Source organism: Hydromonas duriensis (genome assembly GCF_004363775.1).
Lineage (GTDB): Bacteria > Pseudomonadota > Gammaproteobacteria > Burkholderiales > Burkholderiaceae > Hydromonas > Hydromonas duriensis.
This window is the reverse complement of the sequence record NZ_SNZE01000006.1, coordinates 1-55,761: the sequence shown is the minus strand read 5'-3', so window position 1 is coordinate 55,761 and position 55,761 is coordinate 1. Positions and strand designations below refer to the sequence as shown.

64 protein-coding genes and 1 tRNA gene are annotated in these 55,761 nt (G+C 47.8%); 37 read left to right on the top strand and 28 right to left on the bottom strand.

Annotated features, from left to right (window positions below; genetic code table 11):
• Positions 1-52: 52 nt before the first annotated feature.
• From ccoS to DFR44_RS04050, 15 genes are all read right to left on the bottom strand, one after another.
• Positions 53-202 (bottom strand): cbb3-type cytochrome oxidase assembly protein CcoS, encoded by a 150-nt coding sequence (gene ccoS / locus DFR44_RS04120; RefSeq protein WP_133619443.1) that lies wholly within the window; start codon positions 200-202, stop codon positions 53-55.
• Positions 202-2,427: a heavy metal translocating P-type ATPase gene (locus DFR44_RS04115; RefSeq protein WP_133619442.1), complete on the bottom strand. Its 2,226-nt coding sequence runs from the start codon at positions 2,425-2,427 to the stop codon at positions 202-204. Before DFR44_RS04115 ends, ccoS begins: the two co-directional genes overlap by 1 nt.
• A gap of 5 nt (positions 2,428-2,432) precedes the next feature.
• Positions 2,433-3,227 (bottom strand): 16S rRNA (adenine(1518)-N(6)/adenine(1519)-N(6))-dimethyltransferase RsmA, encoded by a 795-nt coding sequence (gene rsmA, locus DFR44_RS04110; RefSeq protein ID WP_133619441.1) that lies wholly within the window; start codon positions 3,225-3,227, stop codon positions 2,433-2,435.
• Positions 3,227-4,258 (bottom strand): 4-hydroxythreonine-4-phosphate dehydrogenase PdxA, encoded by a 1,032-nt coding sequence (pdxA, locus tag DFR44_RS04105; RefSeq protein ID WP_133619440.1) that lies wholly within the window; start codon positions 4,256-4,258, stop codon positions 3,227-3,229. The genes rsmA and pdxA overlap by 1 nt, the downstream gene beginning before the upstream one ends.
• A 145-nt stretch (positions 4,259-4,403) precedes the next feature.
• Entirely contained in the window at positions 4,404-5,390 is a 987-nt protein-coding gene (locus tag DFR44_RS04100) for a peptidylprolyl isomerase (protein WP_133619439.1), read from the bottom strand.
• Between the two features lie 131 nt (positions 5,391-5,521).
• Complete coding sequence (locus DFR44_RS04095; protein ID WP_133619438.1) at positions 5,522-6,745, bottom strand: benzoate/H(+) symporter BenE family transporter; 1,224 nt, start codon at positions 6,743-6,745, stop codon at positions 5,522-5,524.
• Between the two features lie 88 nt (positions 6,746-6,833).
• On the bottom strand, positions 6,834-7,676 hold the full coding sequence (locus DFR44_RS04090) for a PhzF family phenazine biosynthesis protein (protein ID WP_133619437.1): 843 nt from the start codon (positions 7,674-7,676) through the stop codon (positions 6,834-6,836).
• Positions 7,673-8,716 (bottom strand): threonine aldolase family protein, encoded by a 1,044-nt coding sequence (locus DFR44_RS04085; RefSeq protein WP_133619436.1) that lies wholly within the window; start codon positions 8,714-8,716, stop codon positions 7,673-7,675. The genes DFR44_RS04090 and DFR44_RS04085 overlap by 4 nt, the downstream gene beginning before the upstream one ends.
• Before the next feature lie 70 nt (positions 8,717-8,786).
• Positions 8,787-9,476: an Nmad2 family putative nucleotide modification protein gene (locus tag DFR44_RS04080; RefSeq protein WP_162845150.1), complete on the bottom strand. Its 690-nt coding sequence runs from the start codon at positions 9,474-9,476 to the stop codon at positions 8,787-8,789.
• 49 nt (positions 9,477-9,525) lie between these two features.
• A complete protein-coding gene (gene tdh, locus DFR44_RS04075) occupies positions 9,526-10,551 on the bottom strand; it encodes an L-threonine 3-dehydrogenase (RefSeq protein ID WP_133619434.1) in 1,026 nt (341 codons plus the stop codon).
• Positions 10,552-10,589: 38 nt separating this feature from the next.
• Positions 10,590-11,789, bottom strand: coding sequence for a glycine C-acetyltransferase (locus tag DFR44_RS04070; RefSeq protein WP_133619433.1), 1,200 nt, complete (start codon positions 11,787-11,789; stop codon positions 10,590-10,592).
• A gap of 87 nt (positions 11,790-11,876) precedes the next feature.
• Positions 11,877-12,515, bottom strand: coding sequence for a LysE family translocator (locus tag DFR44_RS04065; protein WP_133619432.1), 639 nt, complete (start codon positions 12,513-12,515; stop codon positions 11,877-11,879).
• A 1-nt stretch (position 12,516) separates the two neighbouring features.
• Positions 12,517-13,479 (bottom strand): DMT family transporter, encoded by a 963-nt coding sequence (locus tag DFR44_RS04060; protein WP_133619431.1) that lies wholly within the window; start codon positions 13,477-13,479, stop codon positions 12,517-12,519.
• Between the two features lie 12 nt (positions 13,480-13,491).
• Positions 13,492-14,229: an aspartate/glutamate racemase family protein gene (locus DFR44_RS04055; protein ID WP_133619430.1), complete on the bottom strand. Its 738-nt coding sequence runs from the start codon at positions 14,227-14,229 to the stop codon at positions 13,492-13,494.
• Entirely contained in the window at positions 14,226-14,870 is a 645-nt protein-coding gene (locus tag DFR44_RS04050) for an FMN-binding negative transcriptional regulator (protein ID WP_133619429.1), read from the bottom strand. The genes DFR44_RS04055 and DFR44_RS04050 overlap by 4 nt, the downstream gene beginning before the upstream one ends.
• 138 nt (positions 14,871-15,008) lie before the next feature.
• Between DFR44_RS04050 and DFR44_RS04045 the strand changes: the two genes are divergently transcribed.
• Together DFR44_RS04045 and DFR44_RS04040 are read left to right on the top strand one after the other, a co-directional pair.
• Positions 15,009-16,490: an aminotransferase-like domain-containing protein gene (locus tag DFR44_RS04045; RefSeq protein ID WP_133619428.1), complete on the top strand. Its 1,482-nt coding sequence runs from the start codon at positions 15,009-15,011 to the stop codon at positions 16,488-16,490.
• Between the two features lie 22 nt (positions 16,491-16,512).
• Entirely contained in the window at positions 16,513-17,745 is a 1,233-nt protein-coding gene (locus DFR44_RS04040) for an FAD-dependent oxidoreductase (protein WP_133619427.1), read from the top strand.
• 252 nt (positions 17,746-17,997) lie between these two features.
• Here DFR44_RS04040 and DFR44_RS04035 read toward each other — a convergent pair whose 3' ends face one another.
• The 13 genes from DFR44_RS04035 to DFR44_RS03975 form a co-directional block, all read right to left on the bottom strand.
• A complete protein-coding gene (locus DFR44_RS04035) occupies positions 17,998-18,231 on the bottom strand; it encodes a hypothetical protein (protein ID WP_133619426.1) in 234 nt (77 codons plus the stop codon).
• Between the two features lie 19 nt (positions 18,232-18,250).
• Positions 18,251-19,129: a hypothetical protein gene (locus tag DFR44_RS04030; RefSeq protein ID WP_133619425.1), complete on the bottom strand. Its 879-nt coding sequence runs from the start codon at positions 19,127-19,129 to the stop codon at positions 18,251-18,253.
• A 281-nt stretch (positions 19,130-19,410) separates the two neighbouring features.
• On the bottom strand, positions 19,411-20,235 hold the full coding sequence (gene dapD / locus DFR44_RS04025; RefSeq protein WP_133619424.1) for a 2,3,4,5-tetrahydropyridine-2,6-dicarboxylate N-succinyltransferase: 825 nt from the start codon (positions 20,233-20,235) through the stop codon (positions 19,411-19,413).
• Between the two features lie 128 nt (positions 20,236-20,363).
• Complete coding sequence (gene fdx, locus DFR44_RS04020) at positions 20,364-20,705, bottom strand: ISC system 2Fe-2S type ferredoxin (RefSeq protein WP_133619423.1); 342 nt, start codon at positions 20,703-20,705, stop codon at positions 20,364-20,366.
• 67 nt (positions 20,706-20,772) lie between these two features.
• Entirely contained in the window at positions 20,773-22,662 is a 1,890-nt protein-coding gene (hscA, locus tag DFR44_RS04015) for a Fe-S protein assembly chaperone HscA (protein ID WP_133619422.1), read from the bottom strand.
• Positions 22,663-22,683: 21 nt separating this feature from the next.
• Positions 22,684-23,742: an AbiH family protein gene (locus tag DFR44_RS04010; RefSeq protein WP_133619421.1), complete on the bottom strand. Its 1,059-nt coding sequence runs from the start codon at positions 23,740-23,742 to the stop codon at positions 22,684-22,686.
• Between the two features lie 23 nt (positions 23,743-23,765).
• Positions 23,766-24,242 (bottom strand): Fe-S protein assembly co-chaperone HscB, encoded by a 477-nt coding sequence (gene hscB / locus DFR44_RS04005; protein ID WP_133619420.1) that lies wholly within the window; start codon positions 24,240-24,242, stop codon positions 23,766-23,768.
• A gap of 3 nt (positions 24,243-24,245) precedes the next feature.
• Positions 24,246-24,704: a methyltransferase family protein gene (locus DFR44_RS04000; protein ID WP_162845149.1), complete on the bottom strand. Its 459-nt coding sequence runs from the start codon at positions 24,702-24,704 to the stop codon at positions 24,246-24,248.
• Between the two features lie 41 nt (positions 24,705-24,745).
• Positions 24,746-25,069, bottom strand: a complete 324-nt coding sequence (iscA, locus tag DFR44_RS03995; RefSeq protein WP_133619418.1) for an iron-sulfur cluster assembly protein IscA — start codon at positions 25,067-25,069, stop codon at positions 24,746-24,748.
• A gap of 16 nt (positions 25,070-25,085) precedes the next feature.
• Entirely contained in the window at positions 25,086-25,469 is a 384-nt protein-coding gene (gene iscU / locus DFR44_RS03990; RefSeq protein ID WP_133619417.1) for a Fe-S cluster assembly scaffold IscU, read from the bottom strand.
• A 32-nt stretch (positions 25,470-25,501) separates the two neighbouring features.
• Positions 25,502-25,795: a DUF2834 domain-containing protein gene (locus DFR44_RS03985; protein ID WP_133619416.1), complete on the bottom strand. Its 294-nt coding sequence runs from the start codon at positions 25,793-25,795 to the stop codon at positions 25,502-25,504.
• A 16-nt stretch (positions 25,796-25,811) separates the two neighbouring features.
• A complete protein-coding gene (locus DFR44_RS03980) occupies positions 25,812-27,020 on the bottom strand; it encodes an IscS subfamily cysteine desulfurase (RefSeq protein ID WP_133619415.1) in 1,209 nt (402 codons plus the stop codon).
• A gap of 38 nt (positions 27,021-27,058) precedes the next feature.
• Positions 27,059-27,511, bottom strand: coding sequence for an Rrf2 family transcriptional regulator (locus DFR44_RS03975; protein ID WP_133619414.1), 453 nt, complete (start codon positions 27,509-27,511; stop codon positions 27,059-27,061).
• Positions 27,512-27,772: 261 nt separating this feature from the next.
• Between DFR44_RS03975 and DFR44_RS03970 the strand changes: the two genes are divergently transcribed.
• The 35 genes from DFR44_RS03970 to DFR44_RS03805 all read left to right on the top strand — a co-directional run.
• Positions 27,773-27,997, top strand: coding sequence for a hypothetical protein (locus tag DFR44_RS03970; RefSeq protein WP_133619413.1), 225 nt, complete (start codon positions 27,773-27,775; stop codon positions 27,995-27,997).
• Positions 27,998-28,092: 95 nt separating this feature from the next.
• Positions 28,093-29,223: a bifunctional 3,4-dihydroxy-2-butanone-4-phosphate synthase/GTP cyclohydrolase II gene (gene ribBA / locus DFR44_RS03965; protein ID WP_133619412.1), complete on the top strand. Its 1,131-nt coding sequence runs from the start codon at positions 28,093-28,095 to the stop codon at positions 29,221-29,223.
• A 55-nt stretch (positions 29,224-29,278) separates the two neighbouring features.
• Complete coding sequence (gene ribH, locus DFR44_RS03960; RefSeq protein WP_133619411.1) at positions 29,279-29,770, top strand: 6,7-dimethyl-8-ribityllumazine synthase; 492 nt, start codon at positions 29,279-29,281, stop codon at positions 29,768-29,770.
• Positions 29,770-30,213, top strand: coding sequence for a transcription antitermination factor NusB (gene nusB / locus DFR44_RS03955; protein ID WP_133619410.1), 444 nt, complete (start codon positions 29,770-29,772; stop codon positions 30,211-30,213). Before ribH ends, nusB begins: the two co-directional genes overlap by 1 nt.
• A gap of 112 nt (positions 30,214-30,325) precedes the next feature.
• The gene (locus DFR44_RS03950; RefSeq protein ID WP_133619409.1) at positions 30,326-31,366 is read left to right on the top strand and encodes a hypothetical protein; all 1,041 of its coding nucleotides are present in this window, start codon (positions 30,326-30,328) and stop codon (positions 31,364-31,366) included.
• A 2-nt stretch (positions 31,367-31,368) separates the two neighbouring features.
• Positions 31,369-32,400 carry a thiamine-phosphate kinase gene (gene thiL, locus DFR44_RS03945; protein ID WP_133619408.1) on the top strand — a complete coding sequence of 344 codons (1,032 nt, stop codon included), beginning with the start codon at positions 31,369-31,371 and terminating at the stop codon, positions 32,398-32,400.
• Between the two features lie 55 nt (positions 32,401-32,455).
• Positions 32,456-32,956 carry a phosphatidylglycerophosphatase A family protein gene (locus DFR44_RS03940; RefSeq protein ID WP_246012042.1) on the top strand — a complete coding sequence of 167 codons (501 nt, stop codon included), beginning with the start codon at positions 32,456-32,458 and terminating at the stop codon, positions 32,954-32,956.
• A gap of 78 nt (positions 32,957-33,034) precedes the next feature.
• Complete coding sequence (locus DFR44_RS03935) at positions 33,035-33,589, top strand: CinA family protein (protein ID WP_211336892.1); 555 nt, start codon at positions 33,035-33,037, stop codon at positions 33,587-33,589.
• A 2-nt stretch (positions 33,590-33,591) separates the two neighbouring features.
• Positions 33,592-33,849 (top strand): YkgJ family cysteine cluster protein, encoded by a 258-nt coding sequence (locus DFR44_RS03930; RefSeq protein WP_133619407.1) that lies wholly within the window; start codon positions 33,592-33,594, stop codon positions 33,847-33,849.
• 17 nt (positions 33,850-33,866) lie between these two features.
• The gene (locus tag DFR44_RS03925; RefSeq protein WP_162845148.1) at positions 33,867-34,424 is read left to right on the top strand and encodes a DUF1439 domain-containing protein; all 558 of its coding nucleotides are present in this window, start codon (positions 33,867-33,869) and stop codon (positions 34,422-34,424) included.
• A 54-nt stretch (positions 34,425-34,478) separates the two neighbouring features.
• A complete protein-coding gene (locus DFR44_RS03920; protein WP_342774558.1) occupies positions 34,479-35,081 on the top strand; it encodes a DUF2238 domain-containing protein in 603 nt (200 codons plus the stop codon).
• A gap of 8 nt (positions 35,082-35,089) precedes the next feature.
• Complete coding sequence (locus tag DFR44_RS03915; protein ID WP_133619492.1) at positions 35,090-36,067, top strand: NAD(P)H-quinone oxidoreductase; 978 nt, start codon at positions 35,090-35,092, stop codon at positions 36,065-36,067.
• 87 nt (positions 36,068-36,154) lie between these two features.
• Positions 36,155-36,304, top strand: coding sequence for a hypothetical protein (locus DFR44_RS11380; protein ID WP_162845147.1), 150 nt, complete (start codon positions 36,155-36,157; stop codon positions 36,302-36,304).
• A complete protein-coding gene (gene tpiA, locus DFR44_RS03910) occupies positions 36,297-37,037 on the top strand; it encodes a triose-phosphate isomerase (protein WP_133619404.1) in 741 nt (246 codons plus the stop codon). Before DFR44_RS11380 ends, tpiA begins: the two co-directional genes overlap by 8 nt.
• A 33-nt stretch (positions 37,038-37,070) precedes the next feature.
• Positions 37,071-37,418, top strand: coding sequence for a preprotein translocase subunit SecG (gene secG, locus DFR44_RS03905; RefSeq protein ID WP_133619403.1), 348 nt, complete (start codon positions 37,071-37,073; stop codon positions 37,416-37,418).
• Between the two features lie 78 nt (positions 37,419-37,496).
• Positions 37,497-37,582 (top strand) — tRNA-Leu (locus DFR44_RS03900).
• A gap of 175 nt (positions 37,583-37,757) precedes the next feature.
• Positions 37,758-38,117 carry an NADH-quinone oxidoreductase subunit A gene (locus DFR44_RS03895; protein WP_133619491.1) on the top strand — a complete coding sequence of 120 codons (360 nt, stop codon included), beginning with the start codon at positions 37,758-37,760 and terminating at the stop codon, positions 38,115-38,117.
• A gap of 123 nt (positions 38,118-38,240) precedes the next feature.
• Entirely contained in the window at positions 38,241-38,738 is a 498-nt protein-coding gene (locus DFR44_RS03890) for a NuoB/complex I 20 kDa subunit family protein (protein ID WP_133619402.1), read from the top strand.
• Positions 38,735-39,331: an NADH-quinone oxidoreductase subunit C gene (locus DFR44_RS03885; RefSeq protein ID WP_133619401.1), complete on the top strand. Its 597-nt coding sequence runs from the start codon at positions 38,735-38,737 to the stop codon at positions 39,329-39,331. The genes DFR44_RS03890 and DFR44_RS03885 overlap by 4 nt, the downstream gene beginning before the upstream one ends.
• Positions 39,332-39,366: 35 nt before the next feature.
• On the top strand, positions 39,367-40,620 hold the full coding sequence (locus tag DFR44_RS03880; protein WP_133619400.1) for an NADH-quinone oxidoreductase subunit D: 1,254 nt from the start codon (positions 39,367-39,369) through the stop codon (positions 40,618-40,620).
• A 34-nt stretch (positions 40,621-40,654) separates the two neighbouring features.
• Positions 40,655-41,131, top strand: coding sequence for an NADH-quinone oxidoreductase subunit NuoE (gene nuoE / locus DFR44_RS03875; RefSeq protein ID WP_133619399.1), 477 nt, complete (start codon positions 40,655-40,657; stop codon positions 41,129-41,131).
• The gene (nuoF, locus tag DFR44_RS03870; protein WP_133619398.1) at positions 41,128-42,429 is read left to right on the top strand and encodes an NADH-quinone oxidoreductase subunit NuoF; all 1,302 of its coding nucleotides are present in this window, start codon (positions 41,128-41,130) and stop codon (positions 42,427-42,429) included. The genes nuoE and nuoF overlap by 4 nt, the downstream gene beginning before the upstream one ends.
• A gap of 11 nt (positions 42,430-42,440) precedes the next feature.
• Entirely contained in the window at positions 42,441-44,768 is a 2,328-nt protein-coding gene (gene nuoG, locus DFR44_RS03865; RefSeq protein WP_133619397.1) for an NADH-quinone oxidoreductase subunit NuoG, read from the top strand.
• On the top strand, positions 44,768-45,838 hold the full coding sequence (gene nuoH, locus DFR44_RS03860; RefSeq protein ID WP_246012044.1) for an NADH-quinone oxidoreductase subunit NuoH: 1,071 nt from the start codon (positions 44,768-44,770) through the stop codon (positions 45,836-45,838). Before nuoG ends, nuoH begins: the two co-directional genes overlap by 1 nt.
• A gap of 10 nt (positions 45,839-45,848) precedes the next feature.
• Positions 45,849-46,337, top strand: a complete 489-nt coding sequence (nuoI, locus tag DFR44_RS03855; RefSeq protein ID WP_133619396.1) for an NADH-quinone oxidoreductase subunit NuoI — start codon at positions 45,849-45,851, stop codon at positions 46,335-46,337.
• Between the two features lie 105 nt (positions 46,338-46,442).
• On the top strand, positions 46,443-47,114 hold the full coding sequence (locus tag DFR44_RS03850; protein WP_133619395.1) for an NADH-quinone oxidoreductase subunit J: 672 nt from the start codon (positions 46,443-46,445) through the stop codon (positions 47,112-47,114).
• Positions 47,114-47,419, top strand: a complete 306-nt coding sequence (gene nuoK / locus DFR44_RS03845) for an NADH-quinone oxidoreductase subunit NuoK (RefSeq protein ID WP_211336891.1) — start codon at positions 47,114-47,116, stop codon at positions 47,417-47,419. Before DFR44_RS03850 ends, nuoK begins: the two co-directional genes overlap by 1 nt.
• 138 nt (positions 47,420-47,557) lie before the next feature.
• On the top strand, positions 47,558-49,588 hold the full coding sequence (nuoL, locus tag DFR44_RS03840) for an NADH-quinone oxidoreductase subunit L (protein WP_133619393.1): 2,031 nt from the start codon (positions 47,558-47,560) through the stop codon (positions 49,586-49,588).
• Positions 49,589-49,736: 148 nt separating this feature from the next.
• A complete protein-coding gene (locus DFR44_RS03835; protein ID WP_211336895.1) occupies positions 49,737-51,227 on the top strand; it encodes an NADH-quinone oxidoreductase subunit M in 1,491 nt (496 codons plus the stop codon).
• An 83-nt stretch (positions 51,228-51,310) separates the two neighbouring features.
• Positions 51,311-52,783 carry an NADH-quinone oxidoreductase subunit NuoN gene (gene nuoN, locus DFR44_RS03830; protein ID WP_133619392.1) on the top strand — a complete coding sequence of 491 codons (1,473 nt, stop codon included), beginning with the start codon at positions 51,311-51,313 and terminating at the stop codon, positions 52,781-52,783.
• On the top strand, positions 52,784-53,077 hold the full coding sequence (locus DFR44_RS03825; RefSeq protein ID WP_133619391.1) for a DUF2818 family protein: 294 nt from the start codon (positions 52,784-52,786) through the stop codon (positions 53,075-53,077). It abuts the gene before it with no gap.
• Between the two features lie 135 nt (positions 53,078-53,212).
• On the top strand, positions 53,213-53,800 hold the full coding sequence (locus DFR44_RS03820; RefSeq protein ID WP_133619390.1) for an NUDIX domain-containing protein: 588 nt from the start codon (positions 53,213-53,215) through the stop codon (positions 53,798-53,800).
• A 12-nt stretch (positions 53,801-53,812) separates the two neighbouring features.
• Positions 53,813-54,169, top strand: a complete 357-nt coding sequence (locus DFR44_RS03815) for a 5-carboxymethyl-2-hydroxymuconate Delta-isomerase (protein ID WP_133619389.1) — start codon at positions 53,813-53,815, stop codon at positions 54,167-54,169.
• Positions 54,170-54,180: 11 nt separating this feature from the next.
• A complete protein-coding gene (gene ubiA, locus DFR44_RS03810) occupies positions 54,181-55,035 on the top strand; it encodes a 4-hydroxybenzoate octaprenyltransferase (RefSeq protein WP_133619388.1) in 855 nt (284 codons plus the stop codon).
• 436 nt (positions 55,036-55,471) lie between these two features.
• The coding region (locus tag DFR44_RS03805; RefSeq protein WP_133619387.1) for a hypothetical protein at positions 55,472-55,761 on the top strand (290 nt) is incomplete at its 3' end.

Sequence of the window (55,761 nt, the reverse complement as noted above, 5' to 3'; positions counted from 1 at the left end):
AAAAGCCAGTCATTTGACTGGCTTTTTTTAATATTCAAAAGGCTGAACCGTTTTATTCCGTTTGGTCTTCATCCTCAAAGATGCTGCGACCTTGCTTTTCTAGTTTGTCAAATTGCCCTTGATGCACCGCCCACCATAAACCCCAGATGATGACGAACACCAAAACAACAGACAATGGGATGAGTAAATATAAGGTTTCCATTAATTTCCTAATTGATGAACGGGGCGCAATACCCTTAAAGCATTGGAGACGACAACTAAGGAGCTGGCGGCCATGCCGATACTGGCAATAAGTGGCGTGACGTTGCCAGTGGCCGCAAGCGGAATGGCGATTAAATTATACATCATCGCCCATGCGAGATTCTGCCGCATCAACCGTTTGGTTCGCCGCGCGATGATGTGTGCGGCGTATACGTCATTTAACTCACCTGATTGAATAACGAGGTCGGCTTGCATCTGCGTTAAGCTGCTGCCGTGTCCCATGGCGATGGCGACGTTGGCTTGTTGCAGTACGGGCGCATCGTTGATGCCGTCACCTGTCATGGCGATAATCTTGCCTTGTGCTTGCCATGATTGGATGCGTGCCAATTTGTCGGCGGGGGTGGCGTTGGCATGCACATCTTGGATGTTTAAGCTCGCGGCGAATGGCATGACGACGTCTGCTTTGTCGCCGCTGACCAGTGCGACTTGGCAGCCTGATGCCTGTAAATGCTGGATTAAGTTCGTGGCATTGGCGCGGGTTTTGTCGCTGAGAATGAACCACGCGAGACATTCACCATCGGAGCAGAGCAGGGCGACACTTTTGCCCTCGATGTGTTTGGGTAATTCGTGCGTTGCGAGGTCGCGCTCGGCGGCGAAGCGAGGTTTGCCGATGCGATAGTTATAGCCTGAAATTGTTCCAGTGACGCCTTGACCGACCATGAGGCTCATGGCCTCAACATCGTTCATGCGTTCGGGCAGCTTGAGTTCTTGTAACGATTTGCGCAGGGCGAGGGCGATGGGGTGACGTGAGGCGGTTTCGAGAGTGGCGGCGATTTGTAGCGCGTCATTCGTTGAGAAATCAATCGCTCGGGCGGCATCGGTCAGTTCGATGTGTTCTAGCGTTTGTACGTCTTCGGTGAGGGTTCCTGTTTTGTCAAACGCATACATATCCACATTGGCTAGGTTTTCCAAGGCTTGGGGTTGTATCACAAGCACATGATGTTTCGCTAGCGCGCTGGTTGCGGCGGTTAATACCGTGGGTACGGCGAGGGCAAGGGCACATGGGCAAGTGATGATGAGAATGGCAACGACGACAGGCACAATGCGGCTGCTGTCGTGCATCAGCCAGTATGCGGCAGAGAGGGCACATACGGTTAAAAGCCCATACAAAAAATAACGTGCCATGCGCTCGGCCAGTCGAGCGAGCGCGGGTTTGTGCATGGCGGATTGTTGGGCAAGGCGTTCAATGGTGTCGAGTTCGCTTGCGCCGCGGGCGGCGGTGATGCGGGCATAAATGCCTTGTTCGATGTTGGTCGAGCCTGCGAGTAGTGCATCGCCGACGACTTTGTTAATTGGCTGTGATTCGCCAGTGAGCAGGGCTTGAGAGCAGCTGGTGCGCCCTTCAATCAATATGGCATCGGCGGGAATGATTTCACCGCTGGCGATAAAAACCACGTCATCCATTGCCAACTCATCGGCGGGCGTGAGTTGAATGTTTTTATCGGCGGGGTAGTTACGGACTTTTTCTGCGTATAAACGTTTGTGTTGCAACACGTCATTCAGGTAAGTCGCGGCTTTGTTTAAGGCGCGAAATTGAATGTATCGTGCGCTCAGCAAAAATCCGACAAACATGGTGATGGAGTCGTAATACACATGGCCGACATTGGTTATCGTGGCGTAGACGCTGGCGATGAAGGCGACCATGAGCGCGAATGCAACGGGCGTGTCCATGCCCAGTTGTCGCATGCGAATCTCTGCCCACGCGCCTTTGAAAATCGGTGTGGCGCAAAAAAACATGACGGGCAGGGTCAATGCAAAATTTGCCCATTTCATGAGATGAGCCATGTCCGCACCCATGTCCGCTTCATTGCTGGCGTAAAAAGGGTACATAAACATCATGCTTTGCATCATGAGCAATATCGCCACGAGTAGGCGAAACAGCTCACTGCGTTGTTGTTTTTTCTCTGCCTCGCTGATGGTGTTGGCTTGCTCTTCAAAAGCGTGGTAACCGAGTTTTTCGATGCGTTTGATGACATCGTTTGTTGTGATTTTTGTGGGGTCTAGTTGTAAAAATGCGCGTCGTAACGTGTAGTTGGCTTGGGCGTTGTATACACCATCGACATGCTGTAAGTCGCGTTCGATTAAGTCCGTACAAGCGACACACGCCACACCGCCAAGGCGAAGGCGAATGTCAGACAGGCGGTGCGGTGCAGAAGGTTGGGTCATAATATTCAATGGTCAGGATGAGCCAGTAAAAAATTAGAAAGTTGTACGAATTGCTCAAGCGACAGTTCTTCTGCCCGCGCGGTGGGCTTAATGTCACACGCGGCCATTTGGTCGAGCGACACCATGTCGCCTAGGGTGTTGCGCAACATTTTTCGGCGTTGGCTAAAGGCTTGAGCCACTAATTTCGACAAGTGGTTTTCATCAGTCGCGTGGCGCGCGCTCACGGGCTTGGGGTACATGCGCACAATCGCTGAAGTGACTTTGGGTGCAGGGGTGAACGCGTGCGGTGGCACGTCAAACAGGTGCTCCATCTCGTAGCGATATTGCAACATGACCGATAAGCGACCATATGCTTTATCACTCGGCGAGGCAACCATGCGCTCAATCACTTCTTTTTGCAGCATAAACACTTGCATGTCAATGTGGGGTGCAAATTCGACGAGGTGAAACAACAGTGGACTGGAAATATTATAGGGCAGGTTGCCCACGACTTTACGTTGCGCTGTCTCTGCGGCGGGAATGCTTAAAAAATCAAAATTCAACGCATCAGTGCTGTGAATCGTGAGTTGCGAGGGTTTAAAACGCTGTTGCAAACGAGTCACCAAATCACGATCAAGCTCAACAGCATGCATGTGGGGCATGTACTCCAACAACGGTGCGGTCAAAGCCGCCAAACCTGGCCCAATTTCCGTCAGGCAGTCACTTGCTTGAGGGTCTATCGCCCGCACGATGTCAGCAATGACACCATCATCATGTAAAAAATTTTGTCCAAAGCGTTTGCGGGCAATGTGGGTAGACATTAGATGTTTCCTTGTGTGTTTGAGCGGGCGCAGACCATGGTGTGTGCGCATTGAATGGCGGCGAGCATGCTGCCCGAGTGAGCGAGATTTTTGCCCGCCAAATCTAAGGCCGTGCCGTGGTCAACCGAGGTGCGAATGAGCGGTAAACCCAGAGTGATGTTGATGCCTTGTCCAAAGCTGGCGTATTTGAGCACAGGCAGCCCTTGGTCGTGATACATCGCTAACACGGCATCCGCGTCTTGCAGGTAACGGGGTTGAAAGAGTGTGTCGGCAGGGTAAGGGCCTCGCACATCGTGGCCTTGCGCTTGAAACTGTTGAATCACGGGCGTGATGACCTCGATTTCTTCGCGTCCCATGTGACCATTTTCGCCCGCGTGTGGGTTAAGTCCCGTGACCAATACCCGTGGCGATGCAAGATTGAATTTACTTGTTAAATCATTTAACAATATGGAAAGCGTTTTGGCTAAAGATGGCTGTGTAATGGCCGCAGGTACTTGACTCAAAGGCAAGTGGGTGGTCGCTAACGCCACACGTAAATCCCCTCCCGCGAGCATCATGACCACTTGTTCAGTTTCGGTCATCTCTGCTAAATATTCGGTGTGCCCTGTAAAGGCAATGCCCGCCTCATTGATGATGCCTTTATGCACTGGGGCGGTGACCATGCCTGAAAAAAATTGTTTCGTAATGCCCATCACCGCCGTGTCGAGCAATTTCAATACGTAAGGTGCGTTGGCCACATTAAGCTGCCCTAAAGTCACAGGCGCGTGTAATGGGATGTGGACGACATCCAGCGTATTGGGAGTGGCCGCGTTGAGCGGGTCGTAACGGCGCAGTTGTAGACTTAACGATAGGTCATGCGCTGTCTGTGTTAAGAAATCTAGGTCGCCAACCAAGACCACGGGCGTTTGGCTGTGGTTGTTTTGGGATGGGCGATTGAGCCATTCGGAGGCGGCGCGTAAACTGATTTCAGCACCTATGCCTGCAGGTTCGCCAGTTGTAATTGCCAATGGGAGTGATGGGGTCGCGTTCATTGGCGTATTTTACCACTTGCCTTGTGTGAAGGCGTGTTTAAAAGGCAATCAAAACAGGCGAAAGGACAGGTGAAAAAAGAGACATAAAAAAGCTGCATTGCCAAGACAATGCAGCTTTTTGTGTGGAGCCTGTTCGTTGATGTGTTTATTTAATTTGCACCAAGTCTTTGCTTGACTCCATTAAATTTCTCATCCAAGCGTCATACGCGGCTGGCAGCTTTTGCTCCATCAACGCAGCGCGAGCCATTTTTTCTTGGTCTTGCAGGCTGAAAGTCAATTCAGTTGGTTGACCTACTTTGAAAATGTGGAAGCCATTTTTTGTAGGGACAATGTCCGTGGTGGTGCCGCTGTTGACATTTTCAACCGCTTTTCTGACCGCAGGGTCAACGCCATTGTCAAAAGTGATAACGGGCACTTTGCCGCCATTTACAGAAGTGTTTGGGTCTTCAGAGACTTCACGAGCAACGGTTTCAAAAGCGTCGCCTTTATCAAGTCTTGCTTTTGCGCCTTGAATTTTTTTCTTGGCGGCGGCGGTGTTGCCCGCGACAAAAATATGGCTGGCTTCAACGCCCTTGGTGCTTGGGATGGGGTTGTCCTTGCCCAATTTTTGTTTGCTTAAAAGTGCGTCCACTTCTGCTGAAGTCACCGTGACTTTGTCCTCGACTTCGCGTTTGATTAAGGCGCTTTTAATCATGTCTGTGCGCAAGTCACGGTTCAATGCCGCCCAGCCTTTTTCGCCACCTTGCTTGATGACGTTTTGTTTGAACTGTTCGAGCGTAGCACCTTGTGATTGTGCAATGTTGTTCAGTGCTTGGTTCACATCAGCGTCAGAAATATTGATGCCTAAATTTTTCGCTTTATTAACCATCAAACGGTTCTGGATGACTTCGTTAAACGAGTCTTGTTTGATTTCTTCTTCTTGGGCTTTAGTTAAATTTAATTTCTTTTTGCTGGCTTGTGCTTGCTGGGTAAGAATACCAATGTTGGTGGTGATTTGCTCTTGTACTTCTTGTGCTGTGATGGGTTCACCTGCCACTGTGGCGACCACGCTGTCCAAATTCACATGTTGTGCCATGGCGATGGTCGGTGCGACCAAGGCGGCGATTAGCAAATTTTTCAAAAGCTTACTCATTTAACTTCCTTTTAAAATGTATGGTTTGACCTACGTTCGCCATTATAAAACAACTCAATGGCTAAAACATCTCAATGATGCGTTTGGTTGACGCAACGATGTTTATCGGTTTGCTGCATGATGGCAGCAGTTTATGATTTTTTTGTGTAAGTCAATATAACGTGGGCGATGCAACCGAACACGATGCCCCAGAATGCGCTGCCCAGCTCAAACAAAGTCACGCCTGAAGCGCAGGTCATAAAGGTAATTAAAGCCGCTTCTCGTTCACTGGGCGAATGTTGGGTGGAAGTGGCGTTACTGATGCTGTTCAGAATTGCACCGAGCAAGGCCAGTCCAGCCAGTATGGTGATGAGCACCTTGGGCAGGCCTAAGAAAAATAAAACCAAAACGCCCGCGCATGTACCCAGCATCATGCTGAATACGCCGCACCACAATCCTGCGATGTATCGCTTGCTTGGGTCGGGGTGACACTCTTTTTCGGTACAAATCGCGGCGGTAATAGCAGCGAGGTTGATGCCAAAATTGCCAAACGGTGCGCTAATCAGCGACAGGAAAGCCGTTAGGCTGATTAAGGGTTTGGCAGGGGCTTGTGCTGCACTGAAGCCCGATGCGCGCAACACGGCAATGCCCGTCATTTGTTGACCCGTCAACGTGATTAACGCGAGGGGTAGGCCGATGTTGAACAACGCTTTGAATGTGAATTCTGGCGTGGTCCATAGTGGGGGGGCGACATGCAATGGCACATGCGGAACCGCGTGACCTTGGATACCAAAGACGTACACGCAGCCGACAAACAAGACCGCCAAAATGGCATAGCGCGCAAATAAACGCTTGCCGATGATGTACGTGGTCAGCATCAGCAGCATGAGTGTTGTGTCGGTCGAAAGTGTCATGAAGGTGTTGATGCCAAAGCGAAACAAAATCCCCGCAAGCAAAGCCGCTGCAATGGTTTTGGGTATGCGGTGCATGACCGAATCAAACGCGCCCGAAATGCCAATTAAAAAGATGATTGCACCCGCCACCACAAAGCCCGCAATGGCTTCTGGATAAGGCGTGTTCGGTAATGCAGAAATGAGGAAGGCCGCCCCTGGCGTGCTCCATGCCGTGATAATCGGTGCTTTAGTCACGTAGCTCAAGACAAAACCCGCAAAACCAAAAGTAAAACACAACGCCCACAACATCGAAGTCGTTTGTGCTTCGTTGAGCTGTCCCGCTTGCGCGGCTTGGATGACAATGGCGAGCGGCCCGCCATATCCTGCCAAAATTGCAATAAACGCGGCAGTTAGGGCGGTGGTTGATTGGTCGCGTTTTATCTGCGCCCATGTGAGGCGCGGGGTCGATGAAGAAGTGTGCATATTAACAACGTTAAAGGTGAGGATGGTTCGCTCATGTTCTCCAGTCTTCTTGCACCAAAAAAGAAGCTAAACATCGAGCGAATAAAAATTATGGAAGGTTCAATTGCCCTGTGGAAAATGGCATGACGCGCCCGCCCACTGTAATGTCACCCGTGTGATTGACCTCGAGATACAAATGATTTGGACGGTTGATGCTTTCCGCTTGAGTGATGTGCCATGCGAGCGGTGCTCGTCCCGCCTCATGCGCCCATGCCCCGAGGTTGCAACACGCCGAGCCTGTGCCAGGGTCTTCTAAAACAGCGTTGTCGATATTGAAAAAATAACGCGAAGTGACTTGATTATCCACCTCGTGCCACACATAAACATTTAAATGCGCCGCACTGACGGTGTCATCCACTAAAGCCGCAAGCTGCGGGCGCACGCGATGAACGGCCTCTGCGCTGTTTAACGGAACAACGAGTTGCCATGTGCCCGAATTCATCCAACGCGCGGGTGCGCCCAAATCAGCCATTGAGATGTTTAAAGCATCGGCCAAACCCTCGTTGCTCAATGACGGGGGCTGGCTCTCGTAACCCGAAATTTGTAAACGATAAATGCCATCGTCATGCGTAATCTGAACGGTTTTTGCTTGGGTGCTTAGGCTGAACGTGTCGGGCAGATGATGGTGTGTGTGCAACCACCAAGCAGCCCCAATGGTCGGGTGACCTGCGAATGGCATTTCATGGTCGGGCGTGAAGATGCGCAGCCGAGCCGCATCGGTATCGGCGTGGCTGATGAACACCGTTTCAGACAAGTTAAATTGTCGAGCAATCAATTGCATGGTCGTGCTGTCTAACGCGTCGGCATTGGGCACGATGGCGAGCGGGTTGCCGCCCCATGCGGTTTCTGCAAATACATTCACAATGGCATAATTAAGGACAGTTGAACTCATGAGTTTCCTTCAGCGAGCGCGAGGCGGGTGTCATTTAAAAAATCATCTACTTTATCCATAGGCGTCGCCCATGACGTTACCAAACGAATGGTTTGATGTGTATCCGATACTTTTTTCCAAATATGAAAACCATAACGTTGTTGTAGTTGCTCAACGGCATGATTCGGTAAAGTAGGGAAAATTAAGTTAGTTGAAGATAATGTTTCAAAAGCAACACCCATTGCCAATAAGCCATTTTGTAACCGCTCTGCGCAAGCGTTCGCATGTGCCGCAAGCGATTGAAACAAGTCATTGCTGAACAATGCCAAAAATTGACTGCCCACCACCCGCCCCTTGGCGAGCAAAGCGCCGCGCTGCTTGAGGTGATAACGAAAATCAACTTGCAAATCAGGATGAACAATCACAATCGCCTCGCCGAGCACCGCCCCATTTTTTGTGCCACCGATATAAAACACATCGGCCAATGCAGCGATGTCTGCTAAATCCCAATCCGCATCGTGACTCATCAACGCCGCACCTAAACGCGCACCATCCATGTACAAATACAAGCCATGCGTATCACAGCAAGCGCGCAACGCACGCAACTCCGCGAGCGAATACACCGTCCCCAACTCAGTCGCTTGCGAAATGAAGACCACCCGCGCCCGCACGGTGTGTTCCCAAGGATGCGCCGCGACCGCCGCCTCGATGCTCGCAGGTGTCAGCTTGCCTTGAGTGGCAGGCATGGCAATGATTTTATGCCCAGTGGCCTCAATCGCGCCTGTTTCGTTGCTGTAAATATGCCCAGTCTGCGCCGCGATAATGGCTTCAAAAGGACGCAGCATCGCCGCAAGCATCGTCAAGTTGGCCTGCGTGCCGCCGCTGACAAAATGCACGGCGGCTTTTGGAGATTTGCACACCGCGCGGATGGCGTCCGCCGCCTGTGCGCTCACGTCATCCAAGCCATAACCCGCGAGCTGTTGTGTGGGTTCGTGTGCTAAAGCGGCCATGCACGCAGGATGAGCGGTTTCTGAATAATCGTTGTAAAACTGGAAGTGCATAAATCCTCGGTTTGTTTAATAAGGGGCTGCTTTTAAAGAAGCCTACTTTTTGGTTTGCTTTTCTGTTAAATCAACAGCGCGTTTTTTTAGGTTTGCTTTGACATTGCGTGCAACTGTTTTGATTGGCTTTATGAGTTGGTGGGGGCTTTGGATTTCCGTGTTTTCCGTATCCGCTTATTTTAAGTTCATCCATTTTTTTTACAATAAAGTCTTCAAATTTATCCCTGAAGCCGTGATTTGTTTTTGACCTGTGGTTCCGAGCTGGGATAATATCGATATCATCAGGCAATACCACTTTATATTCATTGCCTGTGCCAAAGTACCAAAACCTTTGGCTGATGAGCACATTCTTGCCACGTTCAATATCGGAAGCGAAGTCAGCATCACCATTATGCCCAGACAGCGATGGTAAAGCCCGTTTGGTTTTATCGTCTGCGATGTCAATCCAAATACAATCTCCCGTGTCGCGATTATTTTTTGGGATTCGATTATTAAACGGGAGTTCTGTCTTACATTTGTTAATGTACTCACTCCATGTCAGGACGTCGTCAATAATCATGCAGTAGACAATTCTCCTTTTGTTGCCGCTTGACTTACAATCTAAACCAACCACAACATCGCCCTTTTTAGCGATGCGTCTGATGGCGGGTTTACATATGGCTAAAGTACAATAACCATTGTACGGATTTGGCGCACATCCAAAGTCGTCCTTAACAACATACGAAAATAATCGTGAGTCTTCATTTTCAAATAGTTTCATAACACGCCCAATGTATTGATTTTTCTATAAGTTTGGTATGTGGCGTGTTTTATCGCCAATCCAAAATCACCTTCCCACTCTGCCCCGAACCCATGACGGCAAAACCTTGTTCAAAATCATTGACGTTGAAATGATGGGTAATCAATGGGCTGATGTCCAAGCCTGATTGAATCAGCGCAACCATTTTGTACCACGTTTCAAACATTTCTCGACCATATATGCCTTTAATTTCCAGTCCTTTAAAAATCACTTGATTCCAGTCAATTGATGTATCGGCGGGCGGAATGCCGAGTAAGGCGACTTTGCCGCCGTGGTTCATTTGTTCAAGCATTTGTCGGAAAGCGATTGGGTTGCCTGACATTTCCAATCCAACGTCAAAACCTTCGGTCATGTGCAGCTCCGACATGACGCTTTTTAAGTCTTGTTGCATGACGTTGACGGCGCGGGTTGCGCCCATTTGTCGTGCCAAGTCGAGTCGATATTCGTTGACATCGGTAATCACGACGTGGCGTGCGCCGACGTGTTTGGCAATGGCGACTGCCATGATGCCAATTGGCCCTGCGCCTGTAATTAGGACGTCTTCGCCGATGAGGTTGAATGACAGCGCGGTGTGAACGGCATTGCCGAACGGGTCAAAAATTGCGGCGAGGTCGTCGGGGATTTCGGCTGGAATTGGAAAAGCGTTGAATGCGGGAATGACTAAATATTCAGCAAATGCACCTGCACGATTGACGCCGACGCCAACGGTGTTGCGGCATAAATGTCGTCGCCCCGCACGGCAATTGCGGCAGTGACCGCAGGTGATGTGGCCTTCGCCCGACACGCGGTCGCCAATTTTAAACCCAGTCACTTCTTGCCCCATGTCCGCGACCACGCCAATGTATTCGTGACCGACGTGCATCGGTACGGGAATGGTTTTTTGCGCCCATTCGTCCCAGTTCCAAATGTGCATGTCGGTGCCGCAAATCGCGGTTTTAGTGATTTTAATCAGCAAATCGTTGTGACCGACTTCGGGCATCGGTACGTCGGTCAACGTCAGACCTTTGTCTCGAGTGAGCTTGGCGAGTGCTTTCATGTTTTTTATCCTTGTTTGAAAATGGGTATGGCAAATATTTAAATCACGCCCAGCTTGCGCCCGACTTTGATGAATGCGGCCACGGCTTGGTCGATGTCTTTGCTGGTGTGGGCGGCGGACATTTGTGTGCGAATGCGTGCGCGCCCTTTGGGCACCACGGGGAATGAAAAACCGATGACGTATACGCCCTCGTTGAGCAACTCGGCTGCCATGTCGGCGGCGAGCTTGGCATCGCCGAGCATGACGGGGATGATGGGATGTGAACCCGCCAGTAGTTCAAAACCCGCCGCGCTCATGGCGGAGCGAAATTGGTTGGCGTTGCGTGTCAGTTGTGCGCGTAAAGCCGCTCCTTCGTCCGAGGATAAAATATCCAAGACTTTTAAGCTGGCGGCCGCAATTGCGGGCACGAGCGAGTTGGAGAATAAATATGGGCGCGAGCGTTGACGCAGCAGCTTGACGATGGCGGCGTTAGCCGACACATAGCCGCCCGATGCGCCGCCGAGTGCTTTGCCCAGTGTGCCAGTGTAAATATCGACCGCGTCGGATACGCCGCACCATTCGGGCGTGCCCGCACCCGTTGCGCCAATGAAGCCAACGGCATGAGAATCATCGACCATGAGCAATGCGCCATAGCGTTGTGTCAATTCGGCGATGCCTTGCAAATTGGCAATGCTGCCATCCATCGAAAACACCCCGTCCGTCACCACCAATGTGAAGCGCGCGCCTGCACTTTGAGCCGCTTTAAGTTGTGCTTCTAAATCGGTTAAGTCGTTGTTTTTATAACGATAGCGCGCTGCTTTGCACAAGCGTATGCCGTCGATAATTGATGCGTGGTTCAGCTCGTCTGAAATCACCGCGTCTTGTTCGTTGAGTAAAGTTTCAAACACGCCGCCATTTGCATCAAAGCAGCTTGAATACAAAATGGTGTCTTCTGTGCCTAAAAGTTGTGAAATTCGGTTTTCAAGCTGCTTATGGATGGTTTGCGTGCCACAAATAAAACGAACCGATGCGCAACCATAGCCATAATCATCTAAACCTTGCTTGGCTGCGGCGATGAGGCGTGCATCATCGGCAAGTCCTAGATAATTGTTGGCGCAAAAATTTAAAACAGTGCGCTGGTCGGATAATCGAATGTGCGAGCCTTGTGGTGTGGCAATGATGCGCTCGGGTTTTTCAAAGCCATCCGCGTGGATGCTCGCCAATGTGTCGTTCAAGTGGGTCAAATAAGCGGGATTCATTTTGATTCCTTATGGTTTTTAAGCAAGGGGCATTTAAATTATAAAAGTCATTGTAAAAGCAGTTTTTCAAATCAGCTGTTGTTTTATTTACAACCAAACCGCCACGGCGCAGTACACCGTCATCACCACGATGACGCCGTTGATGAGGCGGGCTAATGTTGGTTTATGCATCAGTTTTTGTAGCAACGCGCCGCCCTGCACCCAAGAGCCGCAACACAATAAGTTAATGCACACGAAAATGATGGTTGCAACCAAAGTGCTGATGAGTAAATGCCCATCGTTTGGTAAAAATGCGGCGGGCACGGTCAAGCCCATGACCCATGCTTTTGGGTTCACGTATTGAAACAGTGAGGCTTGCACAAAAGTCATCGGGCGGGCGCTCCCTTTGTTTTGTGCTGTGGGCAAATCGCCATCGCGGGGCAACGCGCCGTTGAGCCATAATTTATAGGCGAGCCAAAGCATGTATGCGCAGCCCGCTATTTTTAGGGCATCTTGTGCATGCGGTATTTTCCAAAAAAGCCCCGCAACACCCAAACAACACAACAGCAACATCAAGCCAAAGCCCAAACTCACGCCAAGTAGATGCGGCAAACTGTGGCGAAAACCAAACCGTGCGCCAGAGTAAAGCAGCATCAGGTTGTTAGGCCCTGGCGTGATGGAGGAGACAAAGGCGAACATCATCAACGCGCTTAAACTGGCGATGGAGAAATGGAATAATTCATTCATGTTAGGGCTTTTTGAGAGAGGGGTTTATTGTGTGATTGGTTTGACTGTCGGGCAGGGGTTTTGTTTTGGTTTGCAAGGGCATTTTTTTACCGATAAATGCCACAGAGACAACAGCACAGGCGAACACAATGGTCATGCCATCAATCGTTTCATTTAAAAGAGGGGCCGCCAGTGCAATTGACATAAACGATTGCAATAACTGCACTTGGGATACGCGCACTGCGCCGCCGAGGGTGAGTGCGTGGTACCAGACCATCATGCCAAACCACATAGAAAAAATGGATAAGTAGGCAAAGCCTGACCATGCCGTTGCGCTGATTGAGTGCTCAGGCCAAGTCAAAAAACTTGCGGGTACGGTGATGGGAAGCGAAAGGGTCAACATCCAACACAATGCTTCAGGTGCGGGCATGGTTTGCGACAGTTTGGCACCAAAAGCATAACCCATTGCGCACAACAATATCGCGAGTAAAATTAAAAAATCGCCCCAATGCAATACGATTGTTCCCGTGCGAAACAACGCAAAAGACATCACCAACGCGCCACCCAAGGTGGCACACAACCAAAATCCAAAAGAGGGTTTTTGCCGAAAGATGAGCGCGGATAAAATCGCCGTGAGTAAAGGTAATATGCCGTTGAAAACAGCAGCGTGTGCCGATGTGACGTATAAAAGTCCCAAAGTCTGAAAAATAGGAAAGCCAAACACATTCCCCAATGCCATCACGAACAAGATGCGTATTTGAGCCGCTGTGGGTTTCTTGGCTTTGACTGCAAATAAGTAGACCACCGATAAAACTCCCGCCACCGCCGCACGACCAAAAGCGATGAACAACGGCGAGAATGCGGCTTCAAACGACCCATCAGGGCGATAACCCATCGCCCATTTGGTCATCGGCAAGGTGATGGCAAATATCGCTACGGCGGTAAAGCCCAGCCAAAAACTTTTATTTTCATTCGATGTCGGCATTGTTTTAATTTTCTATTGTTGTAATGTATTGATGGGCTGAGTGCCATGCAACACCACGTCAGCCAATGCCCGTGTGTGTAATGCGGTGGTGTCAAATAGGGGCACATCCACATCGTTTTGCGTCAAAAGCAAACCAATTTCAGTGCAACCCAACACAACGCCTTGCGCCCCTTGTTGCGTTAATTTGCTGACGATGTGTTGATATTGATGTTTAGAGTGTCGGCGCACAAGGCCTTGGCATAACTCGTCAAAAATCACGTTGTGTATGCAATCACAATCGGTCGCTTCTGGCACGAGCACGTCAATGCCCGCTTGTGCAAATCGACTCCGAATAAAATCTTCAGTCATGCTGTAACGCGTGCCGAGAAATGCGATGCGCTGAATCCCCGCATCGTGCAATGCGGCAATGGTCGGCTGGGCAATGTGCAGCACAGGCACGCTCACTGAACTGGCGATGGCATCGTACACTTTATGCATGGTGTTCGTGGCGATGGCCACGCAGCTCGCGCCAGCCGCTTCGAGTTTTTGGGCGCGTTGGCTTAAATAGATTGAGGCCTTATCCCATTCGTTTGTTTGTTGCCATGCCGCGATGATTGAAAAATCAACGCTGTCTAAAATGATGGGGGCGGAGTGTAAACCGCCCAACGCAACGCGGATGTGCTGGTTAATTTGTTGATAGTACAACAATGAAGATTCCCAGCTCATGCCGCCGAGTAAGCCGATGGTGTTGAGTGTGTTTATTGGCGTCATGCTTTCTCCTCAGGCATTTTAAAATGAGCGTGAACGCAGGCCGCCATGGTTTGATTGTCCCGTTGTTGCAGTGCCTCATAAACGCCGCGTTGATTGTTAGCGGGTTGATTTTGGCTGACTTTCCATTTTCCAACGAGGCGACTGATGCGAATTTCAATACCAACGATTGCCCTCACATTGGCCGTGATGTAGTCCTCTGGCGCATCTGTCACTTGCCACGGCGCGTCAAAAGCCGATTCTTGTTGAGTGGTTAAATCACTGATTTGTTGGCGCACCCATGTCGAATCATCATGCACGCTCAATGCGCCATGCGCTTGGACGGTGGCGTAATTGTAGGTCGGCACGACTTTATGGGTCTGCGCTTTGGTGGGATACCATGAGGGCGAAATATAAGCCGTCGGCCCTTGAAAAATAGCCAAGGCTTCAACTGCGGCATCAAAGTCTTGCCACAGCGGATTGGCTCGCGCGACATGACCACGCAAGACGCCATGAGTTGAACCGTCATCCTGCCAAATCAATGGAATGGGATTCGCATTTAACCCCTCATCCGTTAACGTGACCAACATCGCCAACGGATGCTGACGCATCAATTCACGCAGAATTAAAGGATTGGCTTCATTAAACTGGGCGGGTGTGTACATAGCGTTCTCAATGTTAAGAGCGGGTTTAAATGGCTGAATATAAAGTGATTATTGTTCAACAATTTTTTCTGTACTTTACTCCAAACGTGCAGTACAGTACCGATACAATCATTCAAACAATTAAACAACTGTACTGAAATGAACAACGATACAATTCTCAACACTGGGGCAACGGGGCAGGACGACTTGGGCATTCAACCCATCACCAGCAAAGGTCTGGAAGCGGGTTTTAACAAAGTCGACCAAGTGGTCGCGTGGATGGGCGAGCGCGTTGACATGCGATTTTATGCGCCTGGTGCGCGCGTGCCATCGGTGCGCCAACTTGCGGAACGCTTGGGTGTGAGCCGTTTCACCATCGTCCATGCGTATGACAAATTGGTCGCGGCGGGGGTTTTGGTATCGCGCGCGGGTTCGGGTTTTTACGTGGCTTCGACCAGCAGCGAGCTGTCTAAGCGCGCGCCAGAAACCGATGCGCCGACCGAAAAAGACAATGTGGGCGCGCTCGACACCACATGGTTGATGCGGCATATTTTTTCACGAGTGCCTGACGACCGCTCACCAGGCAGTGGCTTGTTGCCTCAATCTTGGCTAGAAAATGAACGGGTGGGTATCGCCGTGCGAGCTGTGGTGCGCGCGTATGATGCGCAGATTTATGATTATGGCAATGTACAAGGCTATTTGCCCCTGCGCGAGCAAATGGTGGTGCAGTTGCATAAAATCGGCATGATGGCACGTCCCGAACAAATGATGACCACGCAAGGCGTGTCGGCTGCGATTGACTTGGTCGCACGCTATTTTTTACGCGCGGGTGATGCGGTGCTGGTCGATGACCCAAGTTGGTTTTGGTTATACGGCAGTTTGCGTGCGCAAGGTTTACGTGTGATTGGCGTGCCTCGCGACGCGGACGGGCCTGATATTGACGTGATGGCGCGTATCATGGCGCACGACAAGCCCAAACTGTATGTGACCAACAGCGTGCTGCATAATCCCACCTCGTGGGGCGTATCGCCTGCCCGTGCGTATCAAGTCTTGCGTTTGTTGGATGAACACGATGCCTACTTGTTGGAAGACGATATTTATGGTGACTTTCACGCGGGTGTGGCGAAAGGTGCGCCCGCGCTCCGTTACGCCGCTTTGGATCAATTTAAGCGCGTGTTTTATGTCGCGGGTTTTGCTAAAAGTTTAGCCGCCGATGTTCGCGTTGCAGTCCTCTGCTGCCCAACAGAACATGTGCAAGGCATGGTCGGGCGAAAAATGCTGTCGAATATGGTCAGCCCAGAATTAAACGAACGCATCGTTCATCGCCTCCTCGCCGACGGACAACATCGCCGTCACCTCGAACGCTTGCGCCAACGCATCAGCAATGCACACGTACATCTAAGAGAAGCCTTGCCTAAAGTGGGCTTGAGCTATCCACCGCTCACACAAGACGGGCTTTTTGTCTGGGTGGATACAGGCGTTGACACCAACGCGCTCGCCATCGCCGCCATGAACGACGGCTGGTTGGTCGCGCCTGGCGGCTTATTCTCGCCCAACCAAGGCGTATCAACGTTTATGCGTTTGAATGTGGCGCGGACAACGGATGAGTTTTTGGCGTGGTTAAAAAACTATTTGAAATAAATTTATACATCAATTAAAAATAATGAGAAAACAGTCTTTTGCAGTTATTGGTGCAGGTACAGCTGGCTTGGCTGCTGCTATTTTATTGGCTCGTCAGGGGCATGCCGTCACGGTGTTTGAACGTGTACCTGAATTGAAAGCGGTAGGCGCAGGTATTTTATTGCAACCATCGGGTATGGCAGCATTATCGGAATTGGGTGCTTTAGAAGCGTGTGCCCGATTAGCAGCTCCGATTGAGCGTTTGTATGGCACAAGCGGTCAGCGCGTGGTTTTGAATACAAAATATGATGATTGGCGTACTGGTAGCGTTGGCATGGGAATACACCGTGGGGTGTTGATGCACGCGCTACAACACGTGGCTCAATGCGAACACATAGTGGTGAAAACGGGTGTTGAAGTTGACCGTTTTGAGCAAAACGAACAAAGGGTTCGTTTGTTTACTCAGCAAAGCATGCTGGGTGAATTTGACGCTCTGATTTTAGCGGATGGCACACGTTCACAGTTGCGCTCAAAAATGCGCGTTAAACAAAAAATAGAGCCTTACCCGTGGGGGGCTTTATGGGCGATTTTACCCACGCCTTTGCAACAACAAAACAACCGAGACTTGCGCCAATGGTATCGCGGCTCGCGTCAAATGTTTGGTTTGATGCCCACGGGGTCAACCTTTGATAAGCCAACACAACAATTGACCAGCCTGTTTTGGAGTTTGCCAATAGATGAATTTGGCCGCTGGCAAGAGGAAGGGTTAGAGGCATGGAAGCAACAAGTCCTGCAGCTATCGCCCGAAGCCGAGCCGTTTTTAGCGATGATTAACGCCCCAGAACAATTGATGCTGGCACGCTATGCCGATGTTCGGATGCACGTTTGGCATGATGAACGCGTTATCGCTTTAGGAGACTGTGCTCATGCAATGAGTCCACAATTAGGGCAAGGGGCAAATATGGCGTTGGTCGATGCGTTGGTTTTGAGCCGAGTCTGTCAGGCGCAGAACAATGATGATATTAGAAATGCGTTCTTGCATTACTCAAAGATGCGTAAAAATCATTTGACGTATTATCGACAAGCCAGTCGGTTGCTCACGCCTCTTTTTCAATCGCATAGTCGAATTTTTGGCGCAGTGCGAGATGTGGTGCTTGTCACTACTCGCCACACTCAACTGGGTCGAACTCAATCCGTTGAAACTTTGGTCGGTTCAAAAACGGGGTGGTTGCAAGGGCATTTGGCTGATAAGGACTTATATGCTTGGATTAAATAAAATGACAGCGAGCGTAACAGCGAGATGTACATGAGTCATGCCAGCAATGTAATTAGTCGTTGGTATCGTTGAGTGGGGGGCTATTTTTGGCGTGGTTAAAAAAGCTATTTGAAACAGTCTGCCGAGAATAGATGGAATGGACGGTACAAGCACATCGCCCGCTCGGTTTCTGACTGTAAGACTCATATCAATCCATTGCTGGATTTATATGAGTTTTTGTACGATTTTTAATTCATAAAAAAGTTCATGCGATTATCTAAACGCATCAGCTTCAATATAACGACCCACTGGGTTCATGCACACGGCGCATTGCCCGTTCAGTATCAAGCTGCCTTTTTCTGCCCTGCCCGTGGCATTAAACATCGTCGTGACATCTTTGCAGTGGCTGCAATAGACGTTTTCTAAGACATTCTTTTTATCGTCAATCGGTAGCAAGCTCCATAGCTGAGCGGCTTGTGGTGTGAATTTGGGTAATTTAATGGACATTGTTTTTGTTCAATATTCGTTAAGTATTTTCAACATTGGGCACGATCTTATTACTTCTTGCAATCCTAAGTTCGTCTTGAATACTTGAAAATGTATTGCTCAATTTTTCAGGCAGACCATGTTGATGACTGCAAAGGTCATAATCAGAGTGATTTTTGGCAATTTGATACTTGAATAAACTTTCTAAAAGTAAGCGATATGCATGTTTGTGCTCGGTGTTTTTTGAAGACATTTTATTTTCACAATCTTTAATGCGAATAAGTAACTCCAAAAATGTTTCTAGGATGTTGATTAATTGTTGAACAGAATCTTCATCTTGAAGTTCTGATTCTGATGCATGAGGTTCGCAGATAATTTGACAAATTAGTTTATGTATTGCAGCTCCGCCTTCGCTAGATTCAATATCTTCTAGTGTGTCACAGTTGTAAGCTTCGATTTTGTCTTCATTCCTAGCACTTGAATATCGGTATTTTGGACTGGATAAAATTTCATCCATTTCTTCTTTTGTCTTTAGATAAGAAGGTGGTAAAGATTTAAAGCTAAAACTTTCAATATTCTTTTCAAGAAACCCATACAAACTTGCAATGCCAGCTTCTAAATGCTCAATTTGAAACTGTTCTCTGATTTTTTCATTAGCGTCAATCTGCGCTTTAAAAGCTCGATATACGAAATAGGCTGAGAACAAGCCAATAATTGGATTAAATACACCACCAAAAAAATCGCCAAACTGACCGCGTTCTGCTGAACTTGAGGGGAACTCAAAAGCCCGTGACTTATTGAGCCAACCATACTTATAAACTAGCCATAAGATAATCAAGCCAACCAATAATATCGCGATTAATTTTACTAAGTCACAAATTATGTTTTTAACTTTTGCTTTCATGTTCTTATGACTCATAAATTTTTTTAAAAAATTAGGTAAAAAATGCAGCGTAGCAATAGACAATACACAAAAAACTGTCACAGATATAAACAAAACAAGTAGTTTCAAGAAAATGCATGATATGGGGTACACCATCAAATCTCCTATCTAGGCAATGCCTTGAGTCGCCCAATGCTTTATCGTGTTTGAATGTGGATTGACAGCACTTGGTTTGCGGCACGTTGCATGCCGCCCAAGAGCATGATGTACGCCACATCAATGCTCTTGTTAGCGAAGTCTATGCGATTGGCGTTGGATTACACGCCGCGCAACAGTTCGTTGATGCTGGTTTTTGAACGGGTTTGAGCGTCAACTTTTTTGACGATGACGGCGCAGTACAAGCTGTATGAGCCATCTTTTGAGGGCAAGTTGCCTGAAACGACGACCGAGCCAGCAGGGATGCGACCGTAAGTGACTTCACCTGTTTCGCGGTCGAAAATTTTGGTCGATTGGCCGATGTACACGCCCATTGAAATCACGCAGTTGTCTTCAACAATAACGCCTTCAACCACTTCAGAGCGCGCGCCAATAAAGCAGTTGTCGCCGATGATGGTCGGGTTGGCTTGCATGGGTTCGAGTACGCCGCCGATGCCGACACCGCCAGATAAATGCACGTTTTTACCGATTTGAGCACACGAGCCAACCGTTGCCCAAGTGTCGACCATGGTGCCTTCATCCACATACGCGCCAATATTGACATAAGACGGCATCAATACCGTGTTTTTAGCAATGTATGAGCCGCGACGTGCAACGGCGGGCGGTACGACGCGAAAGCCGCCTTTGGCAAAGTCTTCTGCGGTGTAGTTGGCGAATTTGCTCGGGACTTTGTCATAGAACTGAGTAAAACCACCCGCGCCCATCACGGCGTTGTCTTCAAGACGGAATGACAATAGCACGGCTTTTTTAATCCATTGGTTGACATGCCAGTCGCCATTGATTTTTTCGGCCACGCGAATGGCACCCGAGTCGAGTTGTGCAATGACGCTGTCGACGGCTTCACGCACGTCTGCAGGTGCATTTTTTGGTGTGAATTCAGCGCGTTGTTCCCATGCGTCGTTAATGAATTGTTCGAGTTGGCTCATGCTCATTCTAGTCCTTGTGTCAGTGTTTAAAATAATCGCAACATTATATAGTTGTTCAATGGAATGTGAAAACCAACTTTTCAGCTCGTTTTAAAGTTGGTTGTGTGTTGCACACGAAAACCAAAAGTTTAATGCGAACCTTCGCTGGCGTGGTTTTTCGTGTACTTCGGCATTTCAATTTCTAAGTCCTCGTCTGCAACGATGGCTTGGCACGACAAGCGAGATTGAGCGGTTAGCCCCCAAGCCATGTCGAGCAAATCTTCTTCTTGGTCGCCAATCTCATTGAGCGATTGATAGCCTTTTCGCACAATGACGTGGCAGGTGGTGCAGGCCGCGACTTTTTCACACGCGTGTTCAATGTCAATATGATGTTGCAGCAAATTGTCGCAAATAGACATGCCTTGCTGGGCTTCAAATTCAGCGCCATTGGGGCAAATGGTCTCATGAGGGCGTACTTTAATAATTGGCATGGTTGTTTTTCAAAAAAATGTAAGTTTCAAAAAATGTAGGTGAATGTTTTAAAGGCGTGTTTGTAGCCTATAACGTGTCAATCGACTGACCTGCCAAGGCGTGCGCAATGGCTTTGTCCATGCGACGAGCGGCAAACTCTTCTGAAGCATGGGCAAGCCCGTCGCTGGCGGCGCGCAAGGCATCGGCTTGGCTCACATCATTCGCTTGAATTAAATCATCAATGATTTTGATGTGCTTGAGCAAGTCGCTACGTTCATCTTCAGTAAGCAATTCGCCGTCTTCGCTGATGGCGCTGTTGACCGCCAGCACAATGCGCTGTGCATCGACAAGCACTTCACGCCATGCGCGAGCCTGCATATCGTCTTTGGCGTGGCTGTTGCCATCCGTGAGCATCTTGGCAATGTCGTTGTCCGACAATCCATAAGAGGGCTTCACCGTGATTTCAGCGGATACGCCTGAATTGATTTCACGCGCCGAAACCGTGAGCAAGCCATCGGCATCGACTTGATACGTCACACGCACGCGCGCCGCGCCCGCGACCATCGGCGGAATGCCGCGCAATTCAAAACGCGCAAGCGAGCGACACTCGCTCACCAGCTCGCGTTCGCCTTGCACGACATGAAGTGCCATGGCGGTTTGTCCATCTTTGAACGTTGTGAACTCTTGCGCACGCGCCAACGGTAACGTGCTGTTGCGCGGGATGATTTTTTCCGTCAAGCCGCCCATGGTTTCGACACCAAGCGACAGCGGAATCACATCCAGCAACAACCAGTCATCATCCGAACGGTTGCCCGCTAATAAATTGGCTTGCATCGCTGCGCCGAGCGCGACCACTTGGTCAGGGTCAAGGTCATTCAATACGGGGCAAGCCACATGCGCCGCCACAGCACGCTGAACGTGCACCATCCGCGTCGCACCGCCCACCATCACGACACCCTGCAAATCGCTGCTGCTGACATGAGCCTGAGCCAAAGCCTCATCCAATACGCCAATGGTTTTATCAACCAAAGTTTTGGTCATCTCAAAGAACTGCGCTTGACTGAGCATTAAATTAACCTGATGTTCATCAGACAACGTGGCGCGAATGCTCACCACGCCGTTGGTGGTCAAATGCTCTTTCGCCCAACGGCTTTTGCTCTGTAATAAGCGCACGTCTTGTGTGGATAAATTGGCATGCAAACCGATTAAATTCGCCTGCTCCAAAATCCAACAATACACGCGGTGGTCAAAATCATCACCGCCCAAAGCCGTATCGCCGTGCGTAGACAAGACTTCAAACACACCTTTGGATAATTTTAAAATCGACACATCAAACGTACCGCCGCCTAAATCATACACCGCAAACACCCCTTCTTTCGCGATGTTGTCGGCATTATCCAAACCGTACGCAATGGCGGCCGCCGTTGGTTCATTCAATAAACGCAACACATTCAGCCCCGCGAGTTGCGCCGCATCCTTAGTCGCTTGGCGTTGCGCCTCATCAAAATACGCAGGTACAGTGATGACCGCACCGACCAGCTCATCGCCAAGGCTTGCAGTGGCTCGCGCGTGCAAAAATTTCAAAATATCGGCAGACACCTCAACAGGGCTTTTGACTCCCTGTGCGGTTTTTACGCTGACCATGCCTGGTGTATCGACCAAACAATAACCCGCATCAGGCAAGGCACGGGCATCGACAAAGCCGCGCCCCATCAAGCGTTTCACCGAAGCGATGGTGTTTCTCGGGTCGTTGGTCTGTAAGGCTTTCGCCGCGTAGCCCACCGTCGTCGCATCGGGCGCATAATGCACGACCGACGGCACGAGCGCGCGCGCGTCTTCGTCGCTTAAAACAGTAGGAAAACCATGGCGAACGGTCGCCACGAGAGAGTTGGTGGTGCCCAAGTCAATGCCTACCGCTAAACGATGTTGGTGGGGGAGGGTGGATTCACCGGGTTCGGAGATTTGGAGGAGTGCCATATTTGCTTTGCATCAATCTGTTCAAAGTTGGTTCAAGTAGTTTTGGTCTATCATTACGTTACTTTTTATGTCGTAAAAAATCACTTTGTTGTTCTTTTTAAAGGCGGCAAGTTGACCTTTGGTTAAACGCAAAATTCGATTTCTTATGGCTTGATAGCCTGATTTGTCGTAGACGTAAAAGAATAGATGATGTTTGGGTATTAATATGTTTGTGGCATCCCATCTTTTGGTTAACGCAGAAAAAAAGTTTTCAAAATGTATGTTGTCGGTGTCACCTAGCGAGCAACCAAAAAAATGAAACTCATTGGGTTCATTTGAAAAAATGTTGAGCAATAAATCTGGTGCAAACCCAAATGCCGCATGGTCTGATTTAAGTAAAAAATTACACTCCTCAGGTACTGAATCATCCTCAACGCCAAAAACGATGTTGTTTTGATTTAAAGAGCCGTGAATAAAAAATGGTTCTACAGCGTGTCCTCCATCTGTTCGACCTGTGTAATCTTTAAGGCTATTGGTATAGTTAAACGAATAGATTGAGTCAAATTTTTTTTGTTCTATTTCGTCTGGAAAGTTAAAGTCGTGATATGAGCCATTGTCATTAAATAAAGTCCCGTATTTTAATATTCTATAAGCATTTGATTTACTGTCATTTTGTTGTCTTTGTGCTTCAGTTAAATGCGTACATAAAGCCTCTTTTAATGCTACAAACTCTTTTTTTAGGTTGGTTTTAAATAAGAGATAAAGGTTATAAACAGAATCGATTTCTGGAAAAATGGCATCGTTAATACGATAGTACGTCGCCCCCGAAGTTATATTTTCAGTTATATATTTTTCTCGCTTTAAAAAGTTTTGAAGTGCATCGGGTTTTTTGTATAAATCATTAGCATAATTTTTTAACTCATGCTCAACGTCTACCCAGTTTTGAATTTCATTTTTATAATTTAAATAACGAGCCAACACATTTTGTGTTGCTATCAGGTTTTCAAAAGACTTTGACTCTGACCTTAGAAAGTCTTGATACGAAGTCTTTAAACCCAAATCTAAGTCAAAGCCATTTCCAATGATTAAAATTCTTTCCATCGTTTTTCTCTTTATTTACCTGTTTATGGCAACTGCTTCAAAAAATTCTCAACAAACTGGCACTGCGCAATGACCGTTTGCACTTGAGACCAGTTTTGAGCGGCGCATGCTTGCGCCAAGTATTCTAAGTTCTGCGCATGGATGGCATCGACTTCTGCGCGCACTTGTTCAACTTTGCCGTCTTCAAGGGCTTCGCGCCATTCCATTTGTTGCATTAAAAAATATTGTGGCAATTGTACTCGCATTGCTTCGCCCGTGAGTTCGGGCGCGTGCAGTTGCAGCAGGTAAGTGGCGCGAGCGATGGGGTCGCGCAGGGCTTGGTAGGCTTCGTTGGCGAATGTCGACCACTGCAACGCAAGGCGTTGTTCCATCGCGCTGGCGGCGGCGAAGCGGTCGGGATGAACTTTGTTGATAATGGTGCGGTGGCGTTCTGTGAGGTCGGCGAGGTTGAGGTCAAATTGTACGGGCAGTTGAAATAGCTCGAAGTAGTTTTGTTTCATGAGTTAAATCCAGCGACGGGTTTGGGCGCAGTAGTTTTGGTAGTGTTCGCCAAAGGTGTTGAGCATCATGCGCTCTTCGCGTGGAATCACAAGGTAGTTCATGATGATGAAAAATACAGCGGTGAATATCAAGAGGTGCGGCCGCAGGGCAAGTAAGGGTTGAACCATTAAAATCAACAACATGCCCAAGTACATGGGGTTGCGCGAGAGGCGAAAGAGCCATGTGGTGACGAGGGTGGTTGCGGTTTTGCTGGGGTTGACGCTGGTGTTGTGAATGCGAAATTGTAAACCTGCCCACATAATCAACACGACCCCGATGAGCAACAGCGCCAAGGCGGTCATGCCTGAGGCATTCGCCAAGGCGAGTGAGAATTTAATAAAACGACCGAATATCAATTGCGCCAATAGCAAAATCGCCATGAGCAACAAAGGGTAAATGCGGATATTCAGAAAGTTGAGCATAAATAGGGGTGTGCATGGATTGTTTAGCGGGGTTGATCGGTTTATACGTGGAATGACTCGCCGCAACCGCATTCGTCTTTGACGTTGGGGTTGTTGAATTTAAAACCTTCGTTCAAACCTTCGCGGGTGTAGTCCAGTTCTGTGCCGTCCAAATACGCTAAACTTTTTGGGTCAATCAGCAATTTCACGCCATGCGCTTCAAATACATTGTCTTCAGGTTCGAGGTTGTCGGCGTATTCCAATTTGTACGCCATGCCCGAACAGCCTGTGGTGCGCACACCAAGGCGAAGACCAATGCCTTTGCCGCGTTTGGTCAAGAAGCTTTGTACGTGTTGCGCTGCCGCCGCGGTCATTGAGACTGCCATGATGTGTTCTCCTTGTCTAGCTAGAGTGTTTGGCTTTGTAATCCGCCACCGCGGCTTTAATCGCATCTTCCGCGAGAATTGAGCAGTGAATTTTGACGGGAGGTAAAGCCAATTCTTCAGCAATTTGTGAGTTTTTGATGTCTAAGGCTTGGTCTACGGTTTTGCCTTTGACCCATTCGGTCACCAGTGACGATGAGGCGATGGCTGAACCGCAACCGTAGGTTTTGAATTTAGCGTCTTCGATGATGCCTTGTTCGTTGACCTTGATTTGCAGCTTCATCACGTCACCGCAGGCGGGTGCGCCGACCATGCCCGTGCCCACGCTGTCGTCGCCCTTGTCAAACGCGCCGACATTGCGCGGATTTTCGTAGTGATCCATTAGTTTGTCTGAGTAAGCCATGATGTTTCTCCGTTTTGAGCCAGTTGTTCGAGCTAGTTGTTTTGCGCCTTGTATTCACGCACAATGAAATAAATTAATGGTCCAAATGAGCCAGCTACTAGGGTTAATATCAGCCAAGGCCAAGGGCTAACCCCTCTTTTTTGCGTGTCGTGCCACATCCAAACCAAGAAAAAAGCCGAAGCGATAATTAAGTCAACCAGCACCTGTAAGCCCGCAGCGTTCGCCAGTTGGTATTGAAAAATACCGATGACGCCATGAGAAGCAACGGCAATCGCAGTGAGTACGCTAAAGCCCAGCAGTACAGCCCATAAAATCAACTTTTTCATATCATGTCCTTCTTATTTAATGCGCTGCCCATTGCACACTGTTTAAATCGATGCCTTCTTTGTACATTTCCCATAAGGGTGAGAGTTCACGCAGTTTGGCGATTTTCGATTGCATGAGGGCAATGACGGTGTCAATTTCTGCTTCGGTGGTGAAACGACCAACGGTAAAGCGAATCGATGAATGCGCCAGCTCATCGGAACGCCCCAAAGCACGTAAAACGTAAGAGGGTTCTAACGAGGCGGAGGTGCACGCTGAACCGCTGGATACGGCAACATCCTTAATCGCCATCATCAATGATTCGCCTTCAACGAAGTTAAAGCTGACATTTAAGTTGTGTGGCACGCGGCGGGTCATGTCGCCATTTAAATGCACTTCTTCCATGTTTTGAAAGCCCGTCCACAGGCGGTCGCGCAGTGCGCCGATGCGCTTGTTGTCGCTGTCCATGTCTTCTTTGGCGATGCGAAAAGCCTCGCCCATGCCGACAATTTGATGAGTCGCCAATGTGCCTGAACGCATGCCGCGTTCGTGGCCGCCGCCGTGCATTTGTGCTTCGAGGCGGATGCGCGGTTTGCGGCGCACGTAGAGCGCACCGATGCCTTTGGGGCCATACGTTTTGTGCGCTGAGAAACTCATTAAGTCAACTTTTAAGGCGTTCAAGTCAATGGTCACTTTCCCCGTTGATTGCGCGGCGTCCACATGAAAAATCACGCCTTTTTCGCGGCAAATCTCACCCAGCGTGGCGATGTCTTGAATCACACCAATTTCATTGTTGACGTGCATGACCGAAGCCAAAATGGTGTCGGGGCGAATGGCGGCTTTGAACGTGTCTAAGTCCAACAAGCCGCTGTCCCGCACATCAAGGTAGGTCACTTCGAATCCTTCGCGTTCCAGCTCGCGGCAGGTGTCGAGGACGGCTTTGTGCTCGGTTTTGACCGTGATGATGTGCTTGCCTTTATCTTTGTAAAAATGCGCCACGCCTTTTAAAGCCAAGTTGTTCGATTCGGTCGCGCCCGAAGTGAACACGATTTCGCGAGGGTCTGCATTGACCAGCGCGGCGACGTGAGAACGAGCCGTTTCTACAGCTTCTTCCGCCGCCCAGCCGTAAGGGTGGCTGCGTGAGGCTGGGTTGCCAAAGTGTTCGGTGATGTATGGAATCATTTTGTCCGCAACGCGAGGGTCTATTGGCGTGGTGGCGGAGTAATCCATGTAGATGGGCATGTTCATTGGGTAGTCTTTCGAATGTCTAAAAATTGCTATTACATTTATTGCATGTGAATGACATGCTCTGACGACTTGAGTGCTGCATTGTGCGCCAAATGGTCTTGCACCAAGTCGTGTAAGCTGACTGAATCAAGGTACTCAAACATTTTGCTGTTTAAATTGTTCCATAAATTGTGCGTCATGCATTGATGGCCGTTTTGACAGTCAGCCCGACCTTCGCATTGACGCGTGTCCAACGGTTCATCTACCGCTACAATGATATGAGCAACAGAAATGGTTTCTGGGGCGCGAGCCAGCACGTAGCCGCCACCAGGGCCTCGAACGCTGTCTACCAATTTGTTGCGGCGTAATTTGCCGAATAATTGCTCAAGGTAAGACAAAGATATTTGTTGACGCTCAGAAACCGCCGCTAAGTTGACAGGACCGTCGCTCGAGCGCAAGGTCACGTCTAATAGTGCAGTCACCGCAAATCGTCCTTTCGTAGTAAGTCGCATAGTGTGATCCAATTCTTAAATATGTCGTTGATTTTATAGGGCAATTAAGCTCAATGTGAAATATAAATAATCTGGTGATGACATCTTAGCGAATGTGCAGCCATTGTAACATAAACCCGATTAAATTACTCGGGTATTACCCACAGAAAGCCTTACCACGCATAAGGGTATGGCATTATATTACAGGATGCGGTGGGAGGGCTAAAAGTGGCGGGGCGTGTTAAAATCCCCACTTTTAATGGAATGGTTGTCTAAACGCTCATGAGTGCATTCAAACCGCCTATTTGGCATAAACCCGATGGCACACCGCTGGCCTGTGTTGAAAAAATCAAAGTGCTGAACGAAAACCTTGAGGAGCTGCATCAGCTTGCGCAGGATATGCTTGATGATGCGGTGCTCATGGGCGGCACAGAGGAGCAGGTGCGCACGACATTGATGGCGCTTGTAAGCAGTTTGGATTCAAATTATCCAGAGCAGCAGCCTTGAGGCGTAGGTTGAATAGGTTGCTGTTTTTATTAGCAAATTTTCCCCAACATAAATCGCGTACAATGGCGGTTTAAAATATTCTGGATTCATGCAGCATGACAGCAACAAATGGAACACAAATAGCGACTACTGACGAAATTATTACCGAGTTAAAAGAGGGTCGGATGGTGATTTTGGTCGATGAAGAAGACCGCGAGAACGAAGGCGATTTGGTGCTTGCCACGGATTTTGTCACACCGCAGGCGATTAATTTTATGGCCAAGCATGGCCGCGGCTTGATTTGTTTGACTTTAACCGAAGCGCGTTGTGATGAGCTGAATTTGCCGATGATGGTCGGCGGGGGTGAAAATGGCACGCAATATGGCACGAATTTCACCGTGTCGATTGAGGCGCGAGAAGGCGTCACCACAGGCATTTCTGCGGCCGACCGTGCCCGCACGATTGAAGTGGCCGCCAGCGCAAAATACGGCGTTGCGGATATTGTTCAGCCTGGGCATATTTTCCCTTTGCGCGCGCGCGATGGCGGCGTGTTGGTGCGAGCAGGACACACCGAAGCGGGTTGCGATTTGGCGCGTTTGGCGGGACTGACCCCCGCATCTGTTATTTGTGAAATTATGAATGACGATGGCGAAATGGCGCGTTTACCCGATTTGAAAATATTTGCAGAGCAACACGGTCTAAAAATTGGCACGATTGCTGATTTAATCGAGTATCGCAGCGCCCGCGAAAAGCTGGTCGAACGTATTGGCGAACACACCATGACATCAGCGCACGGCGATTTTCGCGCCGTATTGTACAAAGAAGCATGCAGCGCACAAGTTCACTTGGCGCTGGTGAAAGGTGATGTGAAAACCGCGGAGGTTGTGCCCGTGCGCGTGCATGAGCCGCTGTCTGTGTTAGATGTGCTGGATGTGGGGCAAACGACACATTCGGTCTCGGTCAATGCGGCTTTACAGTACATTGCCCAACAAGGCGTTGGCGTCGCTGTTTTGCTTAACTGTCAGGAGTCCTCGGTGCGCTTGGTTGAGCAGTTTCAACGTTTAAATGCGAAAAACAGCGGTCAAAGTGCAGTGCAAAAACAGCCGACTGAGTTGCGCTTATACGGTATCGGTGCGCAAATTCTCAAAGATTTGGGCGTGCAAAAAATGACACTTTTAGGCAGCCCGCGTAAAATGCCATCAATGGGTGGCTTTGACCTCGAAGTCACAGGCTTTACGACCTTGTAAATGCCCGCCACAAAACAAATAAGTGTCACTTTTTTAATTCATATTGGAAAACACCATGATTGAACAATTTAAACCCGAAATTTCAGGCAAAGACCTGCGTATTGGTATCGTCCAAGCGCGTTTCAACGAAGATATTTGCAATGCGCTGTTGAATGCTTGCGTCACCGAATTGATGGCGCAAGGCGTATTGGAAGAAGATATTTTGTACATCACCGTCCCTGGCGCGCTTGAAGTGCCTTTGGCTTTACAAATGATGTGCCAGTCCGAAGAATTTGACGCCCTTATTGCGCTAGGTGCTGTGGTACGGGGCGAGACGTATCATTTTGACCTCGTTTCAAACGAATCAGGCGCGGGCGTGACCCGTGTCAGTCTTGACCATAACATGCCGATTGCCAACGCAATTTTAACGGTTGAAAACGACGAACAGGCATTTGCACGCGTCCAAGAAAAAGGCGCGGATGCGGCGCGAGTTGCCATCGAAATGGCCTGCCTGTATGAAGGTTTGGACGAGTTTATCGGATTCACCACTGATGAGGAAAACGCATAATGGCTAAAGAATCCAACAGCAAAAGTGCACGCCGCCGCTCTCGTGAGCTGGTGGTTCAAGGCTTGTATCAATGGCTCGTCACGGGCGAGGGCAGCGTAAGCGCCGCCGATGTGTTCATCCGTGAAACCCCTGATTTTCATAAAGCCGATGAAGCCTATTACACCCAAATGTTAAAAGGCGTGGTCGCCCAAGTTGCCGAACTGCGCGAAGCGCTGGTGCCTTGTGTCGACCGTCCGCTGGTTGAGCTCTCGCCTGTCGAACACGGTGTTTTATTGGTTGCGGCGTATGAGTTGAAAAACGAATTGTCGGTGCCTTATAAAGTCGTGATTAACGAAGCCGTCGAAATCACCAAGAGTTTTGGTGGCACCGATGGTTTTAAATATGTAAACGGTGTGCTGGATAAATTGGCGGGTGGTTTAAGGGCGTTGGAAGTTGGTATCTGATAACTTAAACTTATAAGTTTGGCTTGGTTGAATAGGCCTCAATATTTTTTAATTGCTAAAATATTGAGGCCTTATTGCAAAAAAAGTAGCCAATTTAAAATAGGGGGAGGCGATGGCTCTTTGTAAGATGATGACAGTTCCAAGAAGCTTGAGCTTACAAAATGCTATAGATTTTTGTAATACTTTTTGGGATATCTCTGATGAAGTAGACGAAATTGTTTTTGATTTTAGATTTTTAGAGCATATTGAACCTTTTGGTATGGCATATGTCTCTAGTCAAATCTCCGAGGTTTATAAATGTCAATCTAAGCGAGGTGTTCGTTTTAAAGCGCAGAATTATAAAGAGAAGAGTTACCTTGCACATATGGGTTTTTTTAAAGCGTTTGGTTTGGATTTTGGTAAGTCACCTGGGCAAGCGGGTGGTAGCTCGAGTTATTTGCCCTTAACAATAATAAATATTGAAGATATAAAAAAAGAGGCCTTTGAGAAAGGTGAGGCAATTGGAAACCTGATAGAGGCAAAGTCAAGTTCGTTGGCGAGGATGTTGATAAGAGCAGATAGCGGCGAACTTTTTGACACGCTTACTTACTCATTAAGAGAGGTGATGAGAAATGTTGTTGAACACTCAAATTCATCTGTTCTAGAGTTTTGTGCGCAATTTTGGCCTACAAAAAATAAAGTGGAAATAGTTGTTTTAGATTTGGGAGTTGGTATTAAAAACTCTCTTTCAAATAACCCTTATTTAAGTATGTCGTGTGATCGAGATGCTTTGCAATTATCGTTGTTGCCAGGTGTGTCAGGAAAGATGTACAAGGGTGTTAAGAAAAATCATAATGATGTATGGCAAAACTCAGGGTTTGGACTTTATATGACGAGCCGAATAGCAAGAACGGGTGGAGAGTTCTTTATTGCAAGCGGTAAGTCTGGACTGCTGTTGAAGTTAGGGCAAAAAATTAACTTTGATTTAGTAGGCTTTAGTGGAACTGTTTTGAGAATGGTTATAAATACCAGTTCATTGAAAGACTTGAAGAGTCAGCTTAAAAAATTTAAAAACGAAGGATATTGTATTGCATCTGAACTCAAAAACTGGGAGTGCATTGAGTCTTCGGTTGCTTCAATGATGCTTTCTAGAGATTTTTTAGAGATAGTTTAGCGATGCACGAATTTCAAATCATCCAATCCTATTTCACCCATCTCTCACGGCGTGCTGATTTGGGTGTGGGCGACGATGCGGCATTGTTTAGGGTGTCGCCGAATTGTCAATGCGTGGTCACCAGTGATATGTTGGTGGCGGGGCGGCATTTTTTTCCAGATGTTGATGCGCGAACGCTGGGGCATAAAGCACTGGCGGTGAATGTGTCAGATTTGGCGGCGATGGGGGCTGAACCATTGGGTTTTACCTTGTCCTTGGCGTTGCCGTCGGTCGATGAGGCTTGGTTGGCGGATTTTAGTGGTGGATTATTGGCACTGGCGACCTCGTTCAATTGTGATTTGATGGGCGGTGACACCACGCGAAGCGGTTCGGGTGCGGGTCTTGGTGGGCTAGATGGTTTGGTGATTAATATCACAGCGTTTGGTCAAGTGCCCGCTGGGGCGGCGATTCGGCGAGATGGGGCGCGAGTGGGCGATGACATTTGGGTGTCTGGCACGCTGGGCGATGCGGCCTTGGCTTTGGCTTTATTGCAACGACAGCGTGCGGGTGAATCATTGCCAGAGCAGGACAGTACAACGCTGGCGCAGTTGCGTTCGCGCTTAGAAATGCCAACCGCAAGAGTTGAATTGGGCTTGGCGTTGCGTGGGGTGGCGAGTAGCATGCTGGATGTGTCGGATGGTTTGGCGGGCGATGTGCGACATATTTTGCGAGCGTCTAATGTCAGTGCTGAAATTGATTGCGACGCACTGCCTTTATCATCGCCGCTTGCGTTGATGACGTTTGAGCAGCCTTGGCAACGCTGGCGTTTGGCTTTAACGGGTGGGGATGATTATGAGTTGTGCTTCACCGCACCCCTGTCGATGCGTGCGCGGATTGCCGACTTGGTCGGTGAGTTGGGTGTGCCACTCACGCGGATAGGTCGCGTTGTGCCTGTCGATTCATTGGGTGCACCGCGCGTGATGTGGCAGAGTGAGATTTCCTCGGATAGCTTGGCACACATGAATGATTGGCAAGGGTATAATCACTTTTCTTGAGGGCAGCATGACAGTGCTGTGCCAGTCGCTAACTGTTTAGTTTGGGGTCAAAATAGTGCAAACTCGTTTTCAATGGATGCTCATCCATCCAGCTGCAATTGTTGCTCAGGGCGTTGGCTCTGGCTTGTTGCATCCTGCGTCAGGGACGTGGGGAACGTTGGTCGGTTGGTTGGTTTTTGTATTTTTAAATCAGTCGCTTGGGGCTTATGTCTGGGCGTGGCCGTTGTTGTTGGCGGTGACTTTCCCTGTCGGTGTGTGGGCGTGCCATGTGACGGGTAAAGAGCTGGGCGTGCATGATGATTCGTCAATTGTGTTTGATGAAATGTGGGCGATTTGGTTGGTGTTGTTGTTTGTGATGCCTGCGCCGCTGTGGCAACAGGCGATAGCTTTTGGTTTGTTTCGTTTGTTTGATATTTGGAAGCCTTATCCGATTCGCTTGGTTGATGAAAAATGGACGAATGGTCTGGGCGTGATGCTCGATGATGTGATGGCGGCGTTTTATGCTTTGCTGGTGTTTGCGGTGGGTAAGCAGGCGTATATTTGGATGGCGTCTTAAGCGCAGGGTGGTTTGCCTTGCGGTGTATGTTGGCAGGCGGCTTTATGCCGATGTCGTTATTTATTAAAGATTTTTTGCATGAGTTTAAATTTAACCTCTGACATGATTGCGCGCGTGATGACGCTTGCGGATCGCTTGAATCAACAGGGCTGGCACATGGGCACGGCGGAGTCGTGTACGGGTGGCGGTATTGCGCATACTTTGACTGAGCTTGCGGGTGCGAGCAGTTGGTTCACGGGCGGTATCGTGGCGTATAGCAACGCTTTGAAACAAGATGTGTTGAACGTGCGCACTGAGGATTTGCTCCAGCATGGCGCGGTCAGCGAAGTGGTGGTTGGACAAATGGCCAGCGGGGCTTTGCGCGTCTTGGGCGTGAATTGCGCTGTTGCGGTGAGTGGCATTGCGGGGCCGGGTGGTGGTACGGCGGAAAAACCTGTCGGTACGGTGTGTCTGGCATGGGGCTGGCGTGATGGGGTGGGTACAACTTTTGTGCGCACGGTGACACGGCGCTTCGAAGGTGACCGTGCGGCGATTCGCCAGCAAGCCATTGCGACAGTTTTGGATGGCTTGATTCGTGTGTGTGAGTTTAATAAGCTTAATTTGCCCGTGCCGATGCAGGTGCTTGAGGCTTAAAGATGAATTGCCGCCAAGGCTGTGCCGCATGTTGCATTGCACCGTCGATTAGCTCGCCGATTGTTGGCATGCCGCAAGGCAAGCCTGCGGGTGTGCCCTGTGTCCAGTTGGATGAACGTGGTTTATGTCGGCTTTTTGGTGAGTCGAGTCGCCCTGCGGTGTGTTCGGGTTTGCAGCCGTCGTTTGAGATGTGCGGCGAGACGCGAGGTCAGGCGATGGCTTTTTTACAACGATTAGAAATAGATACTCAGCCGTCATGATGAATAAGGTGATTGAAATGGTAAAACTGATTAAGTGGGTTATGGCTCTTGTGGTTTTAACGGGTTTGGCGTTGGTTGGTTGCCAAGCATTAAATACGCAGAAATCATTTAATGTCAGTCAGGCACAGTTGCAAAAGCTGGTGGATAAAAATTGGACGACCATGGCGGCGAAGTTGCAGGAAAGTAATGTAACCATCGCTGCGCCAACGTTAAGATTATTGCCTGATACTCAGCGCATTGCCGCCGATTTTGATGCGTTTGTTGACACAGGTGTTTTAGGGGTTAAATTAGACGGGCACATGTCTGTCTCGGGTGTGCCTGCCTACGATGAAGCGCAAGGTGCGGTGGTTTTACGTCAGATGGCTGTTGATAAATTTGAGTTGGTCAACGCGCCCAGCATGCTGGATGGTTTTGTGAAGGGGCAAGCACAAAAAATGGTGGCCAAAAAATTTGGTACAGATGTGCCTGTCTATAAAATTGAGCCCGATAAATTGCGCTTTGCTGGCAAGACTTGGATTCCTGAAAAAGTTGAAGTGGCAAAAGACCATTTGGAAATTACCTTGCAGCCTAGGTAACGATGACCCCGCATTTGTGCGGGGTTTTTTTACAAGCTCTGAAATGAGGCAATGATGGATAAAATAATTGTTTGGCTATTGTGGGCGATTGCATTGGTGGCTTTGGCGATTTCAGCCATCGCGCCTTACGAGCGCGTGACTTGGGCGATGGAAGTTGCGCCTATTTTTGTAGTTGTGCCTATTCTGTGGTTGACGCGCCGCCAATTTACTTTGACACCTTTGTTGATGGGCTTGATTGCGTTACATGCTTTGGTGTTAACGATTGGAGGAGCGTACACCTACGCCCGAGTGCCATTTGGGTTTTGGCTGCAAGAGGTCTTTGAATTGAGCCGTAACCCGTACGACAAAATAGGTCATTTCATGCAAGGATTTGTTCCTGCTTTAGCATCACGTGAGCTGATGATACGACTCGGTTGGGTGAGCACGTTCCGAGTCGCCAACTGCATGTCTGTTTGTGTGGCGATGACGGTCAGTGCCGTTTATGAATTAATTGAGTGGTGGGTCGCTTTAGCATTGGGGCAAGGCGCGGATGCTTTCTTAGGTACGCAAGGCGATGTGTGGGACACGCAGTCTGATATGTTCTGTGCGTTAATGGGTGCACTGGTTATGCTCATGCTCAGACGGTTTCATAACCAACAAATGAGGTGGATAGAATGACTGAAATGATGAAAGCCGTCTTGTGTGATGGTGTAGGTGAGGCCAGCGTGATGCGACTTGGTGAGGTGGCGCGGCCTGTACCCCTTGCTGGACAGGTTTTGATTAAGGTGCATGCCTCGGGGGTTAATCGTCCTGATGTATTGCAACGCAGCGGAAAATACGCTCCACCAGCGGATGCTTCGCCAATTTTAGGTCTGGAAGTGGCGGGTGAAATTGTTGCGGGCGACCTTGGAGATTATAAAATTGGTGATTCAGTGTGTGCGCTTACTCATGGTGGAGGCTATGCTGAATACGTGTTGGCCGAGCGTAAAGAATGCCTGCCTGTACCGCGAGGTTGGACGATGGCAGAGGCTGCCAGCTTGCCTGAGACCTTTTTTACAGTATGGTTCAATGTGTTTGAACGTGCGCACTTGGGGCGCGATAAGGTTGAAACATTACTTGTTCATGCAGGCGCAAGTGGCATTGGTGTCGCCGCCATACAAATGGCTCGCGCAATGGGGCAAACAGTGTGGGTGACCGCAGGGGCTGCTGATAAGCGCGAGGCTTGTGTGCGACTGGGGGCAACAGGTGCATTGGATTACCGCAATGCGGATTGGTGTGAAAAGTTTTTAGCCGCAACTCAACAAAAGGGTGCCGATGTGGTGCTTGATATGGTGGGTGGTGAAAGTTTGGGGCTTAATCTCAAAGTGATGTCGCATGGTGGTCGATTGGCGTGGATTGCTTTTTTAGGAGGGCATCGTGCAGAAGTGAGTATTCCAGATATTATGGCGCGTGAAATTACATTGACAGGTTCATTTTTACGTCGCCAACCAAGAGAAGTGAAGGCGTGCATAGCTAAAAAATTACGTGAACATATTTGGCCAAAGATTGAAAAAGGCGATATTACAGCTGTCATTGACCGTATATTTAAGGTTGAAGACGTGGTTTTGGCGCATCAACATATGGAAAGTAACGTGCATATTGGAAAAATAGTACTTCAATGGTAATGAGTTCTATTTGAAATGTCTGGAGTGATTCGAGCGTTGGCTGTGGGGTGTAGAGGCAATTGAGAGTTATTCTCAATTTGAGAAAACATGTGCAAAGTTGCCAACCACCATCAAAGACGCATAAAAGCAAACGCAGCGATTGACCGTATGCGTTTGAGTGCGTATAATTCGTCTGCTTTGGTAGGGCAGCTCATCACCGAAAGCCAAAAAACAGAAAAAGGACATATTTGTGCGTAACACATGGGTCATCGGCAATTGGAAAATGAATGGCGATTTGGCAGCTAATGCCGCGCTGTTAAAAGATATTGTTGCTGCGTCTTTTTCTGGAAGCGCGAACCTTGCCGTGTGTGTGCCTTTTCCCTATTTGGCGCAAGCACAGCAAGCATTGGCAGGAAGTCGTGTGCTGTTAGGGGCGCAGGATGTCAGTCAGTTCGAGCAAGGTGCGTATACAGGTGAAGTCTCTGCGAAAATGCTGAAAGATTTTGGTGTCGCATTAGTGCTGGTTGGTCATTCGGAGCGGCGTAGCTTGTTTGCTGATATCGACGAGGTTGTGGCGGCCAAAGCCTGGGCGGCTCTAACGGCTGGTTTGACTCCTGTGGTCTGTGTGGGCGAAACGCTTGAAGAGCGCGAAGCGGGTCAGGCAAAAACGGTTGTTTTAAATCAACTTAAAGCAGTTGCTGACGTGGTTGGTGCGCAAGGTCTGACTAAATGTGTTTTAGCGTATGAGCCTGTTTGGGCGATTGGCACGGGGCGAACTGCAAGTCCAGAGCAAGCGCAGGAAGTTCATGGCTGGTTGCGTGTGGCGCTGGCGGACATGGCTGTGGCGCAAATTGGTATTTTGTACGGAGGCAGTGTGAAGGCCTCCAATGCGGCGGATATTTTCAATCAGGCTGATGTTGATGGTGGTTTGATTGGTGGGGCGTCCTTGGTGGCGTCGGAGTTTTTGAGTATTGCAGCAGCGGCTTCTTGATTTAGCTGAACTGGGCAAAAAAGGCGGAAAACAGTGGGCATTTTAAAAACGATTTTGATTATTTTGCAGGTTGTCTCGTCTATCGGGGTGATTGTGTTGGTTTTGTTGCAGCAAGGTAAAGGTGCGGATGCGGGTGCTTCTTTCGGTGGCGGTGCATCGGGTAGCGTTTTTGGCTCTGTAGGCTCTGCTAACTTTTTGAGTCGAACCACGGCGTACTTGGCGACCTTGTTTATCGTCTGCACTGTTTTATTGGCCTTTGTTTTTACGGGTAATTCAACGGTGGGTTCTGGTAGTGTCTTGGATAAGGCGCCAACCGTGCCAGCGGCGACAACGCCGGTTGCTCCGACGGTTCCTGCGCCAACGGATGGCATTCCAAAGTAAATTGAAGAATGATTTGTGATTTAAGTTTAGTTGTTTAGGTAAGTTGATTAAGTAGTTTTTAAGAGAATAAAAGTTTTAGCCGACGTGGTGAAATTGGTAGACACGCTATCTTGAGGGGGTAGTGGCCGTAGGCTGTGCGAGTTCGACTCTCGCCGTCGGCACCATATTAAATAAATTGGTTATCAATGCCAATGAATGTGTCCTAATAAAAGGTGTTAAAGGGGCATTGTCAAAACATAAGCCGAGCAAGGCTTGTTGTTTTTTAGTGAGAACAGAGATGTATGGGCGCAAAGCCTTATGTCAGTTTGTAACAAATTTCATAGAGAGCAGATGAGCACCATGATATTAGCCAATTACGTCCCCGTATTGTTGTTTTTGTTGGCTGCTACAGGCTTAGGTTTGCTCGTTGTTGCCATCGGTTTTATTTTAGGCCCACGAAAACCAGATGCGGCTAAATTGTCCCCTTACGAGTGTGGTTTTGAAGCGTTTGAAGATGCGCGCATGCGTTTTGATGTGCGCTATTATCTTGTGGCCATCTTGTTTATTTTGTTCGATTTAGAAACTGCTTTTTTGGTGCCTTGGGCTGTGTCTCTGGACTATTTGGGCTGGACGGGTTTTGTGTTCATGCTGGTGTTTTTGGCTGAGCTGGTGCTCGGTTATATCTATATTTGGAAAAAAGGCGCGCTTGATTGGGAGTAAAAACCATCGGCGTTTTTTTGTGCCTGCATCATAACAATAAATATGTTTTAGACCATGGGCGTGATTGTTCACATGGTCTTCGCTGAACAAAAACAGCGATGCTGTTTTTGAAAAGAGGTCATCATGAGTGAAGAAATCATTGAGAAACAAGGCTTTATCACAACAACAGCCGAAAATCTCGTTAACTGGACGCGTACGGGTTCTTTGTGGCCAATGACGTTTGGCTTGGCTTGCTGTGCGGTTGAGATGATGCATGCGGGTGCTGCTCGATATGACTTGGATCGTTTCGGTATCGTCTTTCGCCCCAGCCCTCGACAATCTGATGTGATGGTGGTTGCTGGGACGTTGTGTAATAAGATGGCGCCTGCGCTGCGTAAGGTGTATGACCAAATGGCGGAGCCGCGCTGGGTTATCTCTATGGGCTCGTGCGCAAACGGTGGTGGTTATTATCATTATTCTTATTCTGTTGTGCGCGGTTGTGACCGTGTTGTGCCTGTTGATATCTATGTGCCAGGTTGCCCGCCTACTGCTGAAGCGCTGATTTACGGCATTATTCAGTTGCAAAACAAAATTATTCGTAAGCAAAAATCTGTTAATACCATCACGCGAGGTGAAGTATGAGTACATGGCAAAGCGTTTTGGTTGAGCGTCTTCGCCTGGCTTTAGGTGCTGATGTAAATATCGTTGAGGCTTTAGGTGAAGTGACCTTGACAGTGGCCGCTGGCGATTATTTGTCAACTTGCCGAGTCTTACACGATCATTCGGATTTGAAATTCGATATCATGGTTGATTTGGCGGGCATGGACTATTCTGAATATGCGGGCGTTTCAAATACTGGGCCGCGTTTTGCAACGGTTTTACACCTGCTTTCTGTTAGCCATAATCAGCGTCTTCGTGTCCGAGTTTTTGCTATGGACGATGCTTTTCCCGTTCTATCATCAGTCAAAAGCGTGTGGGCCTCAGCTGATTGGTATGAGCGCGAAGCATTTGATATGTTTGGTATTGTGTACGAAGGTCATGATGACTTGCGTCGTATTTTGACTGATTATGGTTTTATTGGTCACCCTTTGCGTAAAGATTTTCCTGTCACTGGTTACGTTGAAATGCGTTATGACCCCGAGCAAAGTCGGGTTGTTTATCAGCCAGTAACCATCGATTCGCGTGAAATTACGCCACGCATCATTCGTGAGGAAGGCTACGGCGGTCCGCGCTAAGAAGCAAAACACTGAGCGAACGTTGAGAGATAAACATGGCAGAAATTAAAAATTACACATTGAACTTTGGACCGCAACACCCTGCGGCGCATGGCGTATTGCGTTTGGTACTTGAGTTGGATGGCGAGGTGGTTCAACGTGCTGACCCACATATTGGTTTGTTGCATCGCGCAACAGAAAAATTAGCTGAACACAAAACATACATTCAGGCTTTGCCTTACATGGATCGCCTCGATTATGTGTCGATGATGAGCAATGAGCATGCGTATGTGATGGCGATTGAAAAGATGCTAGGTCTTCAAGTACCCGTTCGCGCACAGTATATTCGCGTGTTGTTTGACGAAATTACCCGTATTTTGAATCATTTGATGTGGATTGGTGCGCATGCGTTAGACGTGGGTGCAATGACGCCGTTTTTATACGCTTTCCGTGACCGCGAAGATTTGTTTGATGCGTATGAAGCGGTTTCGGGTGCTCGTATGCATGCAGCGTATTATCGCCCAGGTGGTGTTGCGCGCGACTTGCCAGACAGTATGCCGAAACTTTTAAAGTCTAAGGTTCGCAGTCAGTCGTCTGTTGACCGAGTGAATGTCAATCGTGACGGTAGCTTGCTCGATTTTCTTGAGGACTTCACGAAGCGCTTTCCAACATATGTTGATGAATATGAGACATTGTTGACCGACAATCGAATTTGGAAGCAGCGTTTGGTTGATATTGGCATTGTGACCCCTGAGCGTGCGAAAGCGTGGGGTTTTACGGGGCCAATGTTGCGTGGTTCAGGTGTCGTGTGGGATTTGCGTAAAAACCAGCCGTATGAAGTGTATGAACAACTCGCTTTTGACATTCCTGTCGGTAAAAATGGTGACTCTTATGATCGCTATTTGGTGCGAATTGCAGAAATGCGTGAGTCTTGCAAAATTATGGCGCAGTGCATCAGTTGGCTTCAGAAGAACGGGGGTTCAGTGATGGTGGATGACCATAAAGTTGCACCGCCATCGCGCGTTGATATGAAAAGCAATATGGAGTCATTGATTCACCATTTCAAATTATTCTCCGAAGGTATGCACATCCCAGCCTCCGAGGCGTATGCGGCAGTTGAACATCCAAAAGGTGAGTTTGGTATCTATATGGTATCTGATGGTGCGAATAAGCCCTATCGTTTAAAAATTCGCGCCCCAGGTTTTACGCATTTGCAAGCGCTCGATGAAATGAGCCGTGGTCATATGCTGGCCGACGTGGTGACCATTATTGGCACACAAGACATTGTGTTTGGTGAGATTGACCGATAATCAATAACGGTTGATGAATAGGCAAGGAAAAAGCATGTTATCAGAACAAGCATTGGCACAAATTGCGACGGAAGTCGCCAAATACCCGCTCGATCAAAAACAATCAGCGGTTATGGGCGCCTTGCGCATTGCTCAGGTAGAAAAAGGTTGGTTGTCACCAGAGACGATGTTAGAAGTGGCGACGATTTTAGATATGCCGCCCGTAGCAGTTCAAGAGGTCGCAACATTTTATAATATGTATGACCTTAAACCTGTTGGCAAGCATAAGATTACGGTATGCACCAATTTGCCTTGTGCGTTGTCAGGTGGTGTTGATGCTGCCGATTACATTAAGAAAAAACTCAATATAGATTTTAATGAAACGACCGCGGACGGTTTGTTTACCTTGAAAGAAGGTGAGTGCATGGGGGCGTGTGGCGATGCGCCCGTACTCTTGCATAATAACCACAAAATGTGTAGTTTCATGAGCACTGAAAAAATCGACGCACTGTTGCAGGAGCTGGCGCAATGACTTGTTTGCATGACCGACACATCGACCCCGTCATCTTAGCGGGTTTAAATGGTAACAATTGGGGTTTAGACGATTACGTCGCTCGTGGCGGCTATTCTGTACTCAAAAAAATACTGGCTGAGCAAACACCTGCAGATGAAATTTTAGCAGAAATGAAATTGTCTGCCTTGCGTGGTCGAGGCGGTGCGGGCTTTCCCACGGGATTGAAGTGGAGTTTCATGCCACGCGCGTATCCTGGTCAAAAATATTTGGTTTGCAATACAGATGAGGGCGAACCAGGCACGTTTAAAGATAGAGACATCATTCGCTACAATCCCCATGCTTTGATTGAAGGCATGACGATAGCTGCTTATGTGATGGGCATATCAAAAGGTTATAACTATATTCACGGTGAGATTTTTTCCGATTACATGCGCTTTGAGGAGGCTTTGGCACAAGCAAGACAAGCGGGTATGTTGGGTGAGAATATTTTAGGTTCTGGTTTTAGCTTTGATTTATACGCCCATCATGGCTACGGTGCTTACATTTGCGGAGAAGAGACGGCCTTGCTTGAATCTTTGGAAGGCAAAAAAGGTCAACCCCGTTTTAAACCACCATTTCCCGCGTCTTTTGGGTTGTACGGTAAGCCAACTACAATTAACAACACAGAGACATTTGCCGCAGTTCCTTTTTTATTGAAAATGGGCGGCCAGGCTTATTTAGACATTGGTAAGCCGAATAATGGCGGCAGTAAAATTTTCTCTATTTCTGGTGATGTGACGCATCCTGGCAACTATGAAGTGCCCATGGGCACACCTTTTGCAAAAGTTTTAGAGCTTGCGGGCGGTATGCGTGACGGTCGCCAAATCAAGGCAGTGATTCCTGGTGGTTCATCTGCGCCTGTTGTGCCAGGTGACATCATGATGCAGACCGATATGGATTACGACTCTATCTCTAAGGTTGGGTCGATGCTCGGTTCGGGCGCAATTATTGTCATGAACGACACACGCTGTATGGTTAAGTCGTTGTTAAGGTTGTCTTATTTTTATTATGAAGAATCATGCGGCCAATGCACGCCGTGCCGTGAAGGCACGGGTTGGTTATGGCGCGTGGTACATCGTATTGAACACGGTCAAGGTCGTCCAGAAGACTTGGATTTACTCGACTCAGTTGCTGCCAATATCATGGGGCGAACGATTTGTGCTTTAGGTGATGCGGCTGCGATGCCTGTTCGTTCTTTTGTCAAACATTTCCGTGATGAATTTGCCCATCACATTGAGCACAAGTCATGTCTTGTGCCCAGCTCACACGTTATTTAAGGTGATCCACCATGGTTGAAATGCAAATTGATGGCGTAAAAGTCGAAATGCCAGAAGGCAGTATGGTGATGGACGCCGTTAAAAAAGTTGGCAAGTACGTCCCCCATTTTTGCTATCACAAAAAATTATCAATTGCGGCATCGTGCCGCATGTGCTTGGTTGAGGTTGAAAAAGCACTTAAGCCCTTACCCGCTTGCGCCACTCCAGTGACGCCCGGTATGGTTGTACGGACACAGGTCGAATCAACGAAAGCGGCAACAGCACAAAAAGATGTGATGGAGTTTTTGTTGCTGAACCACCCTTTGGATTGCCCCATCTGCGACCAAGGTGGTGAATGTCAATTACAAGATTTAGCCGTGGGTTACGGCAAGAGCAGCTCACGCTATCAAGAAGAAAAGCGCACCGTTCAGGCCAAAGAAGTCGGCCCATTGATTTCAATGGAAGAAATGGCGCGTTGTATTCATTGCACACGTTGCGTTCGTTTTGGTCAAGAAGTCGCTGGTGTTATGGAGTTGGGCATGCTTGGTCGTGGTGAGCATGCAGAAATTACTACTTTCGTGGGCAATACGGTCAATTCCGAATTGTCGGGAAATATGATTGACTTGTGCCCTGTAGGCGCAATCACTTCAAAACCATACCGTTACAGCGCCCGCAATTGGGAGTTATCACGCCGCAAAACAGTCTCTGCACATGACTCGCTCGGTTCGAATCTGATTGTTCAGGTTAAAGACAACCAAGTTAAACGCGTATTGCCACTCGAAAATGTAGATGTAAATGATTGCTGGATTTCAGATCGAGACCGTTTTGCTTACGAAGGCTTGCATACACAAGATCGTGTGAGCCAGCCAATGATTAAACGTGATGGACAATGGCATAATGCAAGTTGGGAAGACGCTTTTGCCTATGTTGTTGAGCAAGTGAAAACAATCAAAGGTCGCGTTGGCGCAGATAAGCTGGGCGCATTGGCAAGCAACGCGTCGACAGTCGAAGAGTTATACATGCTCAAAGCATTGATGAATGGTTTGGGTAGTTCTCATATCGATGTGAATTTACGTCAGTCCGATGCTGCTTTGCCATCCGCCCTAACAGGTACACCTTGTTTGGCCATGCCGATTACTGCGTTTAATGATTTGCACGTTGGCTTGTTTGTGGGCACTGACTTGCGTGAAGAGCATCCACTTTTGACTGCTCGCTTACGTCAAGCGGCAAAGCGCAATGCAAAAATAAATGTCCTATCTGCGCATGCTGGCGATTTGTTAATGGTAGCCAATCAAAAAGCAACAGCGCCAAGTCAATGGCTCAAAGAATTGTTAGCAGTGGAAGTGGCTCTATCGTCAAGTGACGCGGGCGACAAGTCTTTTACCGCACAGACGGCGCGTGCTTTAACGGATGCTCGTGCTAAAAACAAGTCGGTTGTGGTTGGCTCTGCTGTCATGAATCATCCACAAGCAGCTCAATTATTGACTGTTTTAAACCGCATCGCGGCAACCACAGGCGCAACGCTCTCAATATTAGCCGAAGGCGCAAATACCCTGGGTGCTTATGCGGTGGGCGCGGTGGCAAAAAATGGCAGTTTAAATGCTATGCAAATGCTTGCTGAGCCTCGTGATGTGTACTTTTTATTGAATGTTGAGCCACAATTTGAGGCGGGTAATCCTGCGCAAGCCGCGCGTGCTCTAGCCAATAGCTTCGTGGTCGCTATGAACGCCAACTTTAGTGCGGTGGCAGATTATGCTGACGTGATTTTGCCCGTCACACCATTCACTGAAACCGCGGGTACTTTTGTTAATACTGAAGGACGGGTGCAAGCGTTCAATCCTGTGACCAAGCCTTTTGCTCAATCACGCCCCGCGTGGAAGGTTTTGCGGGTATTGGGTGAGCAATTTGGGCTAAGCAATGATAAAAGCTTCGCCGCCAATGACATTGCTGATGTTCGCGGTTTAACAGATGCGATTCTTTTGAATGGTGCAGCAGGTCGTAGCAATACAGTGAGCGTAGAGGTCAACCCTATTGAGTCATTAGGCTTGGAACGCAGTGGTCGTGTTGCCGCCTATGGTGCAGATGCGATTACACGTCGCGCTCAAAGTTTACAGAAAACAGAATGGGCACAGTCCGCGTCGGTGGTTGGTTTGTCAACCAATGTTTATATCAGTTTGGGTTTGCAAGATTTAGCTGAAGATTCTGCGTGGGTTATCGTCACACAAGATGGGCTTAAAGTGAAGGCGCAAGCTGTATTGCGTTCAGATTTAGGTGATAACGTAGTGGATATTCAACAAGGTTCAACATTAGCGGCGCAGTTGGGTAGTCAATTTGGCTCTGTGTCGGTGGAGCGTGCATGATGGAAATGATTAATTCGTTCACCCAGTGGGGCGACGCAACCTTTGGCGGCGGATGGCCCGTGATTTGGGCATTGATACGCATAGTGCCATTGATGGTGGTCATTTTGTTGGCGGTTGCTTACTTAACGTTTGTAGAACGAAAAGTGATTGGTTTCATGCAAGGTCGTTTGGGACCTAACCGAGTCGGTCCTGCAGGTCTGTTACAGCCGATTGCGGACGTTGTCAAATTATTGATGAAAGAAATCATCACCCCCACACGTGCGGATAAGCCATTGTATTACTTAGGCCCGATGATGGTTCTCGTGCCTGCTTTTGCTGTTTGGGCGGTGATTCCATTTGGGCAAGATTTGGTGATAGCCAATGTCAATGCTGCTTTGCTCTACGTCATGTCTATTGCGTCCATTGGTGTTTATGGTGTGATTTTAGCGGGCTGGGCTTCTAACTCAAAATATGCTTTTTTTGGCGCAATGCGCGCTTCTGCGCAAATGGTGTCCTACGAAATAGCCATGGGTTTTGCGATTATTGTGGTTTTAATGGTTTCAAATAGCTTGAACTTTTTTGATATCGTTAAAAGTCAGCAAACAGGTCGTTTTGCCGACATGGGTATGAACTTTTTGTCGTGGAACTGGTTGCCGCTGTTGCCAATGTTTGTCGTGTATTTAATTTCTGGCGTAGCAGAAACCAACCGTCATCCATTTGACGTGGTTGAGGGTGAGTCTGAGATTGTTGCTGGCCACATGATTGAGTACTCAGGAATGGGGTTTGCTTTGTTCTTCTTGGCAGAATACATCAATATGTATGTCATCTCCGCCTTGACTTCTTTGATGTTTTTGGGTGGATGGGATGCGCCGTTTGCATTCTTGTCGTTTATCCCAGGGCCCATCTGGATGTTGTTAAAAATGGCTGCCGTTATTTTCTTTTTCCTATGGATTCGCGCGACCTTTCCTCGTTATCGCTATGACCAAATCATGCGTTTGGGTTGGAAAGTGTTCATTCCTGTGTGCTTAGTCTGGCTATTAGTCGTCGGTGTTTGGTTGCACATTCCAGCATTAAACATTTGGGTGAAATAAGGCGAATATCATGGCATCATTAAAACATTTCATAAAAAGTTTCTTCCTCATAGAGTTGCTGCAAGGGATGGCGCTCACGGGTCGTTATTTCTTTAAACGTAAAGTCACATTGCAATACCCCGAAGAAAAAACCCCAATTTCTCCACGTTTTCGTGGCTTGCATGCACTGCGCCGTTATGAAAATGGTGAAGAGCGCTGTATTGCATGTAAATTGTGTGAAGCGGTATGCCCCGCCATGGCGATTTCGATTGAGTCGGCTCAGCGCGAAGATGGTACTCGCCGTACCACTCGTTATGACATTGATTTAACTAAATGTATTTTTTGCGGTTTTTGTGAAGAGTCGTGCCCAGTGGATTCGATTGTTGAAACGCATATTTTTGAATATCACGGCGAGAAGCGCGGTGATTTGTACTTCACAAAAGAGATGTTATTGGCAGTTGGTGACAAATATGAGGCTGAAATTGCAGCCAATAAAGCTGCTGACGCAAAATACAGATAATACACACGGGAAAGTAGGGCGAAATTTTCCTGAAATTGAATCGTGAAAACGACAGCTTTTTTCGTTTTTTAGCTCGATTAACCGTAACATAACGAAGACATGACAATGGACGTTCAAAGCCTTTTATATTTTATTTTTGCAGGTATGCTTTTGCTCTCCGCTTTATTGGTGGTGACGGTGCCTAACCCTGTACATGCCGCACTTTTTTTGATGCTTTCATTCTTTTCGGCTGCGGGCATTTGGATTATGTTGCAAGCTGAGTTTCTTGGCATCTTGTTGATATTGGTCTATGTTGGCGCGGTCATGATTTTGTTCTTGTTCGTGGTCATGATGATTAACCTAAATGTGGGTGAGCCTCGAAAAGGTTTTAAATCACTTCTGCCTTGGGCTTTGGCTCTGGGTGGGGTTGTTGTGTTGCAAATGGGTGCGGTTATTTATCATCATTTCAACGTAAAACCAAACGCTGATGTTTGGAAAAATTTGGTCGTCGACGGTTCAAATACACGCAAGATTGGTCAAGTCATGTACACCGAGTATGCGTTTCCTTTTGAAATAGCGGCGTTGATTTTACTTGTGGCGTTGATTGCAGCGGTTATTATCACATTGCGTCACCGTAAGGATGCTAAAACACAGAATGCAACGGCACAAGCACAAGTAAAAGCAAGTGAACGTTTGACTATGGTGGCGGTTCAAGCCGATGTGAGTGCGCATCAAACCAATCCGCCTGCTCCAGTTGTAGAGAACTCAGCTGCAGCATCTGCTCAGGAGAAAAAATAATGCTAGAACACGCTCATTACTTGATTTTAGGTTCTGCTCTTTTTGCAATTGGCGTTGTCGGGGTCGTTTTGAACCGTAAAAATATGATTGTTTTGTTAATGGCAATTGAGTTGATGTTGCTCGCGGTTAATATGAATTTTGTCGCCTTTTCTCATATGCTTGGAGATACGGCTGGGCAAATTTTTGTATTTTTCATATTGACGGTCGCAGCGGCAGAGTCGGCAATTGGATTGGCAATATTGGTCATTCTGTTCCGTAATATGGACACGGTCGATATGGACAAACTGGATAACCTCAAAGGTTAACGGGTCACAGCTTCAAATCATGTTATTTATTTAAATTGTGTGTGTTATTCATGCTGAATGAAGTGGTTAGATGACCACACATGGTTTTAATTGGATGTTCAAAAGCACAATTTGCTTTTAATTTAGAGTGAGAAACCTATGCAAGCGCTATATGTCTTGATTCCTTTAGCACCTTTGGTCGGTGCCATTTTGGCAGGTCTGTTTGGTAAACAGCTGGGACGTATCCCATCGGCCATCGCGACGATTTTAGGGGTGCTGGTTGCTTTCATCGGCTCGGTGATTGTTTTTAATCAGACACGCGCTGGAATTACTTTTGATGGTACGGTCTATCAGTGGGCTAATTTGGGTGGTTTAAAATTAGAAGTTGGCTTTTTAATTGATAATTTGACCACCATGATGATGTGTGTGGTGACGTTTGTATCTCTGATGGTTCACGTCTATACCATGGGCTATATGGCAGAAGACCCAGGTTATCAAAGATTCTTCTCGTATATTTCATTGTTTACTTTTTCAATGTTGATGCTCGTTATGAGCAATAACTTTTTGCAGTTGTTCTTCGGTTGGGAGGCTGTTGGTTTGGTGTCGTACCTGTTGATTGGTTTTTGGTACACACGCCCGACTGCGATTTTTGCCAATATGAAAGCGTTTTTGGTGAATCGTGTTGGTGACTTTGGCTTTGTGCTTGGCATTGGTTTGATTTATGCGTTTACAGGCTCTCTCGATTACAAAGAAGTTTTCGCCCAACGTGAAGCTTTGGCTGCAGCCATGTTCCCTGGCACGGGTTGGATGCTCATTACAACCATTTGTGTGTGCTTATTCATCGGTGCAATGGGTAAGTCGGCACAAGTGCCTTTGCATGTCTGGCTGCCTGACTCGATGGAGGGGCCAACGCCGATTTCTGCATTGATTCATGCTGCGACCATGGTGACGGCAGGCATTTTTATGGTGTCAAGAATGTCACCTTTGTTTGAATTGTCTGATGCAGCACTCTCATTTGTCCTGATTATTGGTTCTATTACCGCATTGTTTATGGGCTTTTTGGGCATCATTCAAAATGATATTAAACGAGTAGTGGCTTATTCAACCCTGTCGCAACTTGGCTATATGACTGTGGCGTTAGGCGTATCGGCTTATCCAATCGCGATTTTTCACTTAATGACGCATGCTTTTTTCAAGGCGCTTTTGTTTCTAGGTGCGGGTTCCGTGATCATGGGTATGCATCATGATCAAGACATTCGTAATATGGGTGGCTTGTGGAAATACATGAAAATCACATGGATTACTTCGCTGATTGGCTCTTTGGCTTTGATTGGTACGCCTTTTTTCTCAGGGTTTTATTCTAAAGATTCAATTATTGAAGCGGTTCACGCCTCGTCAATTTTTGGTTCAAGTTTTGCTTATTTTTCAGTTGTGGCTGGTGTTTTTGTAACCGCATTTTATTCTTTCCGCATGTATTTTTTGGTGTTTCATGGCAAAGAACGTTGGATGAGTACATCGCATGCACACCAACACCACGATGATGCACATGACGAGCATCACCACGGTTTAGGTCCGAATGATAAGCCGCATGAGTCACCATGGGTCGTTACCTTACCTTTGATTTTATTGGCCATTCCCTCTGTTATCATTGGCTATTTGGCGATTGAGCCGATGTTGTATGGTGAATTTTTCAAACATGGCGTCGCGTTTAGTCAAGTCATCCATGTTGCAAATGAAGCTCATCCTGCATTAGAAGAATTAGCTAAAGAGTTTGAAGAAAATCATGGCGCTTGGGGGATGGCGATGCATGCATTTACATCGTTACCATTCTTATTGGCTTTAGCAGGTGTTGTGGTTGCCTATTTCTTCTATATGGTTAAGCCTTCGATTCCAGCCGCAATCAAAGAGAAAACTAAATTTATCAATACAGTGCTTGAAAATAAATACTATTTTGATAAATTCAACGAGTCAGTTTTTGCGGGCGGTGCTCGTAAAGTCGGTGAGTTTTTGTGGAAGTTTGGCGATGCTAAAGTGATTGACGGCTTCTTTGTTAATGGCGCAGCGCGTATGGTGAATGTGTTTGCTCATGCGGTCAGTACCTTCCAGTCGGGTTTGATTTATCAATACGCATTGGCGATGATTATGGGGTTAATCGTGTTTTTGGGCTTGTTTGTGACAATGATGCGATAAGTACGTGGGATGTTTTTTTTGAAGTCCTTTTTACGTTTGATTTAAGAGTTAGATAAGTTTTGAGCGGTTGCTTCGCTTATAAACTTCAATTTAAAACCAAGAAAAGCAAATATTTTGTTTTTCTTGATTATAGAAAATGGTGCTGATGATGCCTTGGTTAAGTTTAGCGATTTGGGTTCCGATTGTATTTGGCGTGTTAGTCTTGTTGCTCGGGCGCAATGGTCAAGACAGTTTGGCGCGTAAAGTGGCGCTTGTCGGTGCCATTCTTGGTTTTTTGGTCACCGTACCCATCATGATGGGCTTTGATGGCTCAACAGCGGCTATGCAGTTTGTTGAAAAGCATGAGTGGTTGCCTGCTTTAGGCTCAAGCTATGCATTGGGTGTGGATGGTATTTCGATGTGGTTTGTCCCATTGACTGCTTTTATCACTGTATTGGTGTTGTTGGCGGGCTGGGAAGTCATCACTGAAAAAGTACCGCAATACTTTGCCGCATTCTTGATTTTGTCTGGTTTGATGGTGGGCGTTTTTGGTGTGACCGACGGTTTGTTGTTTTATGTGTTTTTTGAAGCGACCTTGATTCCAATGTACGTGATTGTTGGTGTTTGGGGTGGTCCCAATCGTGTTTATGCCGCATTTAAGTTCTTCTTATACACCTTGCTTGGTTCATTATTGACATTGATTGCTGTCGTGTACTTGTATTTGCAATCGGGTACGTTTGACATCGCAGCGTGGCACGCCTTGCCTTTGAGTTTAAGTGCTCAAAAATTATTATTCATTGCGTTCTTTATGGCTTTTGCGGTCAAAGTTCCGATGTGGCCTGTCCACACATGGTTGCCTGATGCGCACGTGGAAGCGCCAACAGGTGGTTCTATGGTGTTGGCCGCGATTATGTTGAAGCTGGGCGCGTATGGGTTTTTGCGTTTCTCTTTACCGATTGCACCTGATGCATCACATGCTTTTGCGCCTTTCGTGGTTACAATTTCATTGGTTGCGGTCGCTTATATTGGTTTAGTCGCCTTGGTCCAAACTGATATGAAAAAACTGGTAGCTTACTCATCTATTGCGCACATGGGGTTTGTGACCTTAGGCTTTTTCATGTTTGATGTTAACGGTATGGGTTACAGTGTGGCGATGCAAGGTGCGATTTTGCAAATGATTTCGCACGGCTTTATTTCTGCTGCAATGTTCTTCTGTATCGGTGTGTTGTATGACCGTGTGCATAGCCGAGATATTTCCGCCTACGGCGGGGTTGTCAACACAATGCCTAAATTCGCCGCATTTTTCATGCTTTTCACCATGGCGAATGCAGGTTTGCCCGCAACCAGCGGTTTCGTCGGCGAATTTTTGGTGATTTTAGGTGCGGTCAAATTTAATTTTTGGATTGCAGCCATTGCGGCAACCACCTTGATTGTCGGTGCGGCCTATTCGTTATGGATGTTTAAACGAGTTGTGTTTGGTGCGGTGGCGAATCAGAATGTGGCCGACTTGATGGATGCAAACGCGAGAGAGTTATTGATTTTGGCTTTGTTGGCGATCACCGTATTGGCGATGGGTTTGTATCCGATGCCTTTCACAAACGCAATGGATGTGTCGGTTAACCAACTGCTTGAACACGTCACTCATAGCAAATTGAAATAAATTCAAGCCGCTGGAGCGGCATTGGGTCAAACCTGAAAAAGTACTCGTACTTTTTCATACCGTTTTTTACTGGGTTAAACGTTATGCAAAACTTTTTTATTGCCTATCCTGAAGTGCTTTTGGTGTTAGTTGCTTCAGTGGTTTTATTGCTTGAACTGCGCGCGAAAGATACTCAACGCTCCATCATTCACGTGATGAGTCTCTTGGGCTTGGCTGGTGCGGGCTATTTAACTTCGACCATGTGGCATGCTGGCGTGAATGTACACACGTTTAACGACATGTTTGTTTCTGACCCCTTGGCGAATTTAGCCAAAATGTTCTCATACATATGTGTGGCCGTCACTTTCGTGTATGGTCAACGTTATGCCTCTGACCGTGGGTTTTTGCACGGTGAGTACTACAGCCTGTCTTTATTTGCGCTGGTGGGTCAAATGGTGATGATTTCTTCACACAACTTGATCGCCATGTATATGGGGTTAGAGTTGCAAGCACTTTCATTGTATGCAATGGTGGCTTTGCGTCGTGACCATGTGCGCTCAATTGAAGCGGCAATGAAATATTTCATCTTGGGGGCAATTGCATCTGGTTTTATTTTATTCGGAATGTCAATGATTTACGGCGCAACAGGCGGTAAATTGAACATCATTGAAATAGCCAATGTGATGCAAGCGGGTGTGCAGTACCCTCAAGTTGTGGTGTTTGGTTTGGTGTTTTTAGTGGCGGGTATTGCCTTTAAATTGGGTGTTGTGCCGTTTCACATGTGGGTGCCTGACGTTTATCAAGGCTCGCCTACACCTGTTACGCTGATGGTTTCGGCTGCGCCTAAAATTGCGGCTTTTGTGATGGTGGTGCGCATTTTGGTTGAAGGTTTGTCAGTACGTGCAGCGGACTGGAATGGCATGTTCGCTGCAATGGCGGTGGTTTCTTTGGCCTTGGGTAACTTGACGGCGATTCGCCAAAAGAACTTTAAACGTATGCTTGCGTACTCGGGCATTTCGCACATGGGCTTTGTTTTACTTGGATTTTTAGCAGGGCGTGCTGGCGCGGATGCTTTGGCTGGTTTTGTCGGCGTGGGCTCAGCGTTTTATTATGTGATTATTTATGCCATTAGCACATTGGCAAGTTTCGGTGTGATTTTAGCAATGAGTCGCGTTGGTTTTGAAGCAGACCAACTGGATGATTTGAAAGGTTTGAATAAACGCAATCCGTGGTTGGCCTTTCTTGTGCTGATTATCATGTTCTCCTTGGCGGGTATTCCACCGTTGGCGGGGTTCTTCGCTAAGTTTGTGGTGCTTAAAGGTTTAATGCAGTCGGGGCACGTATTTTTATCCGTATTGGCAGTTATGTTCTCTCTCATCGGTGCGTTTTACTACTTGCGCGTTGTTAAGTTGATGTATTTTGATAAACCTGAACATGAGCAAGCCATTGCGTTTTCACCTGTTCATCATGTGGTTTTGAGCATAAATGTTTTGGCTTTGTTGGTTTTAGGCATGTTGCCTGCAGGCCTTATCAACATGGCTGTTAATAGTGTTTTAAAGAGCTTAGGCGCATCGTAAATGACAGGCTTTTTGTGGTTACTGTTATTGCTGGGATTGCTTTTTGCCTCCCTGCCCTTTGTTGCAGACAAAACCTTTCTTGGTTTGCCTGTGCTTAAGCAGGACAAAAAAATGGGTCTTCGTTTATTTGAGTTGGTGTGCGCTTACGGTTTATTCGTGTTGTGTGGCCGTCTGCTTGAAGGCAGTGTGACGCAAGTTAAAACTCAAGGCTGGGCGTTTTATGCGGTGACAGCCTTATTTTTTATCGTTGCTGCTGCGCCTGCTTTTATCTGGCGTTATTTGTGGAAACGTTGAGATATAGGGTTTTAAGGTTGTTCTTCTGTTGCATGCACGAAGTACGCGGATTAGTAAGAACTCTTCTAAATCAGTCTTTTAATAAATCATTTATAGCGCGAGGATATCCACGCGCTTTTATTTTTTGGTGTAGAGATGACAGTATTGACACAGCAGCAACTACAAGATGCACAGGGCTTAATTGAAACCACAGAGAGCACCGCCAGCGTATACAAGGGCAGCTTTTTGGATGCGCATAAAGACCATGTGCGGTTGCCCAACGGTATGATGGCTACCCGTGAGTATTTAAAGCATCCTGGCGCAGTCATGGTTATTCCAGTGTTTGACAATGGAGATGTGTTGATTGAGCGTCAATACCGTTACCCGTTGCATCAGGTCTTTATTGAGTTTCCTGCGGGCAAAAAGGATGAAGGCGAATCGCCGTTAGAAACGGGACAACGAGAGCTTTTGGAAGAAACAGGTTATTGTGCGGCCGAGTGGTTGCATGTGACCGATATTCACAATGCGATTGCTTACAGCGACGAAGTCATACATTTTTACATCGCCAAGGGCTTAGTTAAACAACATGATGGCACTTTGGATGACAATGAGTTTTTACAAGTGCTGCGCGTGCCATTGACCGAGCTTGAATCATGGATGCGACAAGGCTGGGTGTCGGATGTCAAAACTCAGCTGGGGATTTTTTGGCTCAAAGATTACTTGGCGCAACAAACCAATCCATAGCAAGAGGAAAATATGCCGCACATAGTCATTGAGTACGCACAAGACATCGTCGCCGAATGTCCCATCTCGACCCTGATGGAAGCCGCCCATCAAGGGGCAATGGATTCGGGCTTGTTTTCAAATGCTTATGACATCAAAACCCGCGCAATGGCTTATGCCGATTATCGTGTAGGGCATACCCAAGACTGTTTCATTCATATTTGCATTCATTTGTTATCGGGTCGTAGCGATGAACAGAAAACCAAGCTGACACACTCGATTTTAAAACGCATGCAACACGTGGTGACATGCGCCCAAGTCATCACAGTCGAAGCTATGGATATGAACCGTGCCAGTTATGCTAAATATGTGAGCGCACACACTCTTTGATGGGCTTGCCAATGTTAAAAAAATTACAACTTTACATTCAACTCACTCGACTCAACAAACCCATTGGCATTTTGCTTTTGCTGTGGCCCACTTTATGGGGGCTATGGTTCGCAGCTCAAGGCATGCCACCGCTGAAAGAGCTAAGCGTGTTTATTCTTGGGACAGTGCTTATGCGTTCAGCGGGCTGTGCCATGAACGATTATGCCGATAGAGACTTTGACAAGCATGTTGAACGAACGGCGGCGCGTCCGCTCACCAGTGGGCACATCTCAGGAAAAGAGGCGATAGGCGTTGCCCTCGTGTTGACGTTTTTTGCAGGTATGCTGGCACTTACTTTGAATGCTGTGTCTATCAAACTCGCATTCGTAGCCGCGTTCCTCGCAGGCAGCTATCCCTTGTTCAAACGCTTTTTTGCCATTCCGCAAGCCTATCTTGGCATTGCATTCGGATTTGGTATTCCCATGGCGTTCGCAGCAATTCGTGGCGAACTGCCCGCATTGGCGTGGTGGTTACTGCTTGCCAATGTGTTTTGGACAATTGCCTACGATACCGAGTACGCCATGGTTGACAAGATAGATGACCTTAAAATCGGCATTAAAACATCAGCGATTACTTTTGGGTCATATGATGTGCTGGCGGTCGTGTGCTGCTATGCTGCTTTCATTGGCTTAATGGCTTGGGTTGGCGTCAGTCAAGGTTTGTCATTACCTTACTTTGTTGGCTTGATTATTGCTTCGATAATCGCCATTTATCACTATGGGTTGATTAAAAACCGTGAGCGTGGCGCCTGTTTTAAAGCCTTTCTACATAATAATTGGCTTGGATGTGCGGTTTTTAGCGGAACGGTCTTGGCTTTTATCAAATAAATTTTATTGGGTACTTGCACAGACGGACAACTGGCACAACGCTTAAACTGCTCGCGTAAAACCATTGTTCAAAAGCGCAAGGCGCTGGGTATTCCTGCTCACCTTCCCACCGCAAAACACCAACCATAAAAAAGATAGAAATAGAATGCAAGTAAGCATTGACAGCCTGAATATGCTGTTCTAGTATGTTCTTAGATAGTTGTTTCAATAGATACAAAAAAGACGGGAGTAGGGAGGAAGAAATGAGTCCACTATATAAGATAAATGGCAAAAATGCACGAAGGTTACAGCTAAAGGCACTTTGGTGTGGATAAAAACAACCTCTCTATTGGCAGTTAAGAGTCGCCTCTCAGCAATATAAATCGTTGTTTTTTAGCAACGAGTGAAATAAAGACAAACAACAAGCAACGCAACAGCAACTAAAAACGGAGAAACCATGGCAAGGAATAGCCGCACGGTCAGCATCTCGGGAGCACACATCCCCATCAGCATCATGGGCACCCGCCTCATCATGTTCAGCCAACTCGAAGGCCGAGACGGCATCAACGAAATGTTTGATTACCGTGTGGTGGTATACAGCCGTGACGAATACGGCCAAGGCATCCTCGACCACTACATCAGCGAAGCCGCCGCCCAAGCAGGCGACGCCGTTGGCAGCAACTGGGACGTCGAAGCCCTCATCGGCTCCGCCGTCACCATCGCCATCGAACAAGACGGTCGCATCGA

Coding starts and splice junctions, on each gene's coding strand:
- DFR44_RS03825 (WP_133619391.1), top strand. CDS start 52,784: ATGACAGGCTTTTTGTGGTTACTGTTATTGCTGGGATTGCTTTTTGCC.
- nuoF (WP_133619398.1), top strand. CDS start 41,128: ATGACTTGTTTGCATGACCGACACATCGACCCCGTCATCTTAGCGGGT.
- ribH (WP_133619411.1), top strand. CDS start 29,279: ATGATTGAACAATTTAAACCCGAAATTTCAGGCAAAGACCTGCGTATT.
- DFR44_RS04080 (WP_162845150.1), bottom strand. CDS start 9,476: ATGAAACTATTTGAAAATGAAGACTCACGATTATTTTCGTATGTTGTT.
- nuoI (WP_133619396.1), top strand. CDS start 45,849: ATGGCATCATTAAAACATTTCATAAAAAGTTTCTTCCTCATAGAGTTG.
- DFR44_RS03915 (WP_133619492.1), top strand. CDS start 35,090: ATGAAAGCCGTCTTGTGTGATGGTGTAGGTGAGGCCAGCGTGATGCGA.
- DFR44_RS03895 (WP_133619491.1), top strand. CDS start 37,758: ATGATATTAGCCAATTACGTCCCCGTATTGTTGTTTTTGTTGGCTGCT.
- nuoN (WP_133619392.1), top strand. CDS start 51,311: ATGCAAAACTTTTTTATTGCCTATCCTGAAGTGCTTTTGGTGTTAGTT.
- DFR44_RS04055 (WP_133619430.1), bottom strand. CDS start 14,229: ATGACGCCAATAAACACACTCAACACCATCGGCTTACTCGGCGGCATG.
- DFR44_RS04115 (WP_133619442.1), bottom strand. CDS start 2,427: ATGACCCAACCTTCTGCACCGCACCGCCTGTCTGACATTCGCCTTCGC.
- DFR44_RS03835 (WP_211336895.1), top strand. CDS start 49,737: ATGCCTTGGTTAAGTTTAGCGATTTGGGTTCCGATTGTATTTGGCGTG.
- DFR44_RS03925 (WP_162845148.1), top strand. CDS start 33,867: ATGGTAAAACTGATTAAGTGGGTTATGGCTCTTGTGGTTTTAACGGGT.
- ccoS (WP_133619443.1), bottom strand. CDS start 202: ATGGAAACCTTATATTTACTCATCCCATTGTCTGTTGTTTTGGTGTTC.
- DFR44_RS04060 (WP_133619431.1), bottom strand. CDS start 13,479: ATGCCGACATCGAATGAAAATAAAAGTTTTTGGCTGGGCTTTACCGCC.
- thiL (WP_133619408.1), top strand. CDS start 31,369: ATGCACGAATTTCAAATCATCCAATCCTATTTCACCCATCTCTCACGG.
- DFR44_RS04085 (WP_133619436.1), bottom strand. CDS start 8,716: ATGCACTTCCAGTTTTACAACGATTATTCAGAAACCGCTCATCCTGCG.
- DFR44_RS04065 (WP_133619432.1), bottom strand. CDS start 12,515: ATGAATGAATTATTCCATTTCTCCATCGCCAGTTTAAGCGCGTTGATG.
- nuoG (WP_133619397.1), top strand. CDS start 42,441: ATGGTTGAAATGCAAATTGATGGCGTAAAAGTCGAAATGCCAGAAGGC.
- hscB (WP_133619420.1), bottom strand. CDS start 24,242: ATGAAACAAAACTACTTCGAGCTATTTCAACTGCCCGTACAATTTGAC.
- DFR44_RS03815 (WP_133619389.1), top strand. CDS start 53,813: ATGCCGCACATAGTCATTGAGTACGCACAAGACATCGTCGCCGAATGT.
- DFR44_RS04010 (WP_133619421.1), bottom strand. CDS start 23,742: ATGGAAAGAATTTTAATCATTGGAAATGGCTTTGACTTAGATTTGGGT.
- DFR44_RS03935 (WP_211336892.1), top strand. CDS start 33,035: ATGAGTTTAAATTTAACCTCTGACATGATTGCGCGCGTGATGACGCTT.
- DFR44_RS03890 (WP_133619402.1), top strand. CDS start 38,241: ATGAGTGAAGAAATCATTGAGAAACAAGGCTTTATCACAACAACAGCC.
- ribBA (WP_133619412.1), top strand. CDS start 28,093: ATGACAGCAACAAATGGAACACAAATAGCGACTACTGACGAAATTATT.
- DFR44_RS04090 (WP_133619437.1), bottom strand. CDS start 7,676: ATGAGTTCAACTGTCCTTAATTATGCCATTGTGAATGTATTTGCAGAA.
- DFR44_RS03930 (WP_133619407.1), top strand. CDS start 33,592: ATGAATTGCCGCCAAGGCTGTGCCGCATGTTGCATTGCACCGTCGATT.
- DFR44_RS04070 (WP_133619433.1), bottom strand. CDS start 11,789: ATGAATCCCGCTTATTTGACCCACTTGAACGACACATTGGCGAGCATC.
- nusB (WP_133619410.1), top strand. CDS start 29,770: ATGGCTAAAGAATCCAACAGCAAAAGTGCACGCCGCCGCTCTCGTGAG.
- DFR44_RS04095 (WP_133619438.1), bottom strand. CDS start 6,745: ATGCACACTTCTTCATCGACCCCGCGCCTCACATGGGCGCAGATAAAA.
- hscA (WP_133619422.1), bottom strand. CDS start 22,662: ATGGCACTCCTCCAAATCTCCGAACCCGGTGAATCCACCCTCCCCCAC.
- fdx (WP_133619423.1), bottom strand. CDS start 20,705: ATGCCAATTATTAAAGTACGCCCTCATGAGACCATTTGCCCCAATGGC.
- tdh (WP_133619434.1), bottom strand. CDS start 10,551: ATGAAAGCACTCGCCAAGCTCACTCGAGACAAAGGTCTGACGTTGACC.
- DFR44_RS04030 (WP_133619425.1), bottom strand. CDS start 19,129: ATGAGTCATAAGAACATGAAAGCAAAAGTTAAAAACATAATTTGTGAC.
- pdxA (WP_133619440.1), bottom strand. CDS start 4,258: ATGAACGCGACCCCATCACTCCCATTGGCAATTACAACTGGCGAACCT.
- DFR44_RS03970 (WP_133619413.1), top strand. CDS start 27,773: ATGAGTGCATTCAAACCGCCTATTTGGCATAAACCCGATGGCACACCG.
- nuoE (WP_133619399.1), top strand. CDS start 40,655: ATGTTATCAGAACAAGCATTGGCACAAATTGCGACGGAAGTCGCCAAA.
- nuoL (WP_133619393.1), top strand. CDS start 47,558: ATGCAAGCGCTATATGTCTTGATTCCTTTAGCACCTTTGGTCGGTGCC.
- DFR44_RS03850 (WP_133619395.1), top strand. CDS start 46,443: ATGGACGTTCAAAGCCTTTTATATTTTATTTTTGCAGGTATGCTTTTG.
- DFR44_RS03920 (WP_342774558.1), top strand. CDS start 34,479: ATGGATAAAATAATTGTTTGGCTATTGTGGGCGATTGCATTGGTGGCT.
- iscU (WP_133619417.1), bottom strand. CDS start 25,469: ATGGCTTACTCAGACAAACTAATGGATCACTACGAAAATCCGCGCAAT.
- DFR44_RS03980 (WP_133619415.1), bottom strand. CDS start 27,020: ATGAACATGCCCATCTACATGGATTACTCCGCCACCACGCCAATAGAC.
- nuoK (WP_211336891.1), top strand. CDS start 47,114: ATGCTAGAACACGCTCATTACTTGATTTTAGGTTCTGCTCTTTTTGCA.
- rsmA (WP_133619441.1), bottom strand. CDS start 3,227: ATGTCTACCCACATTGCCCGCAAACGCTTTGGACAAAATTTTTTACAT.
- DFR44_RS11380 (WP_162845147.1), top strand. CDS start 36,155: ATGTGCAAAGTTGCCAACCACCATCAAAGACGCATAAAAGCAAACGCA.
- DFR44_RS03975 (WP_133619414.1), bottom strand. CDS start 27,511: ATGCGACTTACTACGAAAGGACGATTTGCGGTGACTGCACTATTAGAC.
- DFR44_RS03985 (WP_133619416.1), bottom strand. CDS start 25,795: ATGAAAAAGTTGATTTTATGGGCTGTACTGCTGGGCTTTAGCGTACTC.
- dapD (WP_133619424.1), bottom strand. CDS start 20,235: ATGAGCCAACTCGAACAATTCATTAACGACGCATGGGAACAACGCGCT.
- DFR44_RS03880 (WP_133619400.1), top strand. CDS start 39,367: ATGGCAGAAATTAAAAATTACACATTGAACTTTGGACCGCAACACCCT.
- DFR44_RS03820 (WP_133619390.1), top strand. CDS start 53,213: ATGACAGTATTGACACAGCAGCAACTACAAGATGCACAGGGCTTAATT.
- DFR44_RS04050 (WP_133619429.1), bottom strand. CDS start 14,870: ATGTACACACCCGCCCAGTTTAATGAAGCCAATCCTTTAATTCTGCGT.
- DFR44_RS04045 (WP_133619428.1), top strand. CDS start 15,009: ATGAACAACGATACAATTCTCAACACTGGGGCAACGGGGCAGGACGAC.
- DFR44_RS04100 (WP_133619439.1), bottom strand. CDS start 5,390: ATGAGTAAGCTTTTGAAAAATTTGCTAATCGCCGCCTTGGTCGCACCG.
- DFR44_RS04040 (WP_133619427.1), top strand. CDS start 16,513: ATGAGAAAACAGTCTTTTGCAGTTATTGGTGCAGGTACAGCTGGCTTG.
- DFR44_RS04000 (WP_162845149.1), bottom strand. CDS start 24,704: ATGCTCAACTTTCTGAATATCCGCATTTACCCTTTGTTGCTCATGGCG.
- iscA (WP_133619418.1), bottom strand. CDS start 25,069: ATGGCAGTCTCAATGACCGCGGCGGCAGCGCAACACGTACAAAGCTTC.
- DFR44_RS03885 (WP_133619401.1), top strand. CDS start 38,735: ATGAGTACATGGCAAAGCGTTTTGGTTGAGCGTCTTCGCCTGGCTTTA.
- DFR44_RS03950 (WP_133619409.1), top strand. CDS start 30,326: ATGGCTCTTTGTAAGATGATGACAGTTCCAAGAAGCTTGAGCTTACAA.
- ubiA (WP_133619388.1), top strand. CDS start 54,181: ATGTTAAAAAAATTACAACTTTACATTCAACTCACTCGACTCAACAAA.
- nuoH (WP_246012044.1), top strand. CDS start 44,768: ATGGAAATGATTAATTCGTTCACCCAGTGGGGCGACGCAACCTTTGGC.
- DFR44_RS04035 (WP_133619426.1), bottom strand. CDS start 18,231: ATGTCCATTAAATTACCCAAATTCACACCACAAGCCGCTCAGCTATGG.